Genomic DNA, 56,642 nt, shown 5'->3' on the forward strand with positions numbered 1-56,642 from the left:
GCTTTGTTCGCCTCCGCCTTGCGTCGCCACGAATGACAGAGCCGATGCCGATGTCGTCGCCGCAACCGGAGCGATTGCCAGTCCAGCGACGAGCATGGTGCGATAGATATTTGTTTTTTTCATTTCGCTCTCCCTGAGGTTCCTATCTGGTCAATCTTTCGCTCGTCGTTTTTGTTCCGATTTTCGCGGGCAACTGGCCTTTCTACGGGAGAACAAAAAAAGCGGCCGAAGACGCTCGGCCGCAGAAAATCAGCGCAGAGATATTATTGCTAGACAATCGACAGCCAGTCGTCGACTTCCTTGCGGATCTGAGCTTTGTCGTAGCCGTAACGCTCCTGCAGTTTGCCTTCGAGCTTCTCATGCCGACCGGCGACGATTTGAAGATCGTCATCTGTCAGCTTGCCCATTGCTCCTTGGCTTTGCCGGTGAACTGTTTCCAACTTTCTTGGATGCAGTTCCAGTCCATGGGCGAATCCTTTCAATCGGCCGGACGGCTTTTTGATCAAACCCGGCGGACGAAGTTTGCAATGAGCGACACGACAAACAGAACGATCGCCACCCAGAAGATCATGCGTGCGCCTTCCATTGCCGTACCGGCCACGCCGCCGAATCCGAAAGCGGCCGCGACAAGCGCGACGATCAGGAATACGATCGCGTAGTGCAGAAGATTTCCCATCCAGATCTCGGATCGGTTTAATCTGATATCCCGAATGGCGATCTAACGTGCATGCCAAGCTCGCAGTTCCGCTGACTTTGCGGGCAGTCCACGGTACGATGGTCGTAAATGTAGGGTTCGCGATGGGTTGGAATGATCCAAAGATGTAGAGTTCGCGCCGCTCGGGGGAAAGCGGTCGCGAACTCTCATCGGACGCGCCGCGCCCCTGGGCCACGGGGGGAGTGGGAGGGAGTGTGGGACGCGGTCACATGGAGCAAACGCGCCGTCCTGCAGGCAGTTCCCCAAAAAGCCACCGACACGGATTACAAGTCTGAGAGGTCTGCTATGGCGCGGAATTGGTGTAGCATGTGCGAAGCCGATTCAGCCGCGTTTACCGAAGCTGTAGTGTGCCGGTGGGCGGGCGCGCGCAAATCATGATAACGTAAAAAGATTAGATCTCGCGGGGGAAAGGTATGGATGTCGTAGCATTCCAGGAGAAGTCCTGGATATGCTGCACTCGTTATGGTTGGTTTCAACATATTTCGGAACGTCTCGTTGTTTCCTACGTGGAACGCGACTCGAACGCTGCTCATTTGGATAGTGATTGCCGTGTTGTCAGGGATGACGGCGATCGTCGCATGGCAGTGGATGGTCAAGTCCGCCGATGAGGTTACACATACGCAGCTCGTCCAGCAGGAACTGACCAAGTGGCTCAGCGCTACGCAGGATCTCGAAAACGGGCAGCTTGGCTATCTGCTGACGAAGGACGAAAGTTATCTGAAGCCCTATCAATCGGCGAAGGGCGCCGTCTCGCTCATCCATAATAACCTCGTCCGTCTGGTCGCCGGTAACGTTGGGCAGATCGCGGTGATTGAATCGATACACCAGACGATCAAAGAGCGGCTTGAGGTTCTCGACAAGAACATGGTCGCCACGGGTAAGGGCGATGATGTGTCGCCTCGTCCGTTTGGCGCCGATGAGTTCGGCGGCAAAATCATGGAGCGGTTGCGAAGCCAGATCGCAGCCGCAAAGCAGCAAGAGCAGATGCTCTATCGCAGGGAACTCAAACAATTTCGTCGACAAAGTTCATGGCTTCTCGGCGCGATGCTGGCCACGCTTCTGGCATGCGCGGCGCTGGCTCTTGTCGCTATGATTCGCGAGCGTCAGCGGGTGGCCGCTCTTGAGCTTACTGCGCTGACCTTGACGTCGGCGAACAGGTCTCTCGAACAGCGCGTAAGGTCGCGTACGGAAGAACTAGCCATCGAGCGCGACCGGGCAGAAGCGGAGCGGGAGCGTGCTGAAGCACTGCTGCGTGACGTTACGCATAGGATCGGCAACACGCTGGCGCTGGTCGTCGGCTTCATCAATTTGCATATTCGGCATACGACGGACCCGAAATCCCTGAAGACGCTGATGGGGGCGCGCGACCGCATCCATGCTATCGCCAGCGCGCAGCGGCGTATCAACGTCGTCAACGATCTGGAACTTGTGCGGATCGATACGCTGATCCAGGCCGTACTCGATGACGTTGTTGAAGCTGCGGGAGAGGACCGTATTGTTCTGATGGTCGACGTGCCGCCGTTGCTTGCGTCGGCGCAGGTTGCGACGTCGCTGTGCGTGCTGACGCAGGAGTTCGTGGTGAATTCCTTCAAGCATGCTTTCGGTGAGAGCGGGTCCGGGTGCGTCAACGTTCTCTTGAAACGGAAGGGCGAGAGCGGCGCTGAACTCGTCGTTGAGGATGATGGCATTGGTCTCGGCGGCGGCGCCGAAGTCTCATCTACCACAGATCATGACGGAGCGGTGCAACACTCCGAGGGGCTCGGAACCAAAATCGCTGCGTTGCTGACGCGACAGTTTTCCGGAACGATTTCTTACGAAACCATGTGCCCTGGAACGGATAAGCCCGGGACGCGTGTGATCGTTACCCTGACGGATCTTATTCTGTCTGACCCTGAGCAGCTGACATCGCCGCGGCACGAAGACCGTTCGCCGTCGGCTTAAGCGGCGGCGTCGTCAAGGCAAGCGCAAGCGCAAGCGTCCTGCAAGTCAGCAGGCAACTTTCCAGCGGGCGGCATAGGCGGGGGACAGGTGCAGAGAACGGGGCTTCGGGCGCGCTGATTGGCCGGTCTTGATGCAATCCGCCACAAATGAAATTGCCAATTTCACGGCCTGCTCGGAGAGCGGCTTCACGAGAACGCCACAAGCCGCAGAGAAGTCTTCCGGAACGCGGCCGGGATTGGACGTCGTGAAGATGACTGTCGTGTGCCGTCCTTCGCTTAGGTGACGTGCCACCGTCGTCCCGGTAGCTCCGTCGCTGAGATGCAGATCGACGAGCGCGAGATCGCACAACGTCGTTTCAGCAAGCTTCAGCGCGCCGCGCGACGATCCCGCGACGCCAACGACCGCATGGCCGAGATTCTTGACAATGGTTTCGAGTTCATCGGCCAGTATCGGTTCATCTTCGGTGATCAGTACGTTCATCGTTTTCCCCGCAGTACAGACGATGCCGGACTACGATTCCACCGAAATGGGGCGGGGCAGCGTCTGTGACTCCGGAAACGTGGCGAACCGAAGAAGGTTCCACATGTGTGACGCGCGCAACGTACGACTGTGTCTTTTTGCTTAACTTCGGTCCGTGGCCGACGCCGTTTTCAGACGGAGGGTTCAGCTTCGCGACCGCCGCGCACTCCTACGTTTGCCAGCGGGCCTGTCAGAGTCCACTTGAAGCCGTCGATGCCGGAGGCGGCATGGACCGACAGTTTTAGACCTTGGGTCGAGAATCTTTCCACGACGGATCGGCCGTAACCTCTTGGTCCGTCTATGAGAAATGGCGGACCTCCGGTCTCGTGCCAGATGATCTCGATGGTTTCGGCGTCAGAAAAGGTCCATGACAGTCGGACTTCCCCCTTTGCTGATGAAAGCGCGCCATGCTCGACCGCGTTGAGTGCAAGTTCTGTCAGGACCATGCCAAATGACTGTGCAGCTTCCGGAGTCAATGACACCGGGGGCCCGGAGACACTGATGCGATCCGCGTCGGTTCGTGCGACCGCGCCGATTTCGGCTGAAGCCAGAGTTGCGAGATCGACACATTGCCAGTCGGAGGCGACAATCAGATCTTGCGATGCAGCAAGACCGGCGACCCGCAATGTGAAATCTTTCAAATGCGATTTAACATCGACGGCATCGCGCGCCGTCAGACGGGCCATGGCCAGGATCAGCGCCAGAAGGTTTTTCGAGCGGTGGGAAACTTCGCGAAGCAGCGCGTCTGTGCGCGTCAGGCTGACCTTCAGGTCCGTAACGTCGTATGCAACTCCGGACAGCACAGAGATCTTTTCGCGGGCAATTTTCGTTGCGGCGCCGCGGACGGCGATCCAGCGGCCTTCACCGTCCGGACGTCGTACGCGGACTTCGACGGCGAGCGGCGTCATGTTCGCAAGAGCGGCCGAGATTGCGCTGAGCAGGGGGCGGCGGTCACTCGGTTCGACAAGTCGCAGCAGGCGATGGGCGAGCTGATCGCCATTTACCGCGTGGCCGAATATCCGGGCGATTTCGGCGTCCCAATGGATCGCGCCTGACCGGAGGTCCCATTCCCAAACGCCGACGTTGCCGGCTTTCAGTGCCGCGCGCATGCGATCATCGGCCGGTGGGATGGACATCAGGCCAGATCTCGTTTTTGACGGGCGATCAATTGACGATGACATGCGGGGAGCTTGGGCCAAATCCGAGTTCGATTCTTCTATTACGCTCCGTGTTAACAGTGTCGCTCCGGTAAACGAAGCAATGGCGAGCAATGAAGAAATCGCCACGAAGGTCATCCAGTTGCGCCGGGTGTGAAGTTCTATGGATCGGGATGGAACGCCGGCCGCAATTTTCCAGCCGAATTGCGACGTATCGGCGAACGCTTCGACGAGGGAGGGGTTGTCTGCCGCCCCGGAATAGGACGCCTTGAGAGGCTTGCCATTGGCCTCGGCGTAAACTTGGCCATCGCCGCCCACGATAGAAATCGACCACGGACCGTCCGAAACGAAATTCTTCAATGTTGCGGCGAGATAGGCCGACGGAATGCGCGCTTGGAGCAGGACAGGAGGTGCGGCCTTATCGGTCGATGCGATCCAGATGTTCACTCCGCCTTTCGCTGCGATGCCGTAGGGTGTGATCTGGGGCGCAAGGGTCGCTAGGGCAGCAGCAGCTGCGCTGCGCGCGGGCGCGTCGAGCGCGGCGATGGCGGCATCGGCGCCGCTGGTTGGAGACAGCAGATCGAGGTTGGCCGCGCGATTGAAGACGAGAATGCCGTTACGGCCAAGTTCCGATTTCAGATGGTCATAAACGCTTTCCGAAGCTTCTGCCGGAGGGCTGGCGAGTTCCTTAAGGTTGGAAACGAGGCTTGCCATGCGTTCATCGAAATAGGACGCCGCCAGCAACGCCCGGCTTTGAGCGGACTGATGCAGAATGCTCAATTCGCGTGCATGTAGCTGGGTCAGCAGGTAGGCGGCGAACGTCAGCGACGGCAGGAGGATACCGAGGCAAAGCGCGTAAGCGAGCAGGCGGGACGGCTCTCTTGGAAAGAGGAAGTGCGGCAGCATTCGAGCGAGATGAGGTTTGAAGAACCTCTGCAATAGATTATTGTTCACAATCCGCTTCTTATCGTCGTCATGGTTCGCCAGACCCTGCCGTCAAATGAAAATGCCCAATTGTCTCAATGGTTCCCTCTTGCGCTTTGGACTTATTCTGAGCGTTATCCATCTTGGCACGGGGTTGCCGGGATGTCGCCGTCTGCGAACGCCACGATTGTGACACAAGATCGGTCGAACTCTGCGCCGGGCAAGATGTTTGGGGATCGATGATCAGCGCGCGACTCCGCCTGAGACTGCTTTGGCTGACGCTTTTCGCGTTCGGCGTGCAGATGGCTGTTGCCGACTTTCATCATCACATTTCGCGCGGCACGGGCATTGAATCCCGAGCGATGACGGCGGGCATGTGCCGTCCGTCAAATGACCGCCCTTGCGCGCCTCGCCAGAATGATCACGACGGTTGCATTCTGTGTTGGGCGACGGCAATAGCGGCGACGTCGCTCACGCCGGTTTCATTCGACATGCCGCTGCCGGCCGTCGCGCATGGTGTTCGGCTCCAAGCCGACGAACCGCAGACGGTCAGCCTCGCACGGCTAACGGAAGTGCGGGCGCGGGGCCCGCCGCCCATCGCACGCGGCTGATAGCCGACACTGCGCGGCGAACTGCTTTCCTTTTTTGATTCAATGCCGGTCAGGGCGCGAGGGCACCACAGCCTCGGTTCATGCCGGCTAGCGCGGCGCATGCGTGGCATGCCGCAACGTATCACCCGTTGGAGATTTTCATGATGACCGCTTCGACAGCCAGATCGACAATCGCGTCCTTGGCCATTCTCGTGTCGCTGCCCGTTCTCGCGGACCAGGCCGAGCATCGCCAACTCGGACCGCATGTGCACGGTCAGGGTACGCTCGATATCGCCATCGAAGGCAACAAGATCGAGATGGAGCTTGTTGCCCCCGGCATGGACATTGTCGGGTTCGAGCACGTCGCAACGACGGATGAGCAGAAGGCGAAGGTCGAGAAAGCCAAGGCGCAGCTCGCAGATGTACTGAATGTCTTCAAGCTGCCGTCCGCTGCAAAGTGCAAGACCGACACGGCGAATGTCGAAAGCCGCAAGGAAACACATCATCCGGGCGAAAAGGATGATGACGACGACAAGCCGGGCGAGCCGCAGCATTCAGAGTTTCACGCGACTTACACCATCACGTGCGAGGCGCCGGAAAGAGTCACGGGCTTGGAAACAGCATACTTCACCGACTTTGCAGGTGGTCAGCTGCTGAATGTCAACGTCACGACGCCGAAAGGGCAGACGCAGGCGCAGATGACGCGCGAAAAGCCGACGCTCGATCTCACGGGCGTGATGTAAGCGATGAACGAGCTGATGGTGGCTTCACCGGCGGCCGCGAGAGAGGGCAAGAGCCCTCTCGATGCGGTTTCATTCGCTGATGTCAGGTATTCGTGGCCGGGACCGTCTCCGTTCACGCTGACAATCAATCGCTTCAAACTTCGCCGCGGCGAGAAGCTTTTGCTGCTCGGGCCGTCGGGCAGCGGGAAGAGCACGTTTCTCAGTCTGCTTGCCGGCATCGTCGTACCGGATAGTGGCAGGATCGAAGTGAGCGGCGAGGACATGGCGGCACTCGGCGGCGCCGCGCGCGACCGGTTTCGCGTCGACCACTTCGGAATCATTTTTCAGATGTTCAATCTGCTTCCTTATGGATCGCTGATCGACAACGTGCTTTTGCCGCTCCGCTTTTCGAAGTTGCGCCGTGAGAATGCGTTGCGTGAGGGGCCTTTGGAAGATGTCGCGAAACGCCTTTTGCTGGCGCTGGGCCTCGATGAAACCGTGATCGCGACGAGCAAGGCCGCTAGCTTGAGCGTCGGTCAGCAGCAGCGTGTGGCCGCGGCACGCGCATTGATCGGCGCACCGCAAATCATCGTGGCCGACGAGCCGACGTCGGCGCTCGACCGAAACACGGAAGGCGCATTTCTGAAACTACTCTTTGCGCAAAGCAGGGAGGTGGATGCCAGCGTAATCATGGTCAGCCACGATGAAGGACTATCTGCGCATTTCGACCGGGTCGTCCCCCTGCAGGATATCGCTCAATCGCAGCGCGGTGGCCGGTCATGATGATTGCGCGACTTGCCTTTCAATCGCTGCTCAATCGCTGGGTGACGGCGCTGTTGACGGTCCTCGCCATCGCGATGAGCGTCATGCTTCTGCTCGGTGTCGAGAAGGTACGGACGGGTGCGCGCGAGAGCTTCGCCGATACCATTTCCGGCACGGATCTCATCGTCGGCGCGCGAAGCGGCAGCTTGAACCTGCTGCTTTACTCGGTATTTCGCATCGGCAACGCCACCAACAACGTGACGTGGAAGAGCTATCAGGATATCGCCAAGATGCCTGAGGTCTCCTGGATCGTGCCGCTGTCGCTGGGGGACAGCCATCATGGCTTCCGCGTGCTCGGTACCAATCAGGATTATTTCACACATTACAAATTCCGCCACGGGCAGACGATGCAGTTTGCGGCAGGAGGGCCGTTCAAGGATTTGTTCGATGCCGTGATTGGTTCGGATGTGGCTGGGCAACTCGGTTACAAGGTCGGTGACAAGATCATCGTGGCGCACGGTGTCGGCTCGATCTCGTTCATCGAGCACGAGGACAAGCCGTTTCGCGTCTCGGGCATTCTGGCGAAGACCGGAACGCCGATTGATCGCACGGTGCATGTCAGCCTCGAAGCGATCGAGGCTATTCACATCGACTGGCAGAACGGTGCGCCGGTGCCGGGGCAGAGCATATCGGCGGATCAAGTGCGCAAGATGGATTTGACGCCGCGGGCCATTACGGCGGCGCTGGTGGGTCTGAAATCCAAGCTCGCGACATTCAAAGTGCAACGGCGGATCAACAATTATGAGGAAGAGCCGTTGTCCGCGATCATGCCAGGCGTTGCCCTGCAAGAGCTTTGGGGACTGATCGGAACGGCGGAGACGGCACTGTCCGTGGTCTCGGCGATGGTGGTCGCAACGGCACTACTCGGTATGGTGACGATGATCTTGACGACGCTCAACGAGCGACGACGCGAAATGGCTATTTTGCGATCTGTCGGTGCGACGCCGGCGACGGTGCTCGGGCTCCTCGCGGTCGAAGGAGGGCTGCTGACACTTGCCGGCGTGGCCATTGGCACGGTGGGACTCTATGTCGGGCTTTATGTGGCGCAGCCTTACATCGATCACACGTATGGTCTGAGCCTTCCTATTGATCCCCCACGCCCTGACGAGTGGTTGAAGCTCGGCGCGATCGTCGTGGCCGGTTTCCTGGCCGGACTGCTACCCGCGTTGCGTGCCTACAGGCTGTCGCTCGCCGACGGCATGATGGTTAGAATTTGAGATGAAGCCTCGATTGGAGGAGAACATGACGTCGGTATTCGTGTCGGTGTCGAGGGCGTTTCTGCCGCTCGCGCTTCTCGCTGGAATGGCGTCGGGTGCAGCGGCCGAATCTCCGCGGCAACTGAAATGGGCGGATCTCATTCCGAAGACCATGCCAGCCGCCAATACGGTGATGAAGTCCAAGACGTTCTTCGGCGGTTCGGTGCCATTGTCGGATGCCGGTCCGCCTCCACCGCCGTTGCCCGAGGGGCGCTTCATGTCGGTGAAGCGGCATCAACCGGGCGACGACCGGCCTCCGGCTATTGTCCAAGCGCTTAACGGTCAGACCGTTTCGATCGGAGGGTATGTCGTGCCGCTCGACTTCGATGCGACGACGGTGAAGGAGTTTCTGTTGGTGCCGTTTGTCGGCGCGTGCATTCACGTGCCGCCGCCGCCGGCGAACCAGATCATCTACGTGAAAGCCGACAAGGGATTCGAAGTCGGCGGGCAATTCGATCCGGTGACCGTGACCGGGAAAATCAGCACGAGTCTTGCTTCGACGGGGCTGGCGGATGCCGGCTATACGATGGACGCGAACAGTGTGGAGCCACGAAAGCAATAGAGCGATGCGAGGCTACCCGGAGGATGAAAATCTTCGCGGGTGGCCTTAACTAGACGACTATTTTACGCTGTGGCCAATTCGAGGTGTGGGTGTTCTACGACACCCCGTCTCTCATAAGCTCAGCAGTTCTTCTTCGTTCGCGGAGGGCATATCGCCCAATAGGTTCGCTTTCAAGTTAACGCACACTTGAGAGGTTCCCTTATGTCATTCCATACTTTGACCCGCCGAACCGCCATCGGCGCGGCGCTCGGCCTGGGCCTCGCCGGATTTTCCGGCCTCGCTGTCGCCAAAGACATCACGCTGCTCAACGTCTCATACGATCCGACGCGCGAGCTTTATCAGGCCTACAACAAGGAATTCGCATCGTGGTGGAAAGCCAAGACCGGCGACACAGTCACGATCAAGCAATCGCATGGCGGCTCCGGGAAGCAGGCGCGGGCGGTCATTGATGGTCTTGATGCCGACGTTGTAACGCTGGCTCTGGCCGCAGACATCGACGCCCTGCATAAGAACGGCGATCTGGTCAAAGCCGACTGGATCAAGCAATTCCCGAACAATTCGGCGCCTTACACGTCAACAATCGTGTTCCTTGTCCGTAAGGGCAATCCGAAGGGCATCAAGGACTGGCCGGATCTTGCCAAGGACGGCGTCGAGGTCGTTACACCGAACCCGAAGACGTCGGGCGGCGCGCGCTGGAATTATCTCGCGGCGTGGGGCTATGCGCTAAAGCAGCCGGGGGGCAATGAGCAGACGGCGAAGGATTTCGTTGGCAAAATCTACAAGAACACCAAGGTTCTCGATTCCGGTGCACGCGGATCGACGACGACATTCGTCGAGCGCGGCATCGGCGATGTGCTGATTGCTTGGGAAAACGAAGCGTATCTTTCGCTCAAAGAACTTGGTCCAGACAAGTTCGAAATTGTGACGCCTTCGGTGTCCATCCTCGCTGAGCCGAATGTCGCGGTTGTCGATAAGGTCGTCGACAAGCACGGTACGCGAGAGGTCGCGCACGCCTATCTCGAGCATCTCTACAGCGAACCGGCGCAGGAGATCGCAGCGAAGAGCTTCTATCGTCCCCGTGACGAGAAAGTCGCCGCTAAATACGCAAGCCAGTTCGCACCTGTGAAGACTTTCACCGTCGACGATGTTTTCGGCGGTTGGGCGAAGGCGCAGGCCAAGCACTTTGCTGACGGCGGCATCTTCGATCAGATCTATACGCCCGGAAATAAAAGCTGAAGCCTTCAATTTAAAGCCGTGCGCCGCGCCAATTCTGATGTTCTCATTGCAACTTTTGCCAATGGGCGTGGGATTGGGCGGCGCGCGAAGGATCATCAGAAGAGAGAACCGAACCGATGCGAATGCATAAGCGCGAGAGTTGTTGCCTGGGGGGCTTCCAGAAATGTCGAATGTCTTCGGCGCCAGCCTTCCCGACGAACGAACCCATAAACTCAAGAGCCGCTTACGGCTCTGCATTCGAGGATGACTTTCATGTCCACGACCCTCATCGTGCCTAGCCTCCATTCTAGCGGTCCGACGCATTGGCAGACTTGGCTTCAGCATCGCGTCGCTGGCAGCGTCCGCATCACGCAACGCAATTGGAACGATCCGCATCTGCCGGAATGGTCGGCTCGGATCAGACGTGAGATCGTCCGGGCTCAGGGATCGATCTTCATCGCTGCCCACTCGTTCGGCGTCCTTGCCGCTGTACAAGCTGCCAGCGATCACGCGGAACGAATCAGCGGTGTGCTGCTCGTTGCACCGGCCGACCCCGAACACTTTGGCGTCGCCGATTTTCTTCCGGCGAAACGGCTGGCCTTTCCAACGATCGTCGTTGCGAGCAGCAACGATCCGTGGATGTCGGCAGAGGCGGCTGAGCGTTGGTCGCGTTTTTGGGGAGCCGATTACCTCAATCTCGGTGCCGCGGGCCATATCAATGCTGAAGCCGGGTTCGGCCCATGGCCAGAGGCTTTGACACTGCTCGAACGGTTGCGAAAGGCAGCGGAATTTCGTCAGTCTTCGGAGCGGCTTGCGGCTCTCAGCCTGCTGCAGTCGCGCTTCCAGACAAAGCATTTGCTAGCGAGACGGCCTTACGGATTTCGGAGGCGCGAAGGGAGTTCGGCCGATGTTCGGGACCTCGGCGGAGCTGCTGCCGTGCTGCGCGCGGCGGGGTGGGCCGTGCATGGCCCCGACTCTGATATCATAGGTGGCAAGATAGCCACTCCGCTATGACAGAAAAGTGTAATGGACGCGTTGAGCAATTGACACGGCCCGGCGTTCACAAAGAAAGTTATTGAAAACAAAGCGGTAGGCAGAGGCAAATTCTGCCAATCTTATGGGGTCTGACGGCATGAAGCGAGTGTGGGGAAAAAGGCGGGCGTGGCAATATGGGGCTGCCGTTCTTTTGATTGGCGGCTGGGCGATGCCCGCCGCTGCTGCAGATCTCGGGGGAGATTGCTGCGCGGATCTTGAAGAGCGTGTTGCCGAGCTGGAGGCTACGACGGCACGTAAAGGCAATCGCAAAGTCAGCCTGACGGTTTCCGGCTGGGTCAACGAGAATGTCATCTGGTGGGACGACGGCCACGAAAGCAACGCCTACGTCGGAACCAACCCGGTTGAGCAGTCGCGCTTCAGATTCGTCGGCGAAGCGCGGGTCACTCCGGATCTTTCGGCCGGCTATTTGCTCGAGATCGGCGTTTGGGGTGGCAATAGCTCGAGGTTCGATCAAAACAGTCCGGACGGTTCGACAGGTTCCAACAGTCTTCTTGTTCGCAAAAGCAGCTGGTACCTGAAGAGCAAAACCTTCGGCAAAGTGTCCGTCGGACAGGAAAGTACGGCGACCTACCACTTGCTCGACGATGCCGACACGACGATGACGCGAAACTTCTACGATGCGGAAGGTGCGCCGGATTACATGCAGAACTTCTTCCTGCGTGACCGCGCGGGCAATAAAGTCGGTCCCGGCGCGGGCTTGCGATGGAGCGATGCGCTGCGCGGGTTCAACAACTCGACGCCCGGTGACAGCGGTCGCCGCAACGTCGTGCGCTATGAAACGCCGACGTTTGGAGGCTTCACCTTTGCAACCTCGTGGGGCGAGGACGATGTCTGGGACATGCTTGTCTCTTATGTCGGGCAAGCGGGCGACTTTAGATATACAGCCCGCGCCGGTTACGGAAACTCGACTGACGGTGCTTCGACGCCGTGCCAAGGATCGGCCACCGCTCCTTATAACGGCATGAATTGCGAGTGGTGGGGCGTTGCGGGTCTTATTCAGCACGTGCCGACAGGACTGTATGTTTACAGCGGGTACGGCGACCAAAATAATGATACCCGCGCCGATCTCGTTGCTCCGGGCATCAAGAACCTCGTAGATGACAACGATCTCACCTGGTTCGTACAGGGCGGCATCGAGAATAAATGGAATTCGTTCGGCAAGACGAACTTCTTCGGCGAATATCGGCGTGATGAAGCTGGTTCGAATGTAACGGCCACGGGCACAGTTCAGACGCAGAATGCCAACATCAACTTCTGGGCGCTTGGTGCTGCGCAAAACTTCGAAGCGGCCGAGATGACGATGTATCTCGTCTACCAGCATGTTGATGGCGACGTCACCGTTGGGAATGTCGCAAATACGGCACCGACCGACCTGTCGGCCATCCAGCAGGTCATCGCCGGCGCTAAGATCAACTTCTGATTTCGGGCGTATGCCCGAGGTCAACGTACAAAAATCTGACCCTCCCGTCAGAGTCTCGCGAGAAGGAGGACTATTGCATGTCCTCCTTCTCGCAATTTTATAAGAAGCACTGTCATTTTCCGGGCGGCCGTTATTGAAGGCGCCGCATAAGCTCAGCAATTCTTCTTCGTTCTGACGGTATCGTAGCTCGGCTATCTGTATTCGCAGAGGATCACTCAACTGCGAGTAGGCCGATGGCGATTGCGATGGCAAGAAAAGAAGACAGTCCGCAGCTTCACTCGATCGCGGGTGCATCGACTAAGCTGTCGATGATCGTCGGCGAAAATCTCCGTCATCTTCGCCGCCGGCAAGGGTTGTCTCTGGAGCAGCTTGCCTCCGTTTCTGGCGTCAGCCGGGCGATGCTCGGGCAGATTGAGACAGGCAAAAGCGCGCCGACCATCAACCTATTGGGCCGCATTGCTGAAGCTTTGAACGTCTCGGTTTCCGGGCTGATTTCGAGCCCTGGCGTCAAAGGCACAATCGTCATTCCGCATGATCGCGCAACCATTGTGGCGTCGAGCGAAGGCGGATTTATCCGCCGCGCGCTTTTTCCATGGGGCGAACCGCAGAGCGTGGAGATCTATGAGGTGACGATCGCACCGCATTTCATCGAGACGTTCCGGACGTCGCCGGCGGGCAGCAAAAAAACACTGGTGATGATCGCCGGTCATTTGGAAATTACGGTCGGCGAAGAGACGCCAATGCGTCTTTCGAGCGGTGATGCCGCCCTTTTCAACGGCGATGCTGCGCATACCTTTTTCAATCCCGGCGAAAAAGACGCAAAGGCATTGCTTGTCTCGAGCTCGTTTGAAGCAACGAGTTCTCGTAAACGCCAAGTCTGACGTCATCTCTCCCATTCATTCGGCAATCGAAAATGCTTAGCAACTCTTCTTCGTTAGAGGGGCGCGGCCTCTCACATAGTGTGCACTCTGTTCGCATTAGCAGAGGCGCGGAAATGATCCTCAATACGCAGATCTTGGGCACCGTGGTTGCCTGGGCGACGGTTCTGGCCGTCTCCGGCTTCATCGTTGCCGTCGCGCTTCTGGCCTAGGATTTAGCGGGTCATGGCAAGCGCTTCACGCAAACGCGTTCTTCCGGGATTCGGATTGTCGCTCGGGTTTACGCTCGCGTACCTGTCGCTGATCGTCCTTATTCCGCTGTCGGCCGTTTTCTTCAAAACCGCGACGATGTCGTGGGGTGAGTTCTGGTCAGCGGTCGCTGCACCGCGAGTTGTCGCGTCTTACAAATTGACGTTCGGCGCGTCGCTTCTTGCGGCTCTCATCAACGCGGTGTTCGGTTTGCTGCTGGCGTGGGGATTGACGCGCTACACATTTCCCGGTCGCAAGATCGTCGACGCGCTGATCGACCTGCCGTTCGCTTTGCCGACGGCGGTCGCAGGCATCGCGCTGACCGCCATTTATGCGAAGAACGGCTGGATTGGTAGTCTCTTGGAGCCGCTTGGCATCAAGGTCGCGTTCACGCCGCTTGGTGTGCTTGTTGCCCTGACGTTCATCGGCCTGCCGTTCGTCGTCAGAACGGTGCAGCCAGTCCTCGAAGACCTTGAGACGGAATTCGAAGAGGCTGCGGCAAGCCTTGGTGCTAACCGCTGGCAGGCATTCCAACGCGTGGTTTTTCCGGCGTTGTTGCCTGCACTTCTGACGGGCTTCGCGCTGGCATTTGCGCGGGCCGTTGGAGAGTACGGCTCGGTGATTTTCATCGCCGGCAATATCCCGATGGTTTCGGAAATCACACCGCTGATCATCATCACGAAGCTTGAGCAGTTCGATTATCGCGGCGCTACGGCCGTTGCATCGGTGATGCTCGTCTTCTCGTTCATTCTGCTGTTGATCGTGAACGGCTTGCAGGCGTGGACGTCGCGCCGAACTGGGAGGGCGATCTGATGGCCGGTCTTGCTGGTACGTTCGATGCGCGTCTCGACGGGGCGCGAAAGTTCGAAGCCAATCCCGCGACGCGCGATGCTTTTTGGGTGAAAGCCGTCGTGCTCGGACTTGGCCTGACGTTCTTTGCAGTGTTCCTGCTATTGCCATTGATTGCCGTGTTCGCCGAAGCCTTCCGCAAAGGCGTGGACACGTATTTTGCGTCTCTCGTCGAGCCTGACGCGCTGGCATCTATCAGATTGACGCTGTTGGCTGCTGCGATATCGGTGCCGTTAAATCTCGTCTTCGGCGTGGCGGCGGCATGGGCGATCGCGAAATTTCAGTTTCGCGGAAAAAATCTGCTCGTCACCCTGATCGATTTGCCATTTTCGGTATCGCCGGTCATCGCAGGCTTGATTTACGTGCTGATCTTCGGGCTGCAGGGCTGGTTCGGGCCTTGGCTCCGGGATCATGATATCAAGATCATATTCGCGGTGCCGGGCATCGTTCTGGCTACGATCTTCGTGACGTTTCCATTCATTGCGCGCGAGCTTATTCCGTTGATGCAGGCGCAGGGGCGGGACGAAGAGGAAGCAGCGGTTTCGCTTGGCGCCTCAGGTTTTCAGACGTTCCGGCGTGTCACGCTGCCGAACATCAAGTGGGCGCTGATCTATGGCGTGATCCTTTGCAATGCGCGCGCCATGGGTGAGTTCGGCGCCGTGTCGGTCGTGTCCGGGCATATTCGCGGCGAGACCAACACGATGCCGCTGCATGTGGAAATTCTCTACAACGAATATCAATTCGCGGCCGCGTTCGCGGTGGCGTCGCTGCTCGCTCTGTTGGCACTCGTGACGCTGGTGTTGAAGACTTACGTCGAATGGCGTGCAGGCCAGTCGGCTACCGAGGAGCATGGCTGATGAGCATCGAAGTTTTAGCCGTCAACAAGACGTTTGGTACGTTCAAGGCGCTTGACGACATTTCGCTGAAATTCCCGGACGGCGAACTCGTCGCCTTGCTTGGCCCGTCGGGATGCGGAAAGACGACACTTCTGCGCGTGATTGCCGGGCTTGAACACGCCGACAGCGGACGAATATTGCTCGACGGTGTCGACGCGACGGACAAGGACGTGCGGCAGCGGCGCGTCGGGTTCGTGTTTCAGCACTACGCACTGTTCCGGCACATGACTGTGTTCGAGAATATCGCGTTCGGGCTGCGGGTTCGGCCGCGTCGCGAACGGCCGAGTGAGAAAGAGATACGCGCGAAAGTTACGCGTCTACTCGAGCTTGTACAACTTGGTTGGGTTGCAAACCGCTTTCCGTCGCAGCTTTCGGGCGGCCAGCGCCAGCGTATCGCCCTAGCGCGTGCGCTCGCGGTCGAACCGCGCGTTCTTCTTCTCGACGAACCGTTCGGCGCGCTCGATGCAAAAGTACGCAAAGAGCTTCGTCGCTGGCTTCGCACGCTTCACGATGAGCTGCATATCTCGTCGATCTTCGTGACGCACGATCAAGACGAAGCGCTCGAAGTGTCGGACCGCATCGTGCTGATCAACAAGGGGCGAGTCGAGCAGATTGGTGCACCGGGCGAAATCTATCAGTATCCAGAGACGGCGTTCGCCTATGGCTTCATCGGATCCGTCAACGAATTTCGAGGGCGTGTCGAACAAGGCTACGTGCGCATCGGTGACGAGAGGCTTCGCATCGAAGACAAGCATTTCTCCGACGGCCAGCAGGTCGTTGCGTTCAGCCGGCCGCAGGACACTGAGATTGTTTCTTATGACCAGTCTGAGGACGGCGTATCGGCACGCATTAACCGAATTCTGGGCAATGGTGCGCTTGCGCGTGTGGAACTTATTGCTAACGGCGAGGCGCGACAGGGCCGGAAGGAATTCTTTGAAGTGGAAATTCCGGGCCTCGAATTGCAATCACTCGGCCTTTCGGCCGGGCAACGTGTTAAGCTCAAGGCACGCAAATTGAGTGTCTTCTCAGATCAGAACGGTAGCAACGCGTCGTGAATTTCCAGCAACTCCGCATTATTCGAGAAACGCTGCGGCGTAATTTCAATCTGACAGAAGTTGCGAATGCGCTCTACACGTCGCAGTCCGGCGTCTCGAAGCACATCAAGGATCTCGAGGATGAGCTCGGCGTTGAGCTGTTCGTGCGCCGTGGCAAGCGGCTTCTGGGATTGACGGAACCGGGCAAGGAGCTGGCGCAGATCGTCGATCGCATATTGCTCGATACGGCAAACATCAAGCGGCTGGCGGATCAATTCGCAAAGTCGGATCGGGGTGAGATCACCATTGCGACGACACACACGCAGGCGCGGTATGCGTTGCCGGGCCCGATTGCAGCATTCCGAAAGGAGTTTCCCAACGTCCATATGATACTACAGCAAGGCACGCCGAAGGAAATCGCGGCTATGCTGAGCGATGGCACCGCGGACATCGGAATCGCAACCGAGGCGCTGGAAGACACGCCCGAGCATGTGTCGTTTCCATTCTATTCGTGGCACCATGCTGTGATTGTTCCAAAGGGGCATCCGCTCGCCGACGGCGCTCCGTTGACGCTCGATAAGATCGCCGATTGGCCGATCATCACGTATCATGAGGGTTTTACGGGACGTCCGGCAATTGATGCGGCGTTTGCGTCAGCCAATCTTGCTCCTGATATCGTCATGGCCGCGCTCGATGCGGACGTGATCAAGACTTATGTCGAGGTCGGGCTCGGCATCGGCATTGTCGCCTCAATGGCTTACGATGAACAACGAGACACAGGTCTGACTCTGCTCGACACAACGCATCTCTTTCCGCAGTCAACGTCTCGGATTGCGCTACGGCGCGGACGTTTTTTGCGGGGATTCGCCTATCGCTTCATCGAGCTTTGCGCGCCGGCGCTGACCGAGAAGATCGTCAAGGCAGGGACGGCGGCGCCGACTGATGCGTCGGCATAAGAACGCTGATCTCGGTCCTGCTTAGCCGACGTGCGGTTTCAACGCGCGAAGCCACGCCAAGCTCTCGAAGGTCGTCGTGCGGGGGCGGTATTCGCAGCCAATCCAGCCGGTATAGCCGACGCTGTCGAGATGCTTGAAGATGAACGGATAGTTGATCTCGCCGGTGCCGGGTTCATGGCGGCCTGGCGTATCGGCGATCTGCACGTGGGCAATCATCTTCAGGTATTTGTCGATGGTCGGGGTAAGATCGCCTTCCATGATCTGCATGTGGTAGACGTCGTACTGCAGGCGGAGGTTTTCTGCTTCCACGCTTTCGACGATGTCGGCGGCCTTCGCCGTGGTGTCAAGAAAGTAGCCCGGAACGTCGCGGGTGTTGATGGCTTCGATCAGGAGCGTGATGCCGTTGTCGGCCAACACATGCGCGGCATGGCGCAGGTTCTCGACATAGGTCTTACGCATGGCGCGTATTTCGCCGCCGACGGGGACGACCCCCGCGAGGCAATGAAGCTGTTTGCAGCCGAGGGTCGTCGCGTATTTCGCCGCGCGGGCAACGCTGTCGTGGAATTCGCCGACAAGGTTCGGATAGATCGCGAGGCCGCGTTCTCCGGCTGACCAGTTGCCGGCGGGAAGATTGAAAAGGGCGAGTTGCAACCCGTTGGCTTTGAGGCGGGCGCGGATATCCTCGGCTTCGAAGTCATAGGGAAACATGAATTCCACGGCATCGAAACCCGCTGCTGCGGCGGCCTCGAAGCGATCGAGAAACGGCAGCTCGTTGAACAGCAGCGACAGGTTGGCCGCAAACTTCGGCATTGGTTTCTCTATTCGGGCTAAGGCGAGACGCGGGCGCGGTGGGCCGCTTTGAGGCGGCGGAAATCATCGCCTGCGTGGAATGACGACCGTGTAAGCGGCGAGGCGGCGACGAGCAGAAAACCTTTGGCGCGTCCGACTTGTTCGAGACCGGCAAACTCATCCGGCGGGACGTAGCGCTTGACCTCGGCGTGCTTGCGCGTCGGTTGCAGGTATTGTCCGACCGTCAGGAAATCGACGTCGGCGGAACGCAGATCGTCCATGACCTGTAGAACGTCTTCGCGTGTTTCGCCAAGGCCTACCATGATGCCCGATTTGGTGAAGACACTCTGGTCGAGTTCCTTCGCCCGCTGCAGCAGCCGCAGCGAATGGAAATAGCGCGCGCCGGGGCGAATTTTCAAATAGAGGCCCGGTACGGTTTCGAGGTTGTGATTGAAGACGTCCGGGCGGGCTTCGATGACGACTTCAAGTGCGCCGTCCTTGCGCAGAAAATCCGGCGTCAGAACTTCGATGGTCGTCTCGGGAGATGCCGTGCGGATGGCACGGATCGTTGCGGCGAAATGGGCCGCGCCGCCGTCGCTCAGGTCGTCGCGATCGACTGACGTGACGACGATGTGCTCAAGGGCGAGTTTGGCGACGGCATCAGCGACGCGCGTCGGTTCGTCAGGATCGAGCGCGGAGGGCAATCCCGTTGCGACGTTGCAGAACGCGCAGGCGCGCGTGCAGACGCCACCCATGATCATCATCGTGGCATGGCGTTTCTGCCAGCAGTCGCCGATGTTGGGGCAGGCGGCTTCTTCACAGACGGTGTGCAGGCGATGGCCGCGGACAATCGAGCGGGTTTCGTCGTAGCCCGCCGAGCCGGGGGCGCGCACGCGTAGCCAGTTCGGCTTGGGCAGCGCCGGGGTATCGGTGTGCGAAGCTTTCTCGGGATGGCGCGGACGTGGCGGCATGCCGACGGTATCGAGCAGAGTGGTCAAGGTCGCCATCTGTCCAACTGAAGGTTGGCCGAGCATAGCCGCCGTGGCGGTCAGATTGCAACAAGACCTAGGGCTAGGCTGACCGGCGACAGACGCGGGGAAGGATAATAAAAAGGGCGGCTCGTGGGAGCCGCCCTCGCATTTCCAAGGCCGGATCGTGGCGGCTTATTGCACGCGAACCGATGCCTGCTGGACATGAGCAATTTCGCTGCTCGAAACCGATGCCTTAGTGGCACGAGGCGTCGCGTCGGATGCCCGTGTCGCAGCTGTCGGCTTGACAGGGTCGGGAACTGCAACCGTCGGGTCCGTGGACGGATCGGAAGCCGAGGGGACTTTCGCGACAGCAGCGGCCGTCGGCTTCTTTTTGGCGGCCGAGGCGTTCGTTGCTTTCTTCTTCGGCGCGTCGGTCGGGGCTTGCTCTTCAATTACGGCGCGCGCTTCGTGAACCTTCTTTGCGGGCCTTTCCGCTTCGGCCTTCTTCTCGGGCACGAAATCGTCATCGTCCTTCGTGGCGTCGCGCGCGTTCTGCTGATCGTTCTGCGGCTCCGGTTCAGAGGCGGAAGCGGTCGCAACCGGCTTCTTCGGCTCGTCCCAGAAGAACAGGCTTTCGATGCCGCCGCCCGTCGATTGCTTGGCGGCCGTCTGCTCGGGCTGTTGGCTTTGGGCGGGCGCCGCTGCTGCGGCTCGCGGGTTCGAGTCCTTGTCGGTATAGCGCGGCAGGTTGCTGCCATCCGAGATGGTCTGCGTCTTGAACTGCTGCCACGTGACCGTCACGCGCGTTCCGACCGGCACGCGCGGATAAAGGTCCAGCACGTCCTGGTTCGTCATGCGGATGCAGCCGTGCGAAACGGCCTGGCCGATGGTCCACGGCGCGTCGGTGCCGTGAATGCGATAGGCGCTGGAGCCCAGATACATAGCGCGAATGCCGAGCGGGTTCATGGGATGGCCGCCCGGTACCCAACGCGGCAGGCGCGGGTTGTTGCGGACCATGTCGGGGGTCGGCGTCCACGGTGGGTTGACGCGCTTTGAAGAGACTTTGGTAACGCCTTGCCAGCGGGCTTCACCGGTCGGGATGGCGACCGGGTAGGTCAGCGCAACGCCCGGCTTCATGATCCAGTAGAGGCGGCGATCGGAGAACGAGACAATGATCTGGCCCGGCTTATATTGCGGGTCGAACGAGACGACGCTGCGGCCACCGCCATATTCGGGGCTGCCACCCCAGAGAAAATCGACGAGATCCTCGGCTTTGGCCGAAGACGCGGAAACCAGTCCGCCAGCCATGATGAGGGCGGCGAGAGCTAATCCGCTGAGGCGACGTGGCAGATTCATCGGGGGGATGCTCCGGTTTGGCAACAATAGTTAACAATGCACAGAACGGGTGATCATCCTGTGCGCCGAATTATGAAGAGCGGGTATAGTTCAGGACCGTTTTTATCGGCAGAGCAGGGAAGTCACAGTGGGGCGCCGATTGTGCTCGGATCGCTGACTTTCCAAGAGTTTTCGAAATTTTCGCACTGCGTGTTGCGGTTCGATGACGGGGGCAGACGATGTTCGTTCTTTGTCTGAACCAGTGCCGGCTTCGACAGGGCTGTGGTGGGAACAAAATAGGAATATCGGCCGCGTTGTGCCGCGTCCGTTTTCGAGACGATCGTTCAGCATGGATTGCGGGTGTGCGGAAACACTGCAGCTGCGGCCGTGACTCGTAGGGGCTCAGACATCATCGCGCGAAACAGGCCGACGGAATTTGGCCGCGCGATGATGTTGGTCAGCCCTGCTATCGAGAGCTTAGTTGCAGGCGTTCTGCCAGGAGGTGCACTGGGTGCCGAATGTGCCAGGCACACATTTGGTGTGAACCGGGCCTTTGCCGGTGCGGCCCTTGCCCTCGATGATGTTCGCGAGACCGTGGGTCGACATGATAACGGCGAGGTCGTGGGTCAGGCCATCGCCGACCGCTGCAACTCTGACGCAACTGCCGGCCTGAGCCGTTACGGAAAGCGCACACGTTACTGCAGCCACTGCAAACCCGAGTTTCAATGAGCGCATTTGCCCCTCCAGATCGAAATGGTCTCCCCGGCCGGAAACTAGCGGGTGCACATTCGAAAGACAGCCACTGTCAAAGCGCCATAAACAAGGGAATTGCGCCGCGTGCCGGATTTGCCACTGCGGGGCACTGTCGAGACCAGGAAACTCGAGGTTCTATTCATGAGCGAAAAGCAGGAAGCTTCGGCGACGGGCCGTTTCGATATCGCCGAGGTCGCTGCGTCGTTTCCCGGGACGGCTGCGACTCTGCTCGTCGACCGTTACCTCACGAACAGGGAGGCTGCGAGCGCGCGGGTTTTCCGCGTCTACAAGCCGACGCCGCCGCATTATCACGCCACGTGCGACGAGTATCTTTACGTGTTTTCCGGTCGCGGCACGTTCTGGATGAAAGATCCGGCGACGATTGCGGAATTCCGTCCCGGTCAGCTATTATTCTTTGAAAAGGGGACGGTCCATGCGCTCCCCGATATCCTTGAAGGACCAGTGGTATTTCTTTCGGTCGATACGCCGCGGCGCGATCCCAAGGATATCATCTTCGTCAACCCTGAAGACGGAACGCCCGAGAGTTTCATCCAGCAAAGCTATTGATCTCCGCACGCGCTTTGGGCCGGGTGCGGCACACCCTCCCCGGAGATGGAATGACGTTTCGAATTTTACTCGCCGCTTCGTGTCTGCTTGTCGCTACCGTAGCGTCGGCGCAGGAATTTCGGCCGCCGCCTGAGGCAGCATCGGGAACAACCGAGAAAGCACTCGTTACCGCCAAACGGCATATGATCGCTGCGGCAGAGCCGTTGGCGGCGGAGACCGGCCGCGAGATTCTGCGTCGCGGCGGGTCGGCAGTCGATGCTGCAATCGCGGCGGAGATGGTGCTTGGGCTGGTCGAGCCGCAGTCGTCGGGGCTCGGCGGCGGCGCTTTCATCATGTACTGGGATGCGAAGACGCGTTCGGTCACGACGTACGACGGACGCGAAACGGCGCCTGCCGCCGCGAAGCCGGACCGCTTCCTGACCAAAGACGGCAAGCCGATGGCCTTCGAAGATGCCGTTTTGTCGGGCCTGAGCGTCGGCGTGCCGGGCGTGTTGCGCGCTCTTTATGTGGCGCATGAAAAGCACGGCAAGCTGCCGTGGAAGGATTTGTTCGATCCGGCGATCAAGCTCGCGGAGAACGGCTTTCACGTTTCGCCGCGGCTTGCTGTTCTGCTTGCGAAAGACGACCCGCAAAACTTTGCGCCGAAAGCGCGCGCGTACTTTTACGAAGGCGGAACGCGGCCGCGTGCGGATGGCGAATTGCTGAAGAACCCGGCATATGCCGCAACGCTTCGCCTGATCGCTGATGAGGGGCCGGAGGCTTTTTATTCCGGCGATATTGCTAATGCGATCGTTGCGGCTGTGCAAGGCGCGACAAGCATCAAAGGCGATATGACCGCCGCCGATCTCGCTTCGTACACCGCGCCTGAGCGGACGCCGGTTTGTGTCGATTATCGCGGGCGTAAGGTCTGCGGGATGGGGCCGCCGTCGTCGGGCGGGTTGACGGTCGGCGCGGTGCTGAAGCTCATCGAACCGTTCCCGCAAGTGCAAGGTCCGGCTGCGGCGATGACCGCGCCAGCGCTGCACATCATCTCGGAAGCTGAAAAGCTCGCGTATGCCGATCGCAATCGCTACATCGGCGATCCCGAGCGCATTCCTGTTCCCTCGGGTTTGCTCGACGATGGCTACCTCGCCGAGCGGAGGAAGCTGATCGATCCGAAGAGAGCGATGGAGAAAGCCGAGCCGGGTCTGCCGCCGGGACTCGCGAAGAAGACATTCGGCGTCGATGCGACGTATGAGGTGCCCGGCACGACGCAGATGTCCATCATCGACGATGATGGCAATGCGTTCTCGATGACGGCGACCATCGAGAGCGCGTTCGGTTCGCATCTGTGGGCGAAGGGATTCCTGCTCAACAACGAGCTGACGGATTTTTCGTTCAAGCCTGTCGACGATCATGGCATGGCTGTCGCTAACGCCGTCGAAGGTGGAAAGCGTCCGCGTAGCTCGATGGCGCCGACGATCGTGTTAAGCGCGGACGGGAACCCCGAGATCGTGACCGGCTCGCCAGGTGGCTCGCAGATCATTCTCTATGTCGTGAAGACGCTCGTTGCGATGATCGATTGGGATATGAACGCGCAACGGGCGGCGTCTCTGACCAACTTCGGCAGCCAGGGCGGACCGGTATTGATCGAATATTCGCAGCCGATCCTTTGGCCCGCTTATGAACTTACGCTATACGGTCAGGCCGTCGCTGGCGCGACGATGACGTCGGGCGTCAATACGGTTGCGCGAGATGGCGCTTTGCTCGAAGGCGGTGCAGATCCGCGCCGCGAAGGTGTAGCGCTCGGCGATTGAGAGGAAGCAGCAGGCAGCTTTAGACGTGAGCAATTCGACCATCACCGTCGTCGGTGCAGGCATTTTCGGCCTTTGGCAAGCTTATACGCTGGCCAAAGCCGGCTATCGCATTCGCCTCATTGAGGAAAGTAGCGCGCCGTTTGCGCGGGCATCGAGCCGTTGGGCGGGTGCAATGATCGCGCCGGAATGCGAGGCGGAAGGCGCGCCGCCGATCGTTCGTGATCTCGGCCGCGAGGCGTTGAAGATCTGGCGCGATATGTATCCGGCGACGATCGACAACGGCACGCTCGTCGTCGCGCATGCGCGCGACGCAGGAGATCTGGCGCGCTTCCAAAACATGACCGAGGGACATGACCTCGTAGGTGCGGCGCGCATCGGCGAACTCGAACCTGCGCTCGCAGGCCGCTTCGAGCGCGGGCTCTATTTCGAGGTCGAGTCGCATCTCGATGCGCGGAAGGCACTGGATTGGCTTCTCGATCAAATTCAAGCGCTGGGCGGAGAGTTCCATCTCGGCGTCCAGTGGAAATGTAACGCGGACGGCATTGTCGTTGATTGCCGAGGCATTGGTGCGCACGGCGATCTCAAGGCATTGCGCGGCGTGCGTGGTGAGCGCGTGCTGATTGCAACTCCAGACGTGTCGCTCGCGCGGCCCGTGCGGCTGCTGCATCCGCGGCAGCCGATCTATATCGTGCCACAAGGCGACGGACGGTTTGTGGTCGGCGCAAGTGTGGTTGAGCGCGAGGACGATGGACCGATGACGCTCAAATCGGCGCTCGATCTTTTAGGCTCCGCCTATGCACTGCATCCGGCATTTGGCGAAGCCTCGGTATTGGAAATGGGCGCAGGCGTTCGGCCGTCGTTTCCCGACAACGTTCCGCGCATCGTCGTTGAAGACGGCGGCAAAGTTATCCGCGTCAACGGCGCGTACCGGCACGGGTTCCTACTGGCGCCGGTGCTCGCGCGCGAGGTGCTGGCTTACCTCTCAGACGGCCGGCGTGAGGGGCTTCTGTTCAGCGCCCCCTGACGTCGTCTGTTTTGCGGCAACGATCTCCTTGGCAAGCGCAAGGCTGGCGACATAATCGGGCTTGCCGGTGCCTAACAGTGGGATCTTGCTGACAACGAGAATTTCCGCCGGGACCATCAGCTCCGTCGTACCTTTCTGGCGAGCGAATTTCTGGAAATCTTCGCGCTTACATTTGGCGTCGGTTGTCAGCAGCACAAGGCGTTCGCCTTTGCGCTGATCGGGAAGCGCGACGACAACGGTCGTCTGTTGCGGCCAGAGTTCCGCGGCGAGCGCCTCGACGGCAGACAGCGAAATCATCTCGCCGCCGACCTTGGCGAAGCGCTTGGCGCGGCCCTTGATGAAGATGAAGCCCTGCGCGTCGATCTCGACGATGTCGCCGGTGTCATGCCAGCCTTCGGCCGGCGGTTCGAGGACGCCGGGATTTTCCGCGCGATAATAACCGAGCATGACGTTCGGGCCGCGGACGTAGAGGCGGCCGCCTTGCTCGATGCCGGGCACCGCTTCGAGCTTGTAGTCCATCAGTGGTGACATGCGCCCAACGCTGTGCGCCTTGTTCGCAAGTGGGGTGTTGAGCGCGAGGACAGGCGCAGTCTCGGTGACGCCGTAGCCTTCGAGAATGCGTACGCCGAAGCGGTCCATGTAAAGCTGGCGCGTGCGGTCTTTGATGGCTTCGGCACCGGCGACGACCAAGCGTACGCGGGCGAAGTCGTAAGGGTGGGCGACGCGGGCGTAGCCTGTCAGGAACGTATCGGTGCCGAACATGATCGTCGCGTTCGACTGATAGACGAGTTCCGGAATGATCCGATAGTGCAGAGGCGTTGGATAAAGAAAGATCGGCACGCCAGCGACGAGCGGCATCAGTACGCCTGCCGTCAGCCCGAACGAATGGAAGACGGGAAGAGCGTTGAAGACCTTATCGGTGCCGTTGCATGCGACCCGCGTCAGTGTCTGTGCGCAGTTCGCGAGCAGATTGCGATGCGAAAGTACGACGCCCTTCGGCGTGCCTTCGGAGCCCGACGTGAACAGAATGGCGGCCGGAGCGTTGTAATCGACCGCCACCTGTGGGCGGGTGCCTTGCATCAGGCCCTTGACCTTGTCGGCGAAGGTGATCATCGGGCGAATGTCTTCGAGATAAACGACGCGCACGACGCCTTCGAGCGCTTTGATCAGCGGTTCGAGATGTCCTTTTTCGACGAACACGCGCGACGTCAGAACGATGCCGACCTTCGCAGCCTTGCACGCCGAGACGACGTTTGCCGGGCCTGCAGAGAAGTTCAGCATCGCAGGGACGCGGCCGATCGTCTGCAGCGCGAAGAACGTGACGACGACGCCAGCCGAGTTCGGTAACAGGACGCCGACGGATGATCCGACGGGCGGCAGCATTGGCGCGATCTTGGCGCCCAGCACCTGTGCGCCGACAATCAGCTTTTTGTACGTGAGCTTGGTGCCGAGTGGATCTTCGATGGCGGCCTTGCCGGTGTCGCGGGTCTGATGGGCCAACACGAGTGCTTCGAATAGCGTCTGGTCGATCGGCGTCGTCAGCACGGCGGTGTCGGTCATGATGTCTTGCAGGGCCGCTCCCGCTGCCTGACGTCGGGCTTTGCCACGAAGGACCGGATCGATCTTGAGCCAGACGGGTGGCAGGATCGTCACCGTCGTTTTCGGGAACCAAGCTTTGCGTGTTTGCGCTTTGCTGAGGTAGCCGAAGTGCGAGCGTTCGAGGCCATCGATGCGCACAGGGATAATCGGCGCGTCGGCCTTGTCGGCAATCATGGCGGTGCCGTCGTAGACCTTCATCAGGCCGCCGGTGACCGTAAGGCGACCTTCCGGAAAGATGACGATGGACGTTCCTTCTTTGACCGCGGTGATGAGGCCGCGCATGCCGAGCGGGCGTGTCGGGTCAATGGTGTAGAAACGCGTGAGCTTCAGGAACGGCTTTGCCCACCATGTTTGCGCAATCATCGTGTCAACGGCATAGGCCGTGTGCGACGGCACCAAGGCGTGCATGAGACCCGCATCGAGCAGGCTGACGTGGTTTGGCGCGATGATCGCGCGCTCGCCGGCCTTGGGAAGGTTTTCGCGGCCATGCACCTCGAGTCCAAAGAACGTCTTGAACAGGAACAGGCTGACGTCTTTCACCCCCTCGGCGCCCCACGCGCGGAGGACGAGCGCAACCACGACGATGTTGGCGAGGCCGAGGCCCGCATAAAGCGTGGCGACGGAAATTTTTTCGAACTGCAGAGCGGCGATCAGTAGGCCGACGACGGTCATAAACGCAGCCGAGAGGACGTTGCAGCCCGCGATGACGCGCGAGCGGTGATCGACCGGCGACCAAGCCTGCACCGCGGCAAACGCGGGCACGATGTAGAAGCCGCCCGCGATCGCGATGCCTGCGAGATCGATAAGCATGTGGAGTCCGCCGAGCGTCGTGAGCACGTCCCACGGCGTCATTGGCGTCGCGGCGGGCTGTGTTCTTGAAGCGAGCCAGGCGAGATCAAGCAGGAAAATGCCCATGAGCAGAGCGCCGATCGGAACGAGGGCGAGGTTCGGGCGGTTGGAGCTGGCGCGGGCGGCGACGACCGATCCGAAAGCGACGCCGACTGCGAATGTGAAAAGCGCCAACGTGTAAACGGAGGGGGCGCCGTTCAGCACCTGTGGAATGAGATTCTGCAACAGCGCGAGGACGCCTGCGCCGACGAGCCAGAACCATGAGGTGATCAGTGCGCCTTGCCAGATGCGTTTGTCGCTGCGCAGATCTTTCAGCAACGTGATTGTCGAGGTTGCGATGTTTCTGTCGATCTTGAGATCGGGCACGGATGACGGCGCGGGCGGGATCTGGCGTGCGGACAGCCAGCCCAGAACCGAAATGCAGATGATGGCGCAGGAGACCGCGATCAACTCGGCGTGGCTGCCGGAGGCGAAGTTGCCTCCGACGGTGCCGATCAAAATGGCGATAAACGTTGCGCCTTCGATCAAGGCGTTGCCAGATGGCAATTCCTTCACTTCGAGGTGTGATGGCAGCAGGCCGTATTTCACCGGGCCGAAAAAGGCGCTCAGGGTGCCGAACAGGATCAGCGCAACGAACAGCAATGGCACGGACGGGATCAGGAAGCCCGCGGCGGCAGCGACCGCAATTGGAATTTCGATCAACCGGACGCGCGCGGCGACTTTAGCCTTATCGAACTTGTCGGCCAGCTGGCCCGCGAGTGCAGAAAAGAGGAAGAACGGCAGCACGAGCGCGGCGCCTGCCAGTGTGCCCAACGCCGCGCCATTCTCCATCGCCAGCTTGTAGACGACGAGCATGGCCAACGCGTTCTTGAGCAGATTGTCGTTGAGCGCCGCCAGCAGCTGGCTCCAGAACAGCGGAGCGAAACGGCGCGACGACAACAGGCGGGCGAACATGTGCGGCGGTCCTTGTTCTGCGAAGCGGAGAGATGGAAGGGAGCAATGCGGCGGATTGGCGGGACCTTTTTGATCGATTTTGACGATATGAGGTAAAAAATCGGCATGCTCTCTGGTAAACGATGTTGAAATTCCCATGTCCGGCGATCAGGTCAGAAGATAGGGCGATGGTACAACACGAGGCCAGGATCGAACTGGTCGTCAACGGCCGAAAAACCGAAAGCGTGGCCCGTACGCTCGCAGCTCTGATCGAAGAGCAAGGGCTTGCCGGTGCCAAAGTCGCGACCGCGCTTAATGGCCAGTTCGTGCCCGAGGCGCGGCGTGCTACGACGGCGCTCGACGGCGGCGATCGGGTTGAGATCGTTTCCGCGCGCCAAGGTGGTTAGATCTGGGCGGCTAGATGAGGCCTTTGGGTCGATATGAACATTCGTGACGACAAGCTGCACACGGCGCAGAGCCTTTTGATCTACGGCGAGACGGTTGCATCGCGGCTTTTGCTTGGGACAGCAGGCTATCCGTCTCCAGCGATCCTGAAAGGTGCGGTTACGGCTTCGGCCGCGAGCGTCGTGACGGTGTCGCTGCGTCGCGAGGCGGCCGGCGGTAAGCTCGGTGAGCGGTTTCTCGAAATCATTCGCGACCTCGGCGTGCGCGTGCTGCCGAATACGGCCGGGTGCCGGACGGCGGGCGAGGCGATCACGACTGCGCAAATGGCGCGCGAGCTGTTCGACACGAATTGGATCAAGCTCGAAGTGATCGCGAACGACGACACGTTGCAGCCCGACGTCTTCGGATTGGTCGAGGCGGCGGGTGTGCTGACGCGCGACGGCTTCAAAGTGCTTCCGTATACGACGGAAGATCTTTCAGTTGCCGAGCGGCTGCAGCGCGCAGGATGCGAAGTCATCATGCCGTGGGGCGCGCCGATCGGCAGCGGACGCGGTTTGGCCAATGCTCCAGCGCTAAAGAGTTTGCGGGCTTATTTCCCTGACGTCACGCTCGTCGTCGATGCGGGTATCGGCGCGCCGTCGCACGCGGCATTAGCGATGGAGCTAGGCTACGACGCGGTGCTGCTCAATACGGCAGTCGCCAAGGCTGCCGATCCGGTGCGCATGGCGGCCGCTTTCGCAGCTGCGATTCAGGCGGGACGATTGGGATACGAAGCTGGTCTCATTCCGGCGCGTGATATGGCCGTGCCCTCAACGCCCGTCGCAGGCACGCCGTTTTTCGATCTCGATTGAGTAGCGGCGGTATCAGAGTTTTCTGCAGATGATCCTCGATCGCTTTTATCCCATCGTGCCGGATGTCGGCTGGCTTGAGCGCATCGTGCCGCTCGGTGTGACGTTCGTGCAGCTTCGGATCAAGGACGCGTCAGCAGCGGATATTGCGGCGCAAGCCAAACGTGCCAATGCGTTTTGCAAGGAGCGTAGCTGTACGCTTGTGCTCAACGACTATTGGGAAGCAGCGCTGGACGCGGGCGTCGGTTTTATCCATTTAGGACAGGACGATCTGCGCGACGCTGACCTCGAAGCCATCAAGCTTGCGGGGATCAAGCTCGGGATCTCGACGCACGATATTGTCGAACTCGATAACGCGCTGGCGGCCGAACCTGATTATGTGGCGCTCGGGCCGATCTATGAAACGAAGCTGAAGGCGATGGCTTGGGCTCCGCAAGGGCTTGATAAAATTAAGGAATGGCGGCGGAGGATCGGTGCATTGCCGCTCGTTGCAATCGGAGGTTTGACTCCGGAGCGCGCCGCCGGAGTATTAGAAGCCGGCGCCGACAGCCTTGCTGTGATTACGGATTTCTTTACAGCGCCGGATCCAGAGGCGCGGATCAAACTCTGGTTGCGACAGTTGCAAACTCGATAGACGGGCGAATTTCGTGTTAACCAGGACCTTGTCAGCGCACTCGTTTATGACAGTTTTGTGTGGTTCGAATTTACGCTAACGATTTCCCCGTCCTCGCCCGAGTTCAGAGCCGTTTCTGCGTATGCCGTATCGCTTCAAAACCCATGAGCCTGTTGAAAAAGGCTTTCGCCGGATTGCGCGCGAGCAGTTGGACGCCGCCTTGGCTGAACTCGCTGGGGTGGCTGTCGGACCTAAAAACGTCCACGAGTGCCGTAAGTCGCTGAAGCGGTTGCGCTCGCTCGTGCGGTTATCTGCCGATGCCATCGGCGACGATAAGGCTCGGCAGCGGAATAAGGCGCTGGGTGAGATTGCCAGACTGCTGTCAGCGCGCCGCGACCGCACCGTCATGCTGGAAACAATCAGCAAACTTTCGAACGATGTTGCGAATGCTGCGGCGTCGCTTGCGCCGCTGAAGTTGGCGCTGACGGCCGAGACGCCAGACGAGCCGGAAACGCTTGATCCCGATATTGCGCGCAGGGCGCAGCATCTGTTGGAGCGCGAAGCCGCAAAGTTCGCGAAGATGCCTTTCGGCAAGCGTGGCTTTGCTGCGCTCTCCCGGGGGCTTACGGAAAGCTATCGCAAAGGACGCAAGGCATCGAAGTATGCCTACGAAGAACCGACCGACGAGAATTTTCACGATCTGCGCAAGGCGGTGCAATGGCATTGGCGGCAGATGTCGCTTTTGTCGAAGGCGTGGCCCGATGAATTTGCCGTCAGGGCGCACGCGGCACGCGAACTTTCGCAGTTGCTCGGCGACGACCATGATCTGGCAGTACTGATTGCAGCGGCGGGCAAGTCTCCAGCGATGACCGATGAGCAGAAAGATGCTGCAGTAACTCTCTGTCGGCAGCAGCAGCAACTCTTGCGCGCCACAGCGGAATATCGCGCCAAACGACTCTTTGCCGAGAAGTCTGACGCTTTCGTTGGCCGCGTAGCATCCTATTGGCGCTGCAGCCGTTCGATCGATCCGCAGCTTGAAGTCCAGCCTGCGTCGGGCCAAGTAGGTGCTCAGGACGAAGCCGCGCCGGTTGCGGCGAAAGTCCGGGATCCGGCACCGGAACTACGGCCCGCTCCGGCAAAGCCGAGAATGGCCGCGAAAGACGAGACGCGTGCTCCGTCGCAGCGCCGGGCCTGATCCGGTCGGATCACAATAAATGCCGGCGTTGGGAGAGCGAATGAACGAGGTTCCGAAACAAGGTGATTTCGACAGTGAACGGACGGCGCTGCCGGGAGAGCATGCGCCTGTCGCGCTCGGGCGGATCGGCGTTCTGCTGCTCAACCTCGGCACGCCAGACGGTACGAGCTATTGGCCGATGCGGCGCTATCTCAAGGAGTTCCTCTCCGACGACCGAGTGATTGAGGAACCCAAATGGAAATGGTGGCCGATCCTCAACCTCATCATCCTCACGACCCGCCCGTCCCGCAAAGGTCGCGACTACGCGACGATCTGGAATAACGAAAAGAACGAAGGTCCGCTGAAGACGATCACGCGGAATCAGGCCGAACGGCTGGCGCAGCGGCTCGGCAACGATCCGCGTGTCATCGTCGATTGGGCGATGCGCTATGCCAATCCGACGACGGAAAGCCGGATCAGGGCGCTGAAGGAGCAAGGCTGCGACCGCATTCTGCTGGTCCCGCTTTATCCGCAGTATTCCGCGGCGACGACGGCAACAGCGAACGATCAGGCCTTCCGGGCGCTGATGAAGATGCGTTGGCAGCCGGCGATCCGGACGTCGCCCAGCTATCACGATCATCCGGCTTATATCGGGGCTCTGGCGACGTCGATGCGTGCGGAGCTTTCGAAGCTCGATTTTGAGCCCGAGAAAATCATCGCAACATTTCACGGTATGCCGGAGAAGTATTTCGCGGCGGGCGATCCTTATCATTGCCAATGCCAGAAAACGTCGCGGCTTTTGCGTGAGAAATTGGGAATTCCGGAAAGCCGGTGGCTGACGACATTCCAATCGCGTTTCGGTACCGATCCCTGGCTGCAGCCCTATACTGACAAGACTGTCGAAGCATTGGCGAAATCGGGTGTGAAAAAGATCGCGCTCGTTGCGCCGGGCTTTTCTGCCGATTGTCTCGAAACGCTTGAGGAACTTGATCGCGAGAACCGGCATATCTTCGAGTCGAACGGCGGAGAAAAATTCGCCTATTTGCCGGCTCTCAATGATAGTCCCGAAGGGGTGGACGTTATTGAAGTGGTCGTTCGGCGCGAACTGGCGGGATGGCTTTAGACACTGGAAAGTGGCCAATATTTCTTATTGGCCACTAATTCTTGTTCAATTTCCTGCTTTTTACTGCCATATATCGATATATTACCCAATATTTACCGAATGTTTGTTTCCGAGACTTAAACCTGACGCGCGAATTTCCCATTTTCATTTCGATTCGCTCGTGAGGGGAGGACGGCATGTCCGATTTCGGCGGTTTCGGTTTTTTTGGCTTTATTCTTTTGGCGGCTGCGATCTGGGGGCTTTGGTCGACTGTCAAAATCGTTCCGCAGGGCTCGAACTTCACGGTCGAGAACCTTGGCCGCTACACGCGGACGCTGGTTCCGGGAATGCATATTCTGATCCCCATCCTCGAAAAGGTGACGCACAGGCTGAACATGAAAGAACAGGTGATGGATATTCCTAGTCAGGATGTCATCACCCGCGACAATGCGATGGTGACGGTTGACGGCGTCGCCTTCTACCAGATCCTGAATGCGGCTAAGGCGGCCTATGAGGTCGATAATCTCGAACATTCCATCGTCAACTTGACGATGACGAACATCCGTACAGTGATGGGTTCGATGGATCTCGACGAACTGTTGTCGAACCGCGATCAGATCAATCACCGGCTGCTGCAAGTCGTGGACGCCGCCACCGAAACGTGGGGCGTGAAGGTGACGCGCATCGAGATCAAGGACATCGCGCCGCCGCGAGATCTCGTCGACAGCATGGCCCGGCAGATGAAGGCCGAGCGCGAGAAGCGCGCGCAGATCCTTGAATCCGAAGGTCTTCGCCAGGCGGCCATTCTGAAAGCCGAAGGCGAAAAGCAAGCCGTCGTTCTGGAAGCGGAGGGCCGACGCGAGGCTGCCTATCGTGATGCAGAAGCGCGCGAACGGTCGGCGGAAGCCGAAGCCAAGGCCACGAAAATGGTCTCCGACGCCATTGCGGGCGGAAACGTCCAGGCGATCAACTACTTCGTTGCAAACAATTATATGAAGGCGCTCGAAGCCTTGGCGAAGTCCCCGAACCAGAAGATCATTATGATGCCGCTGGAGGCATCGTCCGTCATCGGATCGCTCGGCGGTATTGCGCAGATTGCGGGCGAAGCGTTCGGCGGCGATGCTCCGAAGTCGTCGCCGTCGCGTACGCCGCGCTCCGGCTCGGTACCGACGACATAAGGCCAAGGCTTACTCGCAGAGGGAGCGATGGCGTCAATGGAAAGTCTTTCGTCACTGATCGGACAATTCGGGGCTTGGCTCTGGTTCGCGCTGGCCGTCGTTCTGTTCATTATGGAGTCGATCGTTCCCGGCGTGCACTTCGTATGGTTCGGATTGTCGGCCTCAATCGTTGGCGTTATCGGCCTGACGACGCCGCTCGCCTGGGAGTGGCAGCTTATTGCGTTCGCGCTGATCGCCATGGCGGCAGTGTTCTGGGTTCGGCACAAGAGCCGTGAAGAGTCGGCGCATCCTGACGTTGCCGATCTCAACATTCGCGGCGCGCAGTATATCGGCCGTATCGTGACGATTGAGGATGCGATCGTCAACGGACGCGGGAAGGTCCGGGTCGGCGACACCGTCTGGGTGGCGAAAGGCGAGGACGGCCCTAAGGGCGCGAATGTCAAAGTCACGGGCGCTGACGGCACGGTGCTCGTCGTTTCACGGGTTTGATGCGCCGCGGTTCCTAGGCGACGCCGACGCGCAGCAGATCGTGGACATGCACGATGCCCACCGGCTTTTGCTTGTCGACGACGAAGAGCGCCGTGATCCGCGAGGAATTGATGAGTTCCAGAGCGGCCGATGCCAGCAACGTCGGTGCAATGGTTTTGGGCTTGGCGGTCATGACGTCATTGACGCTGGCCAGAAGCAAGTCCGGCCCCATATGGCGACGCAAATCGCCATCGGTGATGACGCCGATGAGCTTGCCGTCGGCATCGGTGACACCGACGCAGCCGAAGCTTTTCGCCGTTATCGCAACAAGCGCCTCCGACATCGAAGCGCCACTCTCGATCAGCGGCATCCGCTCATTCTGGTGCATGACGTCGGAAACGTATTTGAGGTTAGCGCCGAGAGAGCCACCGGGATGGAAAATCTTGAAATCGTGGGCGGTGAAGCCGCGCGCGTCGAGAAGCGCGATGGCAAGGCTGTCGCCGAGGGCGAGCTGAATGGTCGTCGATGTCGTCGGCGCAAGGCCGTGGGGGCAGGCTTCCTTCACACGCGGCAGCTGCAGAACGACGTCCGCCTGTTTGCCAAGAGCAGAGTTTGCCTGCGATGTGATGGCGATGAGCGGTACCGCGAAGCGCCGCGAATACGTGATGATCGGTTTCAGTTCGACCGTTTCGCCCGACCAGGAAAACGCGACGATGATGTCGGACTTCGTGATCATGCCGAGATCGCCGTGGGAGGCTTCGCTCGGATGGACGAAGAACGCGGGCGTACCGGTCGATGCGAACGTCGCGGCAATCTTCTGGGCGACGTGGCCGCTCTTGCCGATACCCGTTACGATGACGCGGCCGTCGACGGCCTTCAGCCGGCTGACGGCTTCATCGAAAGCGGCGGAGAGGGGGCCAGCGATATCGTGCGCGACCTGGGCGAGCCCTTCGGCCGCGAGATTGAGTGTACGAAGGGCGGACGAAATCGGTGTCGTCTCGCCGGAGACAACGTCTGCTTCCTGTCGCTCAATTTCAGGTAGCTGGAATGGAATGACCCGTTGCATGCGCTTTATGTCCCCCGTTCGCCTGCCGCGTCTGCCTGAACATAAAGGACCCGGCGGCTTGGCGTTAACACTTTTCGCGTTCTAGCGCGGTCCATGCAAGTCCAGCGGCGCCGCAGCCGTGCATTAACCAAGTGTTTTCAGGGGAGGACGCGCCGCCGCGGGGGCTCAGCGAAGCCTTGCACTGTTGATGGCGGCCCATTGCGCCACCTTCTTCGTCTGTGGCGGCGCAATGGTAGCGAAGGTCGGCGTTCTCTGATTCGCGTCGGGAATTGCCCGGGAGGACACCCGGCAGACCGATCGCTCAGACGTTTGTGCCGATGAGACGCTTGAGCTCGCGTCGGAAGTCCTTTTCGAGGTCGTCGCGTTCGAGAGCGATGGCGACATTGGCGGTGAGGAAGCCAAGCTTGGAGCCGCAGTCGTAGATATCGCCGTCGAAACGCACGGCATGGAACGGCTGTCCGGCGCCGTTCATCATAGCGATCATGGAGTCCGTCAGCTGAATTTCGCCACCGGCGCCGCGCTCTTGCTTGGCGAGGAGATCGAATACTTCAGGCTGCAGGACGTAGCGGCCGGTAATGTGCAAATTGGACGGCGCCGTACCGGGCTTGGGCTTCTCGACCATTTCCGTGATTGCGGAGACTTTGGCCTTCACATCCTTGACGCCGACGATACCGTACTGGTGCGTCTGATCTTCGGGGACTGGCGCGACCGCGATCAGATTGCCGCCGGTTTGCGAATAGGCGTCGATCATGTCGGCGAGGCAGGACGTGCGTCCGTGGTGAAGCATGTCGGGCAGAAGCAACGCAAACGGTTCATTGCCAACAAGCTCGCGGGCGCACCAAACGGCATGGCCCAGCCCAAGCGGCGCCTGCTGACGCGTGAAGCTCGTTTGACCGGCTTGCGGCAGGTCGCGTTCGAGGGCCTCAAGCTCCTTTTTCTTGCCGCGCGTTGCGAGCGTCGCTTCAAGCTCGAACTGTTTATCGAAATGGTCTTCGATGACGCCCTTGTTCCGTCCAGTGACGAATATGAAATGCTCGATGCCGGCGGCGCGCGCCTCATCGACGACGTGCTGGAGCACAGGACGGTCGACGACCGTCAGCATTTCCTTCGGCACGGCCTTGGTTGCAGGCAGAAACCGGGTACCGAGACCGGCAACAGGAAATACGGCTTTGCGAATTGGTTTCTTGATGGCGTTCATCAGATGCTCCAAGTGCGCCGGCTCGCGCTCCAGGTTCAATTGTTTACGATTTTGGATTTAAGCGTGCCCGAAAGACGAAGTTGTCGCGCAGAAATGTGAATGAGTTATTTGCACAAAGCAGCGGTCTCCATTAGGTCTGAGCCGGTCTTCGAGCGGAATCGACAGTTGTTGTGGGTATAGACATCAGGAGTTCATTGCAACTATGAGCGTGCTCGTCACGGGGGGCGCCGGCTACATCGGCAGCCACATGGTTCTGGAGCTTCTGGACGTGGGCGAAGATGTCGTCGTCATCGATAATCTGTCCACGGGATTTCGTTGGGCTGTCGATCGCCGGGCGGCGTTGGTCGTTGGAGATATTGCAGATAACGATCTCGTCAGGGAAACGATCCGTTCGCATAACGTAAATGCTATTATTCATTTCGCGGGATCTGTCGTTGTTCCGGATTCGGTTGCTGATCCGCTCGGCTATTACCTCAACAATACGGTGAAATCACGGGGACTGATTGCGGCTGCCGTCGAATCCGGCGTGAAGCATTTCATTTTTTCCTCCACCGCCGCCGTATACGGCAATCCGGAGGATAATCCCGTCTCGGAGACGGCGCCGCCTGCCCCGCTGTCGCCTTATGGCTCCTCGAAGCTGATGACCGAAATCATGCTGTCGGATTCGTCGCGCGCCTATGATTTCCGGTTCGTCGCCTTGCGGTATTTCAATGTCGCTGGGGCCGATCCGAAGGGCCGGTCGGGGCAATCGACGCCGCGCGCAACGCATCTGATTAAAGTCGCGTGCGAGACGGCGTTGGGGAAACGTCCGCATATGGAAATTTTCGGCATCGATTATCCGACGCCCGACGGCACGTGCGTCCGCGATTACATCCATGTGAGTGATTTGGCGAATGCGCATTCGGTAGCGCTTGAGCATTTGCGCCGGGGCGGGGCGTCGGACATCTTCAATTGCGGGTACTCGAAGGGTTATTCCGTCATCGAAGTTATCGCTGCAGTGAAGCGCGTATCGGGCGTCGATTTCAAAGTTCTGCTGTCGCCGCGTCGCGCGGGCGATCCGGCGGCTATCGTTGCGGCTTCGGCCAAAATTCGCGATCAACTCGGTTGGCAGCCGGAGCACGATAATCTCGAACAAATCGTGGCGCAGGCGTTGAATTGGGAACGCCGCGTCGATGCGCTGAAGGCGGGCGCACTGGCGAGCTGAGCCGCAAAAATGCCCTTAACATCGGGCACGCGCATAAGAGCGGCGCGTGTCGGGCCGCCACGTTCAAAGAAGGCAGCGCTGCAATGCTCTTGAAGAACACGTATTTTAGGGCAAGCGCCGCGGCTGTGCTGACATCGGTGCTGCTGGCGCTGACATCGATCGCCGCCAATGCCAAACCAACTCAGGATTTTTCAAGTTTCATCGCGAGCCTATGGCCGCAGGCGAAGGCGGCAGGGGTTAGCCGCAAAACGTTCGATACGGCGTTTGCGGGCGTGAAGCCGGATTACAGCATCCCAGATCTCGACATTCCAGGGCGGCCAAAGATCGACAACGCCGGACAGGCCGAGTTCACCAAGACGGCGGCCGATTATTTGTCGAAGCCCTATCTTGAGAAGCTCGGTGTTGAGGGAAAAAAGTTTCTCGCCGAGCATCGGACGGCGCTTGAGCGGATCGAAAAGCTGACGGGCGTTGACCGCTATACGCTCGTTGCGATCTGGGGACGTGAAACGGCCTATGGCAGTTATCATCCGTCGAGGGATGCTATCCAGATGCTGGCGACGCTCGCCTATGTCGGCAAGCGCAAGGAACGCTTTCACGATGAGCTGATCGCGGCGCTCGTCATGCTGCAGAAGGGGATTCCGCGCTCAGACATGAAGTCGTCGTGGGCGGGCGCCGTCGGGCTGACGCAGGCGATGCCGACCGAATATCTCAAATTTGCAATCGACGGTGATGGCGACGGCAAGATCGATATCTGGCGCTCCGTTGCGGATGCGCTGGCGTTCACGGCGATGCAGCTCAAAGGAAAGGGCTGGGTCCCTGGCGCGCGCTGGGGGTACGAGGTCATCGCGCCTCAGCATGCCGATTGCTCGCTGGAAGGCCCGCCCGATACGCGCCCAATTGCCGATTGGGTGAAGATGGGCTTCAAGAAAGCCAGCGGGCGGCCGTTCACGAAGGCGGAACTGGCGTCGGACGCCTATCTGATGATGCCGGCGGGCGCCTACGGTCCGGCATTCCTGGCGGCGCAGAACTTCCGCGTCATTCGGCTCTACAACACGTCCGATCTCTATGCGCTGTTTGTTGGCAACCTCGGCGACCGCATCCGTGGCGGCGGCGATTTCGTCACGCCGTGGGCGTCGTTCGCGCAGCCGAGGACCCATACCGTGGCCGGCATTCAGGCGCGGCTACAGCAACTCGGCTATCCGATGGACAAGATCGACGGGAAGATCGGGTCCAACACGCGTAAGCAGATCGGCCTTTACGAGAAGGCCAACGGTCTCTCCATCGATTGCTGGCCGTCGGAACGGGTGCTGGCGCATGTGGAGTCCCAGGCCGCCAAGCGCTGACGGGAAGGAGCGCGGCGGGCGTTGGAGCGGAGATCGCGACGCTGTATGCTGATCGCTGGATTCGTCGGCGCCGGTCGCCTTGAAACTCACGAAGGGCACTTCACGGCATGAAGCCTTTGCTTCGGCATTTCCGCTTTCTTGGCGCGGCCCTTGCCGTTGTGCTCGCGGCTTTGCTCGCGCCATTGGCTTGGACGACCGATACTTGGGCTGCCGACGATGATCAGGTCGGAACGTTTCTCACGCCGTTTCCGGACAACGACGTCTATCAGGTGAGCGTTTTCGGTGACGATTTTGCGCCTGGGCTATTGAGCGGCCTGCAAGTGGCGTTCAATTCCGATGTGCGTTTAAACATCCAGAAGCAGGTGACGCCGCTCGCCGCTATCGCGTCGCGCAACTTCGACGCTAAAGTCGCGGCGTTGGAAAAGGCGGTGGCGAGCCAACCGTTCAACATCGCCATCGTCATGACCGGACAGGACGATCGCATTTCGATCCGTACTGACGACGGCAAGCGCCTCCCAATCGGCAGCGAAGCTTGGCTCATTGAATATACCCGTCGGATCGACCGGCTCATGCGGGTCTTCAAGACGCGCAGCGCGGCGGTCTATTGGGTCGGTCTGCCTAATCTCGCGCGCTCCGACGCCAACGACCTTGCGCAGCGCATCAACGATGTGATCCGCGAGCGGGCCTATCTCAACGGCTTTAAGTACATCGACGCATATCAAGGGTTCACCGACGATAACGGCGGCTATTCTGCATATGGCCCCGATCTTGAGGGCGCAATCCGATTGCTTCGTCTCCGGGACGGCGTGAACTTCACCGTCGCGGGCAATCGCAAGCTGGCGCATTTCGTCGAGAAGGAGCTGCGGCCGGATCTCATCCAGGCGAAGCAGAACCGGAACATTCCGCTGCTCGGGTCGGATGCCGAGCAGGCGAAGATCAATCCAGGGAATGCCGTGAAAACACCGGCGCCGTCGTCGCCTGTAGCTGCCAACAATGACGCGAGTGCGAAGACGCCTATTGTTCGCGCGCATGGCGTGACCGGCACTCCGGCGTCCGCGACTGCAGACGCCTCGGGCGATCAGAAGGAGGACGACGGCAAAATCATTTTGAAGATCGTCAGCGGTAATGGCCGGGCCGAGACGCAGACAATCCCGATTGTTCGTCCGGCGATCCCGGCGTCGGTCGTGGCCTTGATGGCGCGGCGCGAGGCGTCTGGCCAGCGTGGAGATTTGCTGGTCGATCAAATCGCGGGGGGGCTGACGCTGATGAGTTCGATCTCGCCGTCAGGCAATCGAGATCGTGGGCGGTTGTCGCCGACGCAAGCGCCCTACTTCCGCCTGCTCGTGAAGGGCGAACGGCTGCAGCCGAAGCCGGGACGCGCCGACGATCTGACGTGGCCGCCGAAACCCGATACGACAAGCGAGGCGAAACCCGCGATGCAGCAGCCGCGCGGGTAACGCTTGTTTTCATTGGTGCAGAAGGCTGACGCGTTGTTTATCTCGCGTCAGCGCGGCAGGACGGTCGAGCCCATCAGGAACTTGTCGATCGCGTGCGCAGCCTGGCGGCCTTCGCGGATCGCCCAGACGACGAGCGATTGTCCGCGACGGATGTCACCGGCGCAGAACAGTTTCGGCGAAGTGCTGAGCTTGTAGTCGCGGTCCGTCGCGTCGAGCCCCTTGAAGCGGCCGCGCGGCACAACGGGAAGTCCGAATTCCTTGACGATGTCGGATTCGACGGGACCCGAGAAGCCCATCGCGAACAGCACAAGATCAGCGTCGAGCGCACCCTCGGTGCCCTTGATCGGCTGCAAGTTGGCATTGACGCGCGTGTAGTTCAGCTTCTTCACCTTGCCGTCTTCGCCGGTGAAGCCCGTGGTCGAGATCGAATATTCGGTCTTGGCGCCTTCGGCTTGCGACGTCGAGATGCGCAGTTTCAGCGGCCAGTGCGGCCAGGAGAGTGCCTTGTTTTCCTTCTCCGGCGGCATCGGCATGATTTCGAGTTGCGTCACGCTCAGTGCGCCTTGGCGGAACGAGGTGCCGATGCAGTCGGAACCCGTATCGCCGCCGCCGATGACGATGACGTGCTTGCCCGCAGCCGAAATCTCTTTCGTTTTCGGCTTCTGCGGTTCACCGGCGTTGCGGCGGTTCTGCTGCGGCAGAAAATCCATCGCGTAGTGCAGGCCGTCGAGATTGCGGCCCGGCGACTTGGCGAAGAAGTCAAACGGCTGCTCGGAGCCGATGGCGATCAACACGGCGTCGTGCTTCGATTCCAGATACTTCGCCGAAAGATCCTGGCCAACATGGATGCCGCAATGAAAAGTCACGCCTTCGGCTTCCATCTGCTTGACGCGGCGGGCGATGACACCCTTCTCCATCTTGAAGTCGGGAATGCCGTAAACGAGCAAGCCACCGGGACGAGCGTTCTTCTCGTAGACATGGACCTCATGGCCGGCACGCGCGAGCTGTTGCGCGGCGGCGAGGCCCGCGGGGCCGGAGCCGATGACCGCAACCTTCTTGCCCGTCTTCTTCTCGGGCGGCAGCGGCTGCACCCAGCCTTCTTCCCACGCGCGATCCGCGATCGAGCATTCGATGGTTTTGATCGTGACCGGAGTGTCGTCAATGTTCAACGTGCATGACGCTTCGCACGGCGCCGGGCAGATGCGGCCCGTCACTTCCGGGAAGTTGTTCGTCGAGTGCAGATTGTCGGCGGCTTCCTTCCAGTCGCCGCGATAGGCGAGGTCGTTCCAGTCGGGGATCTGATTGTTGACCGGGCAGCCGTTGTGGCAATAGGGAATGCCGCAATCCATGCACCGCGCAGCCTGCTTTTTTATTTCAGGCTCCGACAGCGGAACGACGAATTCCTTATAGTGCTTCAGGCGCTCTTCGACCGGGCGATACTTACGGTCGGCGCGCTCGATTTCCAGAAAACCAGTCGGCTTGCCCATTCTCGTGTTTCTTCTTTCGTCTTGTCTATCCGCGATGTGCCGGTGTGATCGTTATTGCTTGGCTGCTTCGAGCTCAGCCTCGCGATTGGTTTCGCGGGCTTTGGCGAGCTCGGTCAGCGCGCGGCGGTATTCCACCGGCATCACCTTCTTGAACTTCGGCAGGTAGGCCTGGAAGTTCTTCAGGATGTCCTGAGCGCGGCGCGAATTCGTGTAATGCGCGTGCCGCGAAATGAGCGTGTGCAGACGCTCGGCGTCCTGCTCGCGCATGTCGACCATGACGTTGTGGACCGCAATCGCGACATCGCCGCCCTGCTGGGCGAGTTTCTGCAGCGAACCCGGATCGGCCGTGATGGCTTCGAGCTGCACCATGTCCTTGTTGAGACGGCTTTCGAAATTGCCGTCCTCATCGAGGACATAGGCGATGCCGCCCGACATGCCGGCCGCGAAGTTGCGGCCGGTTTGGCCGAGCACGACGACAACGCCGCCGGTCATGTATTCGCAGCCGTGGTCGCCCGTGCCTTCAACGACGGCGTAGGCTCCCGAGTTACGGACGGCGAAGCGCTCACCGGCCACGCCGCGGAAATAGCATTCGCCGGTGATGGCGCCGTAGAGCACCGTGTTGCCGACGATGATGCTTTCTTCCGGAACGATGCTCGACTTGGGATCGGGGCGTACGATCAGCTTGCCGCCCGACAATCCCTTGCCGACGTAGTCGTTGCCTTCACCGATGAGATCGAGCGTGACGCCGTGCGCGACCCACGCGCCGAATGCCTGGCCCGCGGTCCCCTTGAAAGAGATCCAGATGGTATCTTCCGGCAGTCCGGTATGGCCGTAGCGCTTCGCAACCTCGCCCGAGAGCATCGCGCCCGCGGAACGGTTGACGTTCTTGATGTCGACTTCCGCCTTTACCGGCTTCTTGCCTTCGAGAGCAGGCTTCGCCAGATCGATCAGCTTGACGTCGAGAACCTTTTCGAGGCCGTGGTCCTGGCGCTCGCTGTTGTAAATCGCGACGCCTGCCGGGGCGTGCGGCTTATGGAACAGCTTCGTGAAGTCGAGGCCGCGCGCCTTCCAGTGCTCGATGGCGCGATCCTTATCGAGTTGATCGCTTTGACCAATCATCTCGTTGAAGGTGCGGAAGCCGAGTTGAGCCATGATCTCGCGGACTTCTTCAGCGACGAAGAAGAAGTAGTTGATGACGTGCTCAGGCTTGCCGGAGAACTTTGCGCGCAGAACCGGATCTTGTGTGGCGACACCGACCGGGCAGGTGTTCAGGTGGCACTTGCGCATCATGATGCAGCCCGCCGCAATGAGCGGGGCGGTCGCGAAGCCGAACTCGTCGGCGCCAAGAAGCGCACCGATGACGACGTCGCGGCCGGTGCGGACACCACCATCGACCTGCACGGCGATGCGGCCACGCAGGAGGTTAGCGACGAGCGTTTGATGCGTTTCGGCGAGGCCGATTTCCCACGGGCTGCCCGCGTGCTTGATCGACGTCAGGGGCGATGCGCCGGTGCCGCCTTCGAAGCCCGAGATCGTGACGTGGTCGGCGCGCGCCTTGGCGACGCCAGCAGCGACGGTGCCGACGCCAACCTCGGAGACGAGCTTTACCGAGACGTCAGCCTTCGGGTTGACGTTTTTCAGATCGTAAATGAGCTGCGCCAAGTCTTCGATCGAATAGATGTCATGGTGCGGCGGCGGCGAGACGAGCGTGACGCCCGGCGTCGAGTGACGGACCTTCGCGATCGTCGCATCGATCTTGTGACCCGGCAGCTGACCGCCTTCGCCGGGCTTGGCGCCCTGGGCCATCTTGATCTGCATCATGTCGGAGTTGACCAGGTATTCCGTCGTCACGCCAAAGCGGCCGGACGCCACCTGCTTGATCGCCGAGCGCATCGAGTCGCCGTTGGCCATCGGCTTGAAGCGATCGGATTCTTCGCCGCCTTCGCCGGTGTTTGAACGTCCGCCGATGCGGTTCATCGCGATGGCAAGCGTGGTGTGGGCTTCGCGGCTGATCGAGCCGTAGCTCATCGCGCCGGTCGAGAAGCGCTTGACGATGGCGGCGGCCGGTTCAACGTCCTCCAGCGGGATGGGCTTGCGGCCGAAGCTTTCGGCCGAGCGCAGGCGGAACATGCCGCGAAGCGTCATCAGCTGTTCGGACTGGTCGTTGATCGCCTTCGAGAAGTCGCGGAACTTCTGCGGAATGCGGCCGCTCATCGCTTCCTTATTATCGGTTGCGCGGACAGCATGCTGCAGGTCGGCGACCGTTCCCGGACGCCACATGTGGGCTTCGCCGCGGACGCGGTAAGCGTATTCGCCACCGACGTCGAGCGCGTTTGCGAGGACCGGGATGTCTCCGAACGCCGCCTTGTGGCGCTCAACCGTTTCGCGCGCGATCTCGCGCAGGCCGACGCCTTCGACCTGAGTGTGCGTGCCGGTGAAATAGCGTTCGACAAAGCTCGACCGCAGGCCGACGGCATCAAAGATCTGAGCGCCGCAATAGGACTGGTAGGTCGAGATGCCCATCTTCGCCATCACCTTCATGATGGCTTTGCCGATGGCCTTGATGAAGCGCTTCTTGACCATTTCCGGCGTCGTCCCCTCGGGGAGTTCCGGGATCATGGTGTAGAGCGTTTCGAATGCGAGATACGGATTGATGGCTTCGGCGCCATAGCCCGCAAGCGTGCAGAACTGGTTGATCTCGTGGGCTTCGCCGGTCTCGACGACGAGGCCGACGGAGGTGCGCAGGCCCTGCTTGATCAGGTGGTGGTGCACGGCCGATGTCGCGAGCAGCGAGGGAATGGCAATGCGGTCCGGTCCGGCGCGGCGGTCGGACAGGATGATGATGTTGAATTCCTTGGCGCGGACGTACTCTTCCGCTTCGGCGCAGATGCCGTCGAGCGCCGGGCCCATGCCGCCTTCGCCCTTATCGGCGGGGTAGGTGATGTCGATGGTGATCGATTCGAAGTCGTTGTCCTTCACCGCGCCGATGCCGCGGACGCGCTCCAGGTCTTCGTTGGTCAGGATCGGCTGATCGACTTCGAGGCGCTTCTGCTTCGAGGTGCCTTGCAGATCGAGGATGTTCGGGCGCGGGCCGATGAAGGAGACGAGGCTCATCACCAGCTCTTCGCGGATCGAGTCAATCGGCGGGTTCGTGACCTGCGCGAAGTTCTGCTTGAAATAGGTGTGAAGCAGCTTCGACTTCGACGACAGCGCCGAGATCGGCGTGTCGGTGCCCATCGAGCCGGTGGCTTCTTCGCCCTTTTCCGCCATCGGCGTCAGCAGGAACTTGATGCTTTCCTGGGTGTACCCGAACGACTGCTGCAGATCGAGCAGGGCGACGTTCGACTTCGCGGCGGTGGCGCTCTTCGACGGCAGCGGCAGGTCGGAGACCTTGATCTGCGTGCGCTTCAGCCACGTCTCATACGGGTGGCTGGCGGCGATCTCGGCCTTCAGCTCTTCGTCGGAGATGATGCAACCCTTTTCGAGGTCGATGAGCAGCATCTTGCCGGGCTGCAGGCGCCACTTCTTGACGATGTTTTCTTCTTCGACCGGCAGCACACCGGACTCGGACGACATGATGACGGTGTCGTCCTTAGTCACGAGGTAGCGGGCCGGACGCAGACCGTTGCGGTCGAGCGTCGCGCCGATCTGGCGGCCGTCGGTGAAGGCCATGGCGGCGGGGCCGTCCCACGGCTCCATCAAGCAGGCATGATATTCGTAGAAGGCGCGGCGGTTGGTATCCATCGTCGGATTGCCGGCCCACGCTTCGGGGATCAGCATCATCGCCGCGTGCGAGAGGCTGTAGCCGCCCATGACGAGGAATTCGAGCGCGTTGTCGAAACAGGCGGTATCGGACTGGCCTTCATACGAGATCGGCCAGAGCTTCGAGATCTTGTCGCCAAAGAGGGGCGACGACACCGATGCCTGGCGTGCGGCCATCCAGTTGACGTTGCCGCGCAGGGTGTTGATCTCGCCGTTGTGCGCAACCATGCGATAGGGGTGCGCGAGCTTCCACGACGGGAACGTGTTCGTCGAGAAGCGTTGGTGCACGAGGGCGAGCGCCGACACGAGGCGCGGGTCGGACAGGTCCGAGTAATAGGCCTTCACCTGGAAGGACAGGAACATGCCCTTATAGACGAGCGTGCGCGTCGACAGCGACACGGTGTAGTGGCCGATGTCGCGGCCCTTATACGCGTCGTGGATCGCATTAGAGACGACCTTGCGGACCATATAAAGGTGACGCTCAAACTCTTCCTGATCGGTCATGCTCGCCGGGCGGCGGATGAAGACGTGGCGATGCACCGGCTCGACATCGCGCACCATGTCCGACAAGCAACCGTTTTCAACCGGGACCGTGCGCCAGCCGATCAGCTCAAGGCCTTCTTCCTTGAGGCAGCGCGCCCAGACGCGCTCGCAATGCGCGCGAAGACGTTCGTCGTGCGGCATAAAGATGTGGCCGACAGCGTATTCGCCCGGTGCCGGAAGATCGAAGCCGAGCGCCTTCGTTTCGGCGGCCAGGAAGTCATGCGGGATCTGAATCATGATGCCGGCGCCGTCGCCGGAAAGCGGGTCGGCACCGACCGCACCGCGATGCTCGAGGTTTTCGAGGATCTTCAAGGCGCCTTCGACGATGCTATGTGATTTGCGACCCTTGAGGTTCGCAATGAAGCCGACGCCGCATGCGTCGCGCTCAAGAGCCGGATCAAAAAGGCCTGCTGCCGCCGGACGGCTTCCCGTGCCGATTTCGTCTTCCAGCGGAGACAGATATCCTTCGCTCATTTCTCGCCTCGTATGGCCCGTTGGCCTAAATTCAGAACTTCGTTATTCGGAAACGTGCCCGGGTGCGGGCCGCTTTGTTTGTTCGACTTTTGCGCAATCTCGTCGGTCGAAGAATATTACGCCAAGCGCCGCCGTTTTCGGTCAGGGCGCGATAACACGTGGTGGTTAATGGAATGGAGCCCGCTGCCGATCGCACGGCCCTGCAAACCGCATATCCTGTATTCGAGCACTTCTATTTCTCCCACGCCGCCACTCGGAAGCCGTAAAGCGACGCTACGGCCGATGCAAACGTCCGAGCTGTTCTCAGACGCCCACCCACCGGCGCACAAAGGACAGCAATGTTGACCTATCTAGCAAATTCTACAGATTTGACACTGCGGCACAAGCGGTAACACGCAGCCGTGGCAATGATCTTTTTCGGCAAGCTCCGAGCGAGTACCGGGCAACAAAATTTCCTATGGTCAGTGCAGGCCCGAAGGCAGGCAAAAAAAACGGCAACCCTGCCGAAGCAAGGCTGCCGTTCCAGGCTACACGAGAGACGTGAGGTTACGCAGCCGCTTTGGCTTCGAGCTGGTGGACGGGTTCACCCGTGCCGATCGCGATTGTCCGGGGCTTCTTGCTCTCCGGAACGTTGCGGACGAGATCTACGTGCAGGAGGCCGTTCTCGAATTTGGCGCCCGTCACATCGACGTGGTCGGCAAGCTGGAAGCGGCGCTCGAACGCGCGGGCGGCAATGCCGCGGTGAAGGTAGGTTTTGCCTTCGGCGTCAGCGGCCTTCTCGCCGGCGATCGAAAGGGTCTGCTCTTTGACCTCGATCTTCAGCTCGTCCTGGGAGAAGCCAGCAACAGCGAGCGTGATCCGGTAGGCGTTCTCGCCGGTGCGTTCGATGTTATAAGGCGGGTAGGTGGATTCGCTATCGAAGCTTACGGAGCGATCGAGCGCCTGGAACAGGCGGTCGAAACCGATAGCAGAACGGTAAAAGGGGGCAAATTCAGCGTGTCGCATGACATATCCTCCATGAGAAGCGACATGTAAAAACGGGCCAGTTGGCTCGGTTTTTCCAGTGCGGTCCCGCTTTGCGGCAACCACACTAAAAAGGTAGGAAGCCGAATATTCGCTTCAAGAGGCTGCCTGCCAAGATCATGTGTTAATCGCGTTGGTTCGCGTTTCTTCCTCAATATTTTCGCCTTGCGCGCATGAGCATGAAGAGCGGCAGATGAAACTGGTTTCGCTTTCGATCAATCCCGTTCCGAGCGGCGCCGAGGTATTGGCTTTCGACGGCTACGACCGCCGCAAGCTGCGCGCGGCGCTTTGGGAGGCCACGCGCGGGCCGGTGCGGGGCACCGTTATCATCGTGCAGGGGCGAGGCGAGTTCATCGAGAAGTATTTCGAGGTCGTTGCCGATCTCAGGCGGCGCGGCTTCGCCGTGGCAATCTTCGATTTGCGCGGGCAGGGTGGGTCCGAGCGTGTCTTGTCGAACCGGCATAAGGGGCACGTCGTCGCCTTCACCGAATACGACCGCGATCTAGCGATATTTATCGACGAGATCGTGCGGCCGAACCTGCCGGAGCCGTTCGTCGGGCTTGGTCATTCGCTCGGAGGCAACATTCTGCTGCGCGGGGCGCAGGACGAAGCGAGCCCGTTCTCGCGCATGATTCTGCTGTCGCCAATGATCGACATCCACGAGCGCATGCTCGGGGCGAGCCGACCGCTAGCGAAGGCTTATGCTTCGACGGCGTCGATGCTGGGGCTGGCGACCGCCTACGTTCGCGGTGGCACCGACCAGCCGAATGACCTCATGGCGTTCGAGAATAACAGGCTGACGAGCGATTACGTGCGCTGGTCGCGGGTGAAATCGATCATTGAGGCTGCGCCTGACTTGGCGCTCGGGTCGCCGACGGTCGGCTGGCTCCGGGCGGCGCTGAGAAGCTGCGCCATGCTTTCGCGACCCGATTATCCGAAATACGTGTGCGTGCCGATGATGCTCTTTGCTGCGGGCGCCGATCATGTCGTTTCGATGCAGGCGATCGAAGATTTTGCCGTCGATCTTAAATCCGGCGGCCACGTTCTGATGCCGGGTTCGCGGCATGAGATTCTGCAAGAGACAGACGCCATCCGGCAGCGGTTCTGGGCCGCTTTCGACGCCTACATGGGCGTCGAAACGTTGCCGTCGGAAGGTCGCCTATAAAACTAAATCTTGTTGAGCAGGGCCAGCACGTCTTCGTGCAGACGCGGATCGCCGGTCGCGATGATGTCACCACCGGACGAGGGGTCGCCGCCGGTCCATGTGGTGATCACCCCGCCGGCGCGCTCGATGATCGGGATGATGGCGACGATGTCGTAAGGCTTCAGGCCCGATTCGATGATGACGTCGACGAAGCCGGACGCGAGCAGGCAATAGCCGTAGCAGTCGCCGCCGTAACGGGTAAGGCGGGCTTTCGATTTGAGGGACGTGAGTGCTGCCGACTGCTCAGGGGTCTCAAACAGGTCGGGGTGCGTCGAGGTCAGAATCGCATCTTCGATCTTGGTGCATTCGCGCGTCTTGATACGGGCCGGACGGCCGCCGCGCAGACTGTGGTAGGCCGCCTTGTCGCCCGACCAGAAGCGCTCGCCGGTAAATGGCTGATCGACTAAGCCAAAGATCGGTTGGTCGTCCTTCATCACCCCGATCAGCGTACCCCAAAGCGGGGAGCCCATGATGAAGGCGCGGGTGCCGTCGATCGGGTCGATGACCCACTTATAGGAGCTGGTGCCGGGACGCGTGCCGAACTCCTCGCCGACGATGCCATGGTCGGGGAAGCGGGTTGAGAGCGCCTGGACGATCGCTTTCTCGGCGCCCCGGTCGGCCTTCGTCACGGGATCGAAAGCTCCGCCAGCCGCCTTGTTTTCCACAGGCATTGGTTTACGAAAATGCTTGAGGATAACGGAGCCGGAAATATCGGCCAGCTCCTGCGCGACGCGGACAAGGGCCTGAAATTCGGTCGCCGGCACACGTTCCGCCACGCGGTCACCCTGAGATTTCAATTGTTTGACAGACGCTCCTGATAGCGCCAGTTGCTATGCCGTTATAGAGCAAGGTTGAACTAGATACATATTAGTAACGTAAGTTGTGGCGAGCTGGATACAGCCACCTTTTAATGTGCTAGTGCAATACGCGTTTAGATTGCGATGCGCCACGAACCGGCTCATCGTGATGGCTGCGAGTGCGATGACACGCTTCACCGCTTTCGCTGCCCAATTTGGGCGTTTCCTCCCTAGACTTGGGCCGTTCGGGTTCGGACGGCCTTTCTTTATTGAGAATTTTCCTGCCCGCAGTGGTTGCGCCAAGCTTAGGCGCTTGAAATGCCTGAATTTTAGCCTTGCACTTTTTGATGGCCAGATTTGCGGAAAACGCATTTGCTGGTGATGCGCTGCACCTTTAATTTTTGCAGTGCGATATGTGAGCTCCGCTCGCGCTTCGCAGCCCTCCTTGGGCGTTTCCTCCCTAGACTTGGGCCGTTCGTGGAATTCGGACGGCCCTTTTTCTATGGTGAATCCGATGCCTCGGAGCGCGCCCTTTATTCGGCGGCGGCGCGGTAGTCGAGAATGCCCGGCACCTCGCGGAACAGCGTCGATACGATATCGATCAGAACTTCAGACAGGCGCTGATAGCCTGAGTTCTCCTGGAACGTCAGTTCATTGATATAGAGCCCGCGGTTGATTTCGAGCTGGATGGCGTGGGTGCCTCGTCCGGGACGGCCGTGGTGCTCGGTGATGTAGCCGCCGGCATACGGACGGTTCAACTGCACTTTGAAACCACGCCGCTGGAATTCGTCGCGGATAAGAAGCGTGAGGCGCGGATCGGCGGATGCGCCGAAGCGATCGCCGATGACGATGTCGGGGCGCTGGGCGCCGCCGGGCGCCATCGCCGTCGACGGCATCGAATGACAATCAATTAGGACGGCATAGCCGAAGTTTTCCCGTGTCTGCGTGACTAGACGGGAAAGCTCTGCGTGGAAGGGAAAATAAAGCTGCTCGATGCGCGCCAACACGTTTTCGAGGCGCAGCCGCGAGGGGTAGATCTCCTCGCCGTCGGCAACGATGCGGGCGACAGTACCGAGCCCGCCGGCGACGCGGATCGACTGCGTGTTGGCGTGGGCGGGCAGCGGTTCGAGCACCAGTTCCGGGTCGAGTTCATAGGGCTCGCGGTTGAGATCGAGATAGGCGCGGGGAAAACGCGCGCTGATGAGCGGCGCGCCAAGGCTCGCTACGGGGCGGAACAGCTTGTCGACAAAGCAATCTTCAGAACGGCGTAGCGTTTTCGGGTCAAGCCTGGAAATGGCTAGAAATTCCGGCGGATAGAGGCGGCCGGAATGCGGTGACGAGAATACGAACGGCACGCCCTGTGTCCGCGGCGACAGGACATCGTAGGACGGGAAAAATGCGCTGGGCACGTCGTGGGATCTATCGTCGGGCATGGTGCGGCGTTGTCTCGTTCAGATCCCGGCTTGAGAATGTTTGTTCAGAGCGGCCTACATTGCCAACGGTGCGGCGCGAAGTCCATGCAAGACTTTTAATGTGATGCGGATTGCACATAGCTTACGCGCGACAATGCCGTTTCCAGGTAAATAAGCATTCCGCCACGAAGTCGAGCGATCCTTTCCACAGTTTCATGCTCCGTTTACCTAAGTTGGGCCAAGTTTGCGTACGACGAGATATGGGGTATTTCTCGTCCGGGGTTTTCGCACATTCAGAGTAGCCATGACCGCTAAGCCATCCAGCCTGCCGATCCGTCGCATCTTGCTTGCCGAGGATGACGACTCCATGCGCGGCTTTCTCGTTAAGGCGCTGGAGAAAGCGAACTACGATGTCGTCGCTTTCGAAAACGGCGAAGACGCCTACGACCGGCTGAAATCCGAGCCCTTCACGCTGCTGCTGACGGATATCGTCATGCCCAAGATGGACGGCATCGAACTGGCGCGGCGCGCCAGCGAAATCGATCCCGATCTCAAGATCATGTTCATCACCGGCTTTGCGGCGGTCGTGCTCAATAGTGAAAACCAGCCGCCAAAAGACGCACGTGTTCTTTCCAAGCCCTTCCATCTCAAGGACTTGGTGAAGGAAGTCGACCGCTTGCTGGCAGCTTGAAATGGCCTTTCGACGATAATCGTCAAATTGCGGCGTTCCGGGGCTTGACCTGGGTATCGCTAACCCTCTAGAAGCTCGTTTCTTCCGGGCACTTAGCTCAGCGGTAGAGCACTACCTTGACATGGTAGGGGTCAGAGGTTCGATCCCTCTAGTGCCCACCATCGAAGCCTCTGGTTTCTTTGGTTTTCCGGAACGCCTGCGGTCTTTCCCATCATTGCCCGTCTATTGATCTGACTTGAGCGTCGAGGACGAGAATCCGCGCTTTTAGACCGAAAGAAGCGGGCCTTCGTGAGCTTTAGGCGGGCATCGGGGATTGTCGGTATACGTCCTTTAGCCGAATGGGCTTTTACCATTTTGCCGCACTAGCATCGGCATTATGGCGCACGCGGATAATATTTTTCAGTGTCCTGTAACTGGCCGTCCCCTTCGGCGGCGAGGCGATATGTATGTCACGGACGATGAAGTCGGGAGCTATCGCGTCTTCGATGACATCGCAGTGCTTCTTCCGCAGGTGAATGAGCCGACAACCCCATCGAATATCATTGATTGGTATGATTCATTCGGGTGGGCGCAGAATGCCAATGGCAAATTCAAAGAAACAGACGCTCTCAACGAAGCCAAACAGGTACAAATCGAGCATACCAGTCACTGCATTTCCCGGCTGAGCAAATATTTCGAAAAGGGTGGCGACTATATTGTCGACGTTGGGAGCGGCCCGATCGCGCATCCAGAACTTCTCAGTTATGGGCAAAATTTCAAGAAGCGTATTTGCATTGATCTCTCAATCACCGGTCTGCGGCAAGCCAAACAAAAGCTCAGCGATAGGGGCATTTACGTCCAAGGGGACGCAACGAGGCTTCCTCTCGTTAGCGGCTCGATCGATGCGATCACATGCAATCACCTCATCTATCAATTGCCCGTCCATCTGCAGAGGCCGGCTATCTTGGAACTGTGGCGCGTTTTGAAACCTGGCGGGGTCGCGGTGATCGTCTATAGATGGCTCCACTCCGGATTTGCATTCCGGCTTGAGAAGCTCGCTTCAAAATTTGGTATAGGCGAAGAAGTGGCCGGGGCATCCGATCACGTTCCGGAACGTGATCCTGATGAGCCGCAACTGCGAAGATGGTTTGAAGAACAGCACTGGCCCTTCACCTACTCATACGACTGTTATCGTTTGATCGATAACGAGTTCATGCGCCGATATGTCAGCAATGATTGGCGTGGCCGGTTGTTTCTTAACACATTGCTATCGATGCAGCGTTGTCTACCTTCACAGTGCGGAAGATATGGCCTGTTTCCTGCTATCGTTATCCACAAGCCGTCGTTGAATTAAGCTGAGGCCTTCGTCCGACTGGCGGCCCTCGGCAACTGATACAACATACCCTCGAAATCCAACGTCAGGTCGGCCGAGCCCGGAAAGGATTTCGGTTTCGCCGCGAGTGGGCGCCTGTCACCCGCCGAGAGTGGCGATTGCCGATCCCTATTTGCGCGGATCGTCGGCAGGATTGATGTATTTGATGTTCCACGGACCGGTCGCGGTGAGGAGAACGACGGTTTCTTCCTGGTTCCACAGATAGTGTGCGTGGCCAGCGGGCAATGTGAAGCTAGCGCCGACGCCGAGCTTGCTGCCCTTCTCGCGATCCAGCTTTTCTCCCATGCCGTTCCAAACGGTGCCCTGTAGAACGGTGATCACTTCAGCGAAGGGATGAGTGTGAGCTGGAATCTCATAGTTCGCCGGGAATTTTAGATAGGCCATAAAGACGCCGGGCTTGCTGGGGTCGCCTATGACGAGCGCACTTTTTGCGCCTTTGGGGAGCAGCGGCTCATCTTTCCATGCAATGGTGCCCAGCTCGAAATTTTCCATTTTGTCTGTCGTCAACCGCTGGATTTGGTCGTCCTGGGCGAACGCATATGTCGACAGCGCTGCAGCAACCCCCAGGCTTGCCAATCCTGCAACCAAAATTCTGATGCGCATTTTCTCTCACCTCGTCTCTATGCGAGCAGTTGGAGCACCGCATAAATAGGCGCGGAGATGGGATGGCAACGGCGATTTGCCTACTCAGCGCCGGGAAAATTGCCCGTATCGACGAACTCGGGCGACGTCTTGGGCGCTTCCTGCACTAAGCCCGTCCCGTCAGCGTTTCTATCCGCAGTGAGCAAATCTCCTAGGGCGTCATGGGGCAAAGTTGCCCAAATGTTCAGAAACAGCAGGATTTGGGGGAGGGAGCGCCGAAAAACCACGGCGAAATTCGCATAAAAGCGCACAAAGGCACTTGGCCTCGGCCAAAAAATCGCTAAAACGCAGGCTTCATCCCGCAGCTTCGCCCCGTCTCGATGGGGTTGGAGGTTCAGCCTCCAGCTGTCCACCAGCTTTAACCGGTGTCGTTATGAAAGTTAGAAACTCTTTGAAGTCCCTGCGCTCGCGGCACCGCGATAATCGCGTCGTACGCCGTAAAGGCCGGGTCTACGTCATTAACAAGACTCACCGTCGCTTCAAGGCCCGTCAGGGCTGAGGCGCTGCCGGCGTCGTATGCGACGTTACGGCGAATTCACCAGAGTCTTTTTGACCAAATGCCATGCCCCGGATTAATTTCGGGGCATGATTTTTCCTGCGCGCCTTCTTATAGGTCTTCTGATCCTCGCGGGCGGGGCGGCAAACGCTGCCGCCGATGATGAGCTGTTGAAGACCCAGCCGTTCCCTGCCGAGCCGGCGCCCGCGCCGCAACCGCCTCCTGCCGTCAAGAAAGCGCCGCCGGTGGCGCCGTCTCCCGGCGCTCAAGCGCATCAGAAAGGGCCGCCGGGGCTGATGGGCCTGCCGTGGCCGCAGACACCGGAACAGGTCTCCAAGACCCTCGACAATCTCTACGCCTATCTCGCGACCGAAGGCGACCATCGTCAGGCGGGCGAGATCAGCGGTGTCATCGAGCGGCTCTGGCGTATGCAGGGCGGCGATACCGTCAATCTGCTGATCGATCGCGGTGAGCTGTTCTCGGCGCAGAATCAAAACGAGAAGGCTCTGCCTTTCCTCGATGCGGCCGTCGAACTCGAGCCACAGTATGCGGAGGCCTGGAGCCATCGCGCCTATATCGAATACCGGATGAACAACTACGCAGCGGCGCTGGGTGATCTGAGACGGGCGCTCGCCCTTGAGCCGAATAATTTCCGGGCGCTTGACGGCATGGCCAAGATCCTCGTGCAGATGGGCGAGAAAAAAGCTGCGCTCGAAGTCTACGATCAGCTCCTCAAAGTTCATCCGAACATCGAGGGCGGCGAAAAGGCGCGCGACGAACTGAAGAAAGAAGTCGAAGGTCAGGGTATCTGAAGCCTTCGTTTTCGCGCCTAGGTCAGGAGCCAGCGGAAGGCGAGTTTCAGTTCACTTACGGCGTGGGATTCGTACCAGCGGCCGTGCGCCACGATGATGCGTTCTGGGTTCCAGCCGATCATCGTTTCGATGGCTTTGCGAAACTCCGTTTTTTCCTTCGAAAACGTTGCGCGGAGATCGCGCGGCATGGCGCCGTTCGGAGCGAGGCAACCGCCGAGGCGGGCCAGCAAGTGCGAAGCCGATCAGCGGACCGTCTACGAGCCACACGTTTTCCGCGACCGGCTTCAGGGTGTTGAGCGGCAGGTAGGTTTGTTTTGCATCGTCGCCGTGCATCTTCAAAACGTGGGTGAAGACCGGCGAGATGCAATAAAGGCGGCTTACACCTCTTCCGCGATCGGTGCGCCGGAATCGTCGATGAAGGCGATGCGGATCATGTTCGTCGCACCGGGGCTACCGAGCGGAACACCGGCGGTGATTAAAATGCCCTCTCGTGCCTTGACCAAGCCTTCCTCGAACGCGATGCGGCATGCCTTGCGCACCATGTGCGAGAGGTTTTCGGGGTCGCCCGTCAGGATGGTATGGACGCCCCAGACCAGGGCCAGCCGACGTGCCGTCGATTCAACCGGCGTCAGACCGATGACCGGAATTCCGGGGCGTTCGCGCGTGACGCGTAGCACCGTCGAGCCGGTCGCCGTGTAGCAGACGATGGCGCCAAGCTTCACCGTGTCGGCGATGGCGGATGCGGCTGCGGCGATAGCGTCAGCACCGGTCGGCAGCGGCTCGGTCTGTGTCGCGTAGAGCATCGGCTCGTAGACCGGATCGTGCTCAACCTCGCGGGCGATCTTGTCCATCATCTGGATGGCTTCGACCGGATATTGGCCAACGGCGCTTTCGGCCGACAGCATGATCGCGTCGGCGCCGTCGAACACTGCAGTCGCGACGTCGGAGACTTCGGCGCGCGTCGGCATCGGCGAGGAGATCATGCTTTCGAGCATCTGCGTCGCGACGATGACGGGCTTGCCAGCGGCGCGCGACAGTCTCGTGATCTTCTTCTGGATGCCGGGCACCTTCTCGACCGGCATTTCGACGCCAAGATCGCCGCGCGCGACCATGATTGCGTCGGACGCCGCGATCACCTCTTCGAGTGCTGCGACAGCGGACGGCTTTTCGATCTTGGAGAGAATGGCGGCGCGATTGCCGATTAGGCGGCGCACCTCGTGCACGTCTTCGGCGCGCTGGACGAACGACAAGGCAACCCAATCGACGCCGAGTTTCAGCGCGTGTGCCAGGTCGGCCTTGTCTTTTTCCGTAAGCGGACTGATTGGCAGCAGCGTGTCGGGCATCGAAATGCCCTTGCGGCTTGCGAGCATACCACCGGTCGTGATCTCGGCCTTGATTTGCACGGGCGACGCTTCGATGACGCGCATGCGCAGCTTGCCGTCGTCAAGGACGAGGTTGTGGCCCGGCTGGATGGCTTCGAAAATCTGCTCGTGC

General features: G+C 59.8%; 51 protein-coding genes, 1 tRNA gene and 1 pseudogene (2 of these 53 cut by a window edge). 33 read left to right on the forward strand and 20 right to left on the reverse strand.

From position 1 onward, the window contains the following. From HYP802_RS22815 to HYP802_RS23175, 3 genes and pseudogenes are all read right to left on the reverse strand, one after another. On the reverse strand, positions 1–123 hold the start of the coding sequence (locus HYP802_RS22815) for a PRC-barrel domain-containing protein (protein ID WP_013946344.1). It extends 336 nt beyond the left edge of the window; the window shows 123 of its 459 coding nt (coding positions 1–123); the start codon lies at positions 121–123; its stop codon lies off the left edge, out of view. 146 nt (positions 124–269) lie between these two features. Further along, positions 270–466: pseudogene (locus tag HYP802_RS22150) on the reverse strand (CsbD family protein). 36 nt (positions 467–502) lie between these two features. Next, positions 503–676: a DUF1328 domain-containing protein gene (locus HYP802_RS23175; protein WP_013946346.1), complete on the reverse strand. Its 174-nt coding sequence runs from the start codon at positions 674–676 to the stop codon at positions 503–505. Positions 677–1,276: 600 nt separating this feature from the next. Here HYP802_RS23175 and HYP802_RS0106580 point away from each other — a divergent pair. Beyond that, on the forward strand, positions 1,277–2,656 hold the full coding sequence (locus HYP802_RS0106580; protein ID WP_244420969.1) for a CHASE3 domain-containing protein: 1,380 nt from the start codon (positions 1,277–1,279) through the stop codon (positions 2,654–2,656). Positions 2,657–2,701: 45 nt separating this feature from the next. On the opposite strand, the gene HYP802_RS0106585 is transcribed toward HYP802_RS0106580, so the two are convergent. Further along, complete coding sequence (locus HYP802_RS0106585) at positions 2,702–3,136, reverse strand: response regulator (RefSeq protein ID WP_013946349.1); 435 nt, start codon at positions 3,134–3,136, stop codon at positions 2,702–2,704. Positions 3,137–3,306: 170 nt separating this feature from the next. Next, a complete protein-coding gene (locus tag HYP802_RS0106590) occupies positions 3,307–5,286 on the reverse strand; it encodes a sensor histidine kinase (RefSeq protein ID WP_155831169.1) in 1,980 nt (659 codons plus the stop codon). Positions 5,287–5,495: 209 nt separating this feature from the next. Between HYP802_RS0106590 and HYP802_RS0106595 the strand changes: the two genes are divergently transcribed. The 13 genes from HYP802_RS0106595 to HYP802_RS0106660 all read left to right on the forward strand — a co-directional run bounded on the left by HYP802_RS0106595 (position 5,496) and on the right by HYP802_RS0106660 (position 17,761). Then, a complete protein-coding gene (locus tag HYP802_RS0106595; RefSeq protein WP_013946352.1) occupies positions 5,496–5,867 on the forward strand; it encodes a hypothetical protein in 372 nt (123 codons plus the stop codon). A gap of 140 nt (positions 5,868–6,007) precedes the next feature. Beyond that, complete coding sequence (locus HYP802_RS0106600; protein WP_013946353.1) at positions 6,008–6,589, forward strand: DUF2796 domain-containing protein; 582 nt, start codon at positions 6,008–6,010, stop codon at positions 6,587–6,589. 3 nt (positions 6,590–6,592) lie between these two features. Further along, positions 6,593–7,351, forward strand: a complete 759-nt coding sequence (locus HYP802_RS0106605; RefSeq protein WP_013946354.1) for an ATP-binding cassette domain-containing protein — start codon at positions 6,593–6,595, stop codon at positions 7,349–7,351. Continuing rightward, positions 7,348–8,607 carry an ABC transporter permease gene (locus HYP802_RS0106610; RefSeq protein WP_013946355.1) on the forward strand — a complete coding sequence of 420 codons (1,260 nt, stop codon included), beginning with the start codon at positions 7,348–7,350 and terminating at the stop codon, positions 8,605–8,607. Before HYP802_RS0106605 ends, HYP802_RS0106610 begins: the two co-directional genes overlap by 4 nt. A 25-nt stretch (positions 8,608–8,632) precedes the next feature. After that, on the forward strand, positions 8,633–9,208 hold the full coding sequence (locus tag HYP802_RS0106615) for a DUF3299 domain-containing protein (RefSeq protein WP_013946356.1): 576 nt from the start codon (positions 8,633–8,635) through the stop codon (positions 9,206–9,208). 201 nt (positions 9,209–9,409) lie between these two features. Next, the gene (locus tag HYP802_RS0106620) at positions 9,410–10,444 is read left to right on the forward strand and encodes a sulfate ABC transporter substrate-binding protein (protein WP_013946357.1); all 1,035 of its coding nucleotides are present in this window, start codon (positions 9,410–9,412) and stop codon (positions 10,442–10,444) included. A 252-nt stretch (positions 10,445–10,696) separates the two neighbouring features. Next, positions 10,697–11,437, forward strand: coding sequence for an alpha/beta hydrolase (locus HYP802_RS22155; RefSeq protein ID WP_013946358.1), 741 nt, complete (start codon positions 10,697–10,699; stop codon positions 11,435–11,437). Between the two features lie 118 nt (positions 11,438–11,555). Beyond that, the gene (locus HYP802_RS0106630) at positions 11,556–12,899 is read left to right on the forward strand and encodes a porin (protein WP_013946359.1); all 1,344 of its coding nucleotides are present in this window, start codon (positions 11,556–11,558) and stop codon (positions 12,897–12,899) included. A gap of 245 nt (positions 12,900–13,144) precedes the next feature. Beyond that, on the forward strand, positions 13,145–13,780 hold the full coding sequence (locus HYP802_RS0106635; protein ID WP_024275392.1) for an XRE family transcriptional regulator: 636 nt from the start codon (positions 13,145–13,147) through the stop codon (positions 13,778–13,780). 222 nt (positions 13,781–14,002) lie between these two features. Then, positions 14,003–14,839: a sulfate ABC transporter permease subunit CysT gene (cysT, locus tag HYP802_RS0106645; protein ID WP_013946362.1), complete on the forward strand. Its 837-nt coding sequence runs from the start codon at positions 14,003–14,005 to the stop codon at positions 14,837–14,839. Continuing rightward, positions 14,839–15,732, forward strand: coding sequence for a sulfate ABC transporter permease subunit CysW (gene cysW, locus HYP802_RS0106650; RefSeq protein ID WP_013946363.1), 894 nt, complete (start codon positions 14,839–14,841; stop codon positions 15,730–15,732). The genes cysT and cysW overlap by 1 nt, the downstream gene beginning before the upstream one ends. After that, positions 15,732–16,826, forward strand: coding sequence for a sulfate ABC transporter ATP-binding protein (locus HYP802_RS0106655; RefSeq protein ID WP_013946364.1), 1,095 nt, complete (start codon positions 15,732–15,734; stop codon positions 16,824–16,826). The genes cysW and HYP802_RS0106655 overlap by 1 nt, the downstream gene beginning before the upstream one ends. Continuing rightward, a complete protein-coding gene (locus tag HYP802_RS0106660) occupies positions 16,823–17,761 on the forward strand; it encodes a CysB family HTH-type transcriptional regulator (RefSeq protein ID WP_013946365.1) in 939 nt (312 codons plus the stop codon). The genes HYP802_RS0106655 and HYP802_RS0106660 overlap by 4 nt, the downstream gene beginning before the upstream one ends. 21 nt (positions 17,762–17,782) lie before the next feature. Here HYP802_RS0106660 and otnI read toward each other — a convergent pair whose 3' ends face one another. The 4 genes from otnI to HYP802_RS0106680 all read right to left on the reverse strand — a co-directional run bounded on the left by otnI (position 17,783) and on the right by HYP802_RS0106680 (position 21,591). Next, entirely contained in the window at positions 17,783–18,571 is a 789-nt protein-coding gene (otnI, locus tag HYP802_RS0106665) for a 2-oxo-tetronate isomerase (protein ID WP_013946366.1), read from the reverse strand. Positions 18,572–18,588: 17 nt separating this feature from the next. Continuing rightward, complete coding sequence (gene lipA, locus HYP802_RS0106670; protein WP_024275393.1) at positions 18,589–19,548, reverse strand: lipoyl synthase; 960 nt, start codon at positions 19,546–19,548, stop codon at positions 18,589–18,591. A gap of 165 nt (positions 19,549–19,713) precedes the next feature. Continuing rightward, complete coding sequence (locus HYP802_RS0106675) at positions 19,714–20,877, reverse strand: L,D-transpeptidase (protein ID WP_013946368.1); 1,164 nt, start codon at positions 20,875–20,877, stop codon at positions 19,714–19,716. 456 nt (positions 20,878–21,333) lie between these two features. Next, entirely contained in the window at positions 21,334–21,591 is a 258-nt protein-coding gene (locus HYP802_RS0106680; protein WP_013946370.1) for a hypothetical protein, read from the reverse strand. Positions 21,592–21,750: 159 nt separating this feature from the next. Here HYP802_RS0106680 and HYP802_RS0106685 point away from each other — a divergent pair, with 159 nt between their 5' ends. From HYP802_RS0106685 to HYP802_RS0106695, 3 genes are read left to right on the forward strand one after another with little or no spacing between them, the layout of a single operon-like run. Further along, complete coding sequence (locus tag HYP802_RS0106685) at positions 21,751–22,176, forward strand: cupin domain-containing protein (protein ID WP_024275394.1); 426 nt, start codon at positions 21,751–21,753, stop codon at positions 22,174–22,176. 50 nt (positions 22,177–22,226) lie between these two features. Then, positions 22,227–23,972, forward strand: coding sequence for a gamma-glutamyltransferase (gene ggt, locus HYP802_RS0106690; protein ID WP_024275395.1), 1,746 nt, complete (start codon positions 22,227–22,229; stop codon positions 23,970–23,972). 25 nt (positions 23,973–23,997) lie between these two features. After that, complete coding sequence (locus HYP802_RS0106695) at positions 23,998–24,996, forward strand: FAD-dependent oxidoreductase (protein ID WP_024275396.1); 999 nt, start codon at positions 23,998–24,000, stop codon at positions 24,994–24,996. Here HYP802_RS0106695 and HYP802_RS0106700 read toward each other — a convergent pair. Further along, positions 24,955–28,398 (reverse strand): acyl-[ACP]--phospholipid O-acyltransferase, encoded by a 3,444-nt coding sequence (locus HYP802_RS0106700; RefSeq protein WP_024275397.1) that lies wholly within the window; start codon positions 28,396–28,398, stop codon positions 24,955–24,957. The two genes, HYP802_RS0106695 and HYP802_RS0106700, sit on opposite strands and share 42 nt — an antisense overlap. A 167-nt stretch (positions 28,399–28,565) precedes the next feature. Between HYP802_RS0106700 and thiS the strand changes: the two genes are divergently transcribed. The 7 genes from thiS to HYP802_RS0106735 all read left to right on the forward strand — a co-directional run bounded on the left by thiS (position 28,566) and on the right by HYP802_RS0106735 (position 34,186). Then, positions 28,566–28,784 (forward strand): sulfur carrier protein ThiS, encoded by a 219-nt coding sequence (thiS, locus tag HYP802_RS0106705; RefSeq protein ID WP_013946375.1) that lies wholly within the window; start codon positions 28,566–28,568, stop codon positions 28,782–28,784. Between the two features lie 33 nt (positions 28,785–28,817). Continuing rightward, a complete protein-coding gene (locus tag HYP802_RS0106710) occupies positions 28,818–29,633 on the forward strand; it encodes a thiazole synthase (RefSeq protein ID WP_013946376.1) in 816 nt (271 codons plus the stop codon). A 28-nt stretch (positions 29,634–29,661) separates the two neighbouring features. Further along, positions 29,662–30,264, forward strand: coding sequence for a thiamine phosphate synthase (locus HYP802_RS0106715; protein ID WP_013946377.1), 603 nt, complete (start codon positions 29,662–29,664; stop codon positions 30,262–30,264). Between the two features lie 121 nt (positions 30,265–30,385). After that, positions 30,386–31,438, forward strand: coding sequence for a CHAD domain-containing protein (locus HYP802_RS0106720; RefSeq protein ID WP_013946378.1), 1,053 nt, complete (start codon positions 30,386–30,388; stop codon positions 31,436–31,438). Positions 31,439–31,478: 40 nt separating this feature from the next. Next, complete coding sequence (gene hemH, locus HYP802_RS0106725; protein WP_013946379.1) at positions 31,479–32,540, forward strand: ferrochelatase; 1,062 nt, start codon at positions 31,479–31,481, stop codon at positions 32,538–32,540. Between the two features lie 176 nt (positions 32,541–32,716). Then, positions 32,717–33,697 (forward strand): SPFH domain-containing protein, encoded by a 981-nt coding sequence (locus HYP802_RS0106730; RefSeq protein WP_013946380.1) that lies wholly within the window; start codon positions 32,717–32,719, stop codon positions 33,695–33,697. Positions 33,698–33,733: 36 nt separating this feature from the next. Next, complete coding sequence (locus HYP802_RS0106735) at positions 33,734–34,186, forward strand: NfeD family protein (protein WP_024275399.1); 453 nt, start codon at positions 33,734–33,736, stop codon at positions 34,184–34,186. A gap of 13 nt (positions 34,187–34,199) precedes the next feature. On the opposite strand, the gene HYP802_RS0106740 is transcribed toward HYP802_RS0106735, so the two are convergent. Continuing rightward, positions 34,200–35,231 carry a KpsF/GutQ family sugar-phosphate isomerase gene (locus tag HYP802_RS0106740; protein WP_013946382.1) on the reverse strand — a complete coding sequence of 344 codons (1,032 nt, stop codon included), beginning with the start codon at positions 35,229–35,231 and terminating at the stop codon, positions 34,200–34,202. 301 nt (positions 35,232–35,532) lie between these two features. Then, entirely contained in the window at positions 35,533–36,429 is an 897-nt protein-coding gene (galU, locus tag HYP802_RS0106745) for a UTP--glucose-1-phosphate uridylyltransferase GalU (protein ID WP_013946383.1), read from the reverse strand. A gap of 202 nt (positions 36,430–36,631) precedes the next feature. Between galU and galE the strand changes: the two genes are divergently transcribed. The 3 genes from galE to HYP802_RS0106760 all read left to right on the forward strand — a co-directional run bounded on the left by galE (position 36,632) and on the right by HYP802_RS0106760 (position 40,433). Further along, positions 36,632–37,633, forward strand: a complete 1,002-nt coding sequence (gene galE, locus HYP802_RS0106750; protein WP_013946384.1) for a UDP-glucose 4-epimerase GalE — start codon at positions 36,632–36,634, stop codon at positions 37,631–37,633. 83 nt (positions 37,634–37,716) lie between these two features. Further along, the gene (locus tag HYP802_RS0106755) at positions 37,717–38,976 is read left to right on the forward strand and encodes a lytic murein transglycosylase (protein ID WP_024275401.1); all 1,260 of its coding nucleotides are present in this window, start codon (positions 37,717–37,719) and stop codon (positions 38,974–38,976) included. A 107-nt stretch (positions 38,977–39,083) separates the two neighbouring features. Continuing rightward, complete coding sequence (locus HYP802_RS0106760) at positions 39,084–40,433, forward strand: DUF459 domain-containing protein (protein WP_013946386.1); 1,350 nt, start codon at positions 39,084–39,086, stop codon at positions 40,431–40,433. Positions 40,434–40,480: 47 nt separating this feature from the next. On the opposite strand, the gene HYP802_RS0106765 is transcribed toward HYP802_RS0106760, so the two are convergent. The 3 genes from HYP802_RS0106765 to HYP802_RS0106775 all read right to left on the reverse strand — a co-directional run bounded on the left by HYP802_RS0106765 (position 40,481) and on the right by HYP802_RS0106775 (position 47,704). Next, the gene (locus tag HYP802_RS0106765; RefSeq protein WP_024275402.1) at positions 40,481–41,920 is read right to left on the reverse strand and encodes a glutamate synthase subunit beta; all 1,440 of its coding nucleotides are present in this window, start codon (positions 41,918–41,920) and stop codon (positions 40,481–40,483) included. A 51-nt stretch (positions 41,921–41,971) separates the two neighbouring features. Further along, entirely contained in the window at positions 41,972–46,699 is a 4,728-nt protein-coding gene (gene gltB, locus HYP802_RS0106770) for a glutamate synthase large subunit (RefSeq protein WP_024275403.1), read from the reverse strand. 546 nt (positions 46,700–47,245) lie between these two features. Then, positions 47,246–47,704 (reverse strand): Hsp20 family protein, encoded by a 459-nt coding sequence (locus HYP802_RS0106775; protein ID WP_013946390.1) that lies wholly within the window; start codon positions 47,702–47,704, stop codon positions 47,246–47,248. Positions 47,705–47,915: 211 nt separating this feature from the next. Between HYP802_RS0106775 and HYP802_RS0106780 the strand changes: the two genes are divergently transcribed. After that, positions 47,916–48,887 carry an alpha/beta hydrolase gene (locus HYP802_RS0106780; RefSeq protein WP_013946392.1) on the forward strand — a complete coding sequence of 324 codons (972 nt, stop codon included), beginning with the start codon at positions 47,916–47,918 and terminating at the stop codon, positions 48,885–48,887. Between the two features lie 2 nt (positions 48,888–48,889). On the opposite strand, the gene hisN is transcribed toward HYP802_RS0106780, so the two are convergent. After that, complete coding sequence (hisN, locus tag HYP802_RS0106785; RefSeq protein ID WP_013946393.1) at positions 48,890–49,702, reverse strand: histidinol-phosphatase; 813 nt, start codon at positions 49,700–49,702, stop codon at positions 48,890–48,892. 554 nt (positions 49,703–50,256) lie between these two features. Then, positions 50,257–51,156: an N-formylglutamate amidohydrolase gene (locus HYP802_RS0106790; RefSeq protein WP_013946395.1), complete on the reverse strand. Its 900-nt coding sequence runs from the start codon at positions 51,154–51,156 to the stop codon at positions 50,257–50,259. 283 nt (positions 51,157–51,439) lie between these two features. Between HYP802_RS0106790 and HYP802_RS0106795 the strand changes: the two genes are divergently transcribed. The 3 genes from HYP802_RS0106795 to HYP802_RS0106805 all read left to right on the forward strand — a co-directional run bounded on the left by HYP802_RS0106795 (position 51,440) and on the right by HYP802_RS0106805 (position 53,159). Further along, on the forward strand, positions 51,440–51,826 hold the full coding sequence (locus HYP802_RS0106795) for a response regulator (protein WP_013946396.1): 387 nt from the start codon (positions 51,440–51,442) through the stop codon (positions 51,824–51,826). Between the two features lie 86 nt (positions 51,827–51,912). Further along, a tRNA-Val gene (locus HYP802_RS0106800) sits at positions 51,913–51,987 on the forward strand. Positions 51,988–52,268: 281 nt separating this feature from the next. After that, positions 52,269–53,159, forward strand: coding sequence for a class I SAM-dependent methyltransferase (locus tag HYP802_RS0106805; RefSeq protein ID WP_013946397.1), 891 nt, complete (start codon positions 52,269–52,271; stop codon positions 53,157–53,159). Positions 53,160–53,306: 147 nt separating this feature from the next. Here HYP802_RS0106805 and HYP802_RS0106810 read toward each other — a convergent pair whose 3' ends face one another. Next, positions 53,307–53,801, reverse strand: coding sequence for a cupin domain-containing protein (locus HYP802_RS0106810; protein ID WP_013946398.1), 495 nt, complete (start codon positions 53,799–53,801; stop codon positions 53,307–53,309). A 412-nt stretch (positions 53,802–54,213) separates the two neighbouring features. Between HYP802_RS0106810 and ykgO the strand changes: the two genes are divergently transcribed. Further along, positions 54,214–54,339, forward strand: coding sequence for a type B 50S ribosomal protein L36 (ykgO, locus tag HYP802_RS23180; RefSeq protein ID WP_013216601.1), 126 nt, complete (start codon positions 54,214–54,216; stop codon positions 54,337–54,339). Positions 54,340–54,425: 86 nt separating this feature from the next. Next, positions 54,426–55,148 (forward strand): tetratricopeptide repeat protein, encoded by a 723-nt coding sequence (locus HYP802_RS0106820; RefSeq protein ID WP_013946400.1) that lies wholly within the window; start codon positions 54,426–54,428, stop codon positions 55,146–55,148. A gap of 17 nt (positions 55,149–55,165) precedes the next feature. On the opposite strand, the gene HYP802_RS0106825 is transcribed toward HYP802_RS0106820, so the two are convergent. Together HYP802_RS0106825 and pyk are read right to left on the reverse strand one after the other, a co-directional pair. After that, positions 55,166–55,336 carry a hypothetical protein gene (locus tag HYP802_RS0106825; RefSeq protein ID WP_155831171.1) on the reverse strand — a complete coding sequence of 57 codons (171 nt, stop codon included), beginning with the start codon at positions 55,334–55,336 and terminating at the stop codon, positions 55,166–55,168. A gap of 189 nt (positions 55,337–55,525) precedes the next feature. Beyond that, positions 55,526–56,642, reverse strand: the 3' portion of a protein-coding gene (pyk, locus tag HYP802_RS0106830) for a pyruvate kinase (protein WP_013946403.1). It continues 329 nt past the right edge of the window; 1,117 of the gene's 1,446 nt are visible here — the last part of the coding sequence; its start codon lies beyond the right edge, outside the window — the gene reads right to left on this strand; its stop codon occupies positions 55,526–55,528.

It is taken from the genome of Hyphomicrobium sp. 802, from assembly GCF_000526135.1.
Lineage (GTDB): Bacteria > Pseudomonadota > Alphaproteobacteria > Rhizobiales > Hyphomicrobiaceae > Hyphomicrobium_B.

Excerpts from the sequence above, each read along its gene's own strand:
- HYP802_RS23175 (WP_013946346.1), bottom strand. The coding sequence starts at position 676 with ATGGGAAATCTTCTGCACTACGCGATCGTATTCCTGATCGTCGCGCTT.
- HYP802_RS0106580 (WP_244420969.1), top strand. The coding sequence starts at position 1,277 with ATGACGGCGATCGTCGCATGGCAGTGGATGGTCAAGTCCGCCGATGAG.
- HYP802_RS0106585 (WP_013946349.1), bottom strand. The coding sequence starts at position 3,136 with ATGAACGTACTGATCACCGAAGATGAACCGATACTGGCCGATGAACTC.
- HYP802_RS0106595 (WP_013946352.1), top strand. The coding sequence starts at position 5,496 with ATGATCAGCGCGCGACTCCGCCTGAGACTGCTTTGGCTGACGCTTTTC.
- HYP802_RS0106600 (WP_013946353.1), top strand. The coding sequence starts at position 6,008 with ATGATGACCGCTTCGACAGCCAGATCGACAATCGCGTCCTTGGCCATT.
- HYP802_RS0106605 (WP_013946354.1), top strand. The coding sequence starts at position 6,593 with ATGAACGAGCTGATGGTGGCTTCACCGGCGGCCGCGAGAGAGGGCAAG.
- HYP802_RS0106610 (WP_013946355.1), top strand. The coding sequence starts at position 7,348 with ATGATGATTGCGCGACTTGCCTTTCAATCGCTGCTCAATCGCTGGGTG.
- HYP802_RS0106615 (WP_013946356.1), top strand. The coding sequence starts at position 8,633 with ATGACGTCGGTATTCGTGTCGGTGTCGAGGGCGTTTCTGCCGCTCGCG.
- HYP802_RS0106620 (WP_013946357.1), top strand. The coding sequence starts at position 9,410 with ATGTCATTCCATACTTTGACCCGCCGAACCGCCATCGGCGCGGCGCTC.
- HYP802_RS22155 (WP_013946358.1), top strand. The coding sequence starts at position 10,697 with ATGTCCACGACCCTCATCGTGCCTAGCCTCCATTCTAGCGGTCCGACG.
- HYP802_RS0106630 (WP_013946359.1), top strand. The coding sequence starts at position 11,556 with ATGAAGCGAGTGTGGGGAAAAAGGCGGGCGTGGCAATATGGGGCTGCC.
- HYP802_RS0106635 (WP_024275392.1), top strand. The coding sequence starts at position 13,145 with ATGGCAAGAAAAGAAGACAGTCCGCAGCTTCACTCGATCGCGGGTGCA.
- cysT (WP_013946362.1), top strand. The coding sequence starts at position 14,003 with ATGGCAAGCGCTTCACGCAAACGCGTTCTTCCGGGATTCGGATTGTCG.
- cysW (WP_013946363.1), top strand. The coding sequence starts at position 14,839 with ATGGCCGGTCTTGCTGGTACGTTCGATGCGCGTCTCGACGGGGCGCGA.
- HYP802_RS0106655 (WP_013946364.1), top strand. The coding sequence starts at position 15,732 with ATGAGCATCGAAGTTTTAGCCGTCAACAAGACGTTTGGTACGTTCAAG.
- otnI (WP_013946366.1), bottom strand. The coding sequence starts at position 18,571 with ATGCCGAAGTTTGCGGCCAACCTGTCGCTGCTGTTCAACGAGCTGCCG.
- HYP802_RS0106675 (WP_013946368.1), bottom strand. The coding sequence starts at position 20,877 with ATGAATCTGCCACGTCGCCTCAGCGGATTAGCTCTCGCCGCCCTCATC.
- HYP802_RS0106680 (WP_013946370.1), bottom strand. The coding sequence starts at position 21,591 with ATGCGCTCATTGAAACTCGGGTTTGCAGTGGCTGCAGTAACGTGTGCG.
- HYP802_RS0106685 (WP_024275394.1), top strand. The coding sequence starts at position 21,751 with ATGAGCGAAAAGCAGGAAGCTTCGGCGACGGGCCGTTTCGATATCGCC.
- ggt (WP_024275395.1), top strand. The coding sequence starts at position 22,227 with ATGACGTTTCGAATTTTACTCGCCGCTTCGTGTCTGCTTGTCGCTACC.
- HYP802_RS0106700 (WP_024275397.1), bottom strand. The coding sequence starts at position 28,398 with ATGTTCGCCCGCCTGTTGTCGTCGCGCCGTTTCGCTCCGCTGTTCTGG.
- thiS (WP_013946375.1), top strand. The coding sequence starts at position 28,566 with ATGGTACAACACGAGGCCAGGATCGAACTGGTCGTCAACGGCCGAAAA.
- HYP802_RS0106710 (WP_013946376.1), top strand. The coding sequence starts at position 28,818 with ATGAACATTCGTGACGACAAGCTGCACACGGCGCAGAGCCTTTTGATC.
- HYP802_RS0106715 (WP_013946377.1), top strand. The coding sequence starts at position 29,662 with ATGATCCTCGATCGCTTTTATCCCATCGTGCCGGATGTCGGCTGGCTT.
- HYP802_RS0106720 (WP_013946378.1), top strand. The coding sequence starts at position 30,386 with ATGCCGTATCGCTTCAAAACCCATGAGCCTGTTGAAAAAGGCTTTCGC.
- hemH (WP_013946379.1), top strand. The coding sequence starts at position 31,479 with ATGAACGAGGTTCCGAAACAAGGTGATTTCGACAGTGAACGGACGGCG.
- HYP802_RS0106730 (WP_013946380.1), top strand. The coding sequence starts at position 32,717 with ATGTCCGATTTCGGCGGTTTCGGTTTTTTTGGCTTTATTCTTTTGGCG.
- HYP802_RS0106735 (WP_024275399.1), top strand. The coding sequence starts at position 33,734 with ATGGAAAGTCTTTCGTCACTGATCGGACAATTCGGGGCTTGGCTCTGG.
- HYP802_RS0106740 (WP_013946382.1), bottom strand. The coding sequence starts at position 35,231 with ATGCAACGGGTCATTCCATTCCAGCTACCTGAAATTGAGCGACAGGAA.
- galU (WP_013946383.1), bottom strand. The coding sequence starts at position 36,429 with ATGAACGCCATCAAGAAACCAATTCGCAAAGCCGTATTTCCTGTTGCC.
- galE (WP_013946384.1), top strand. The coding sequence starts at position 36,632 with ATGAGCGTGCTCGTCACGGGGGGCGCCGGCTACATCGGCAGCCACATG.
- HYP802_RS0106755 (WP_024275401.1), top strand. The coding sequence starts at position 37,717 with ATGCTCTTGAAGAACACGTATTTTAGGGCAAGCGCCGCGGCTGTGCTG.
- HYP802_RS0106760 (WP_013946386.1), top strand. The coding sequence starts at position 39,084 with ATGAAGCCTTTGCTTCGGCATTTCCGCTTTCTTGGCGCGGCCCTTGCC.
- HYP802_RS0106765 (WP_024275402.1), bottom strand. The coding sequence starts at position 41,920 with ATGGGCAAGCCGACTGGTTTTCTGGAAATCGAGCGCGCCGACCGTAAG.
- gltB (WP_024275403.1), bottom strand. The coding sequence starts at position 46,699 with ATGAGCGAAGGATATCTGTCTCCGCTGGAAGACGAAATCGGCACGGGA.
- HYP802_RS0106775 (WP_013946390.1), bottom strand. The coding sequence starts at position 47,704 with ATGCGACACGCTGAATTTGCCCCCTTTTACCGTTCTGCTATCGGTTTC.
- HYP802_RS0106780 (WP_013946392.1), top strand. The coding sequence starts at position 47,916 with ATGAAACTGGTTTCGCTTTCGATCAATCCCGTTCCGAGCGGCGCCGAG.
- HYP802_RS0106790 (WP_013946395.1), bottom strand. The coding sequence starts at position 51,156 with ATGCCCGACGATAGATCCCACGACGTGCCCAGCGCATTTTTCCCGTCC.
- HYP802_RS0106795 (WP_013946396.1), top strand. The coding sequence starts at position 51,440 with ATGACCGCTAAGCCATCCAGCCTGCCGATCCGTCGCATCTTGCTTGCC.
- HYP802_RS0106805 (WP_013946397.1), top strand. The coding sequence starts at position 52,269 with ATGTATGTCACGGACGATGAAGTCGGGAGCTATCGCGTCTTCGATGAC.
- HYP802_RS0106810 (WP_013946398.1), bottom strand. The coding sequence starts at position 53,801 with ATGCGCATCAGAATTTTGGTTGCAGGATTGGCAAGCCTGGGGGTTGCT.
- ykgO (WP_013216601.1), top strand. The coding sequence starts at position 54,214 with ATGAAAGTTAGAAACTCTTTGAAGTCCCTGCGCTCGCGGCACCGCGAT.
- HYP802_RS0106820 (WP_013946400.1), top strand. The coding sequence starts at position 54,426 with ATGATTTTTCCTGCGCGCCTTCTTATAGGTCTTCTGATCCTCGCGGGC.
- HYP802_RS0106825 (WP_155831171.1), bottom strand. The coding sequence starts at position 55,336 with ATGCCGCGCGATCTCCGCGCAACGTTTTCGAAGGAAAAAACGGAGTTT.